Source organism: Ochrobactrum sp. 19YEA23, from assembly GCF_029909865.1.
Taxonomy (GTDB): Bacteria; Pseudomonadota; Alphaproteobacteria; order Rhizobiales; family Rhizobiaceae; genus Brucella; species Brucella gambitense.
On record NZ_JASAMQ010000003.1, the window covers coordinates 230,686 to 287,644 of the forward strand.

A 56,959-nucleotide genomic window follows, 5' to 3' on the forward strand; every position below is an offset into this window, starting at 1 on the left:
GGCATTGGCCGAAGCCATGGCCGGGGAAGGGCGTCCGGTATCAGGTGCCGATCTGATCGAGGCCTTCGTGCTTGGTGCGGAAGTGACGTGCCGGTTGGGCAATGCGCTTCATCCGGTTCATTATGCACGCGGGTGGCACATTACCTCGACCTGCGGGACATTTGGTGCCGCACTGGCGGCAGGTCGGCTGTTGCGGCTTTCCCCGTCGCAACTGGTCGATGGGCTGGGCCATGCTTTGGCACAGGCATCCGGCTCGGTTGAAACCTTGGGCACCATGTCCAAAAGCCTTTCCGTGGGGCAGGCGGCGCGATCCGGCCTTATGTCCGCTCTGCTGGCAGCCGATGGATATACCGGCCCGGCAGAACCGCTGGAGGGAGTGCGCGGCTTTCTGGCTTTGCATTCCGATACGCCTGATTATGACGCGTTGACCGGCGGCCTTGGCAACGATTGGGAAATCCTGAAGAACACATTCAAGCCCTATCCATGCGGTGTAGTGCTCAATCCGGTGATTGAAGCTTGCCTTGAACTGCAAGGTGAAGGCGGTCTGCGGGCCGATGCCATTACCGCTGTAACACTGACCGGCCACCCGTTGCTCCGCCAGCGCACGGACAGGCCGGGCGTTGCAACCGGGAGGCTGGCGCAGGTCAGCGCCCAACATGCAGTCGCGGTCAGCTTGTTATGGGGCAAGGCCGATCTGGCGGCTTTCTCCGATGCCGCTGTGGCCGATCCTGAACTGAAGGCGCTGGGTGAAAAACTGTCCTTTGCCGACGATCCGTCATTCTCTTTCGAGGCAGTTGAGGTTTGCGTTCTGCTTGAGGATGGGCGCAAACTGGTGCGCAGGATTGATGGCGCCAAGGGCGGGCTGGCTCATCCAATGAGCAACGCCGAACTGGCGCAGAAATTCAAGGCGCAGATCGACTGGCGCGGAATTGCAATCGACGGCGAGGCGCTGATCGCTGCCCTTGAAGGGATAGAGAATGCCGCCGACGCCACGTCATTTCTCGGCCTGGCGCGAGCCAGATAGCGCATCGACATAAAAGCATAAGCAAGGGAGAACGAAATGAATGCAGGAAAAATTGCCGACCCGATTTTTACGCTGACCACCGGTCCCGTCGATGCCTATCCGGCTGTGTTGCGTGCCTTGTCGCGACCGGTGCTCTATGATTACGACCCGGCGTTTCTTGCGTTCTACGAGGCTGTGAATGCCAAGGTGCAGCGCGTGTTTCATACCAAGACACCGCCGGTTATCCTGCATGGAGAGCCTGTTCTTGGGCTGGAAGCGGCTGCTGCTTCGCTGATCACCAGAAACGATGTGGTGCTCAATCTCGTTTCGGGCGTCTACGGAAAAGGGTTTGGCTACTGGGCTGCGCGCTATGCCAAGGAAGTGGTCGAGCTGGAAGTGCCCTATAATGAGGTGCTGACGGCTGAAGCCGTGGCTGACTTCCTCAAAAAGCGTCCCGATGTTGCGATTGTGTCGATCTGCCACCACGATACGCCATCCGGCACGGTCAATCCGGTCGCGGAGATCGGAGCGGTCGTTCAGGCTGCGGGCAAATTGTTCATCGTCGATTCCGTATCGGCCTTCGGCGGCATGGATGTGCTGCCTGAAACGGCGCATGCCGATATGTTCGTGACCGGTCCGAACAAGTGTCTCGGTTGCCCTCCCGGGCTGACGCTTCTGCATGTCAGCGATGCCGCTTGGGAGAAAATCGCTGCCAATCCCAATGCGCCGACAGCTTCCATCCTGTCGATCATCGATTGGAAGCGTGCCCATGAAGCCCATAAGCCATTTCCTTTCACGCCATCTGTTTCCGAAATCAATGCGCTGGATGCGGCGCTCGACCTCTATCTGGAAGAGGGTGAACAGGCCGTCTGGGCGCGCCATGCCTGGACGGCCAAAGCCTGCCGCGCAGGCATTCAGGCCGCGGGTCTGGAACTCTGGGCAGCGCGGGAAGAAATCGCATCGCCGACCTGTACGGCTGTGGCGATCCCGGAAGGGGTGGATGAGGCGAAATTGCGGGCGGCGATCCGTGACCGCTATGGTGTCGTCTTTTCGTCAGGGCGCGGGGAAACGCTCGGCAAACTGACCCGCATCGGACATATGGGGCCGACAGCACGTCCGACCTATTCGCTCGTCTCGGTTGCTGCCATTGCAGGCGGTATCAAGGCGGCAGGCGTGCCGAATATCGACGTTGGCGCAGGCGTTGCGGCGGCTATGGCGGTGATTGAAGAGGCGCCAGCTTAACGTTCTGCACCTAAAACGGGCAGAGAGAACAATGGGATGCTTTCAAAAAGTGCAGTTATCGTATAGTAATACGGTAATATGCCCGCTTTTCGCTTATGGGGCGCAAACTTATGGCGATATTGATGAACGGAAAAAACCCACCTATTGATTTCAAAGTGATAAAGGCTGCAGCACCGGTCCGTCATAGCGTTACGGAAAGTATCCGTAACTCTATCGCGATCGGGTATTTCACCGCCGGACAACGTATCACGGAACGTGATTTGTGCGAAATGACTGGCGTGAGCCGCACGGCTGTGCGCGAAGCGCTACGTCAGCTGGAGAGTGAAGGTCTCGTGGAAGTGGTGCCGCATCGCGGCCCCATCGTCGCGCGGTTGAAACCCGAACAGGCCGAGGGCATCTATCAGGTTCGTATCGAACTGGAAGGTCTTGCCTGCGAGTTGTTCGCTCAGAATGCAACCGATGACGACATTGCAGCCCTCAAGGCCGCATTCGAAGTGCTGAAGAACAGCGACAAGATAACTGATCCTCTGGAACGGCTGACGGCCAAGAACGCCTTCTATGATTGCCTGATTTACGGTGCGCATAATGAGGCGCTGGGGCATACGCTGTCGTCACTGAACGCCCGCGTCATGGTTCTCCGCGCAACGTCGCTCGGCGCACCGGGCAGAACGCGCGAAAGCCTCACCGAGTTGGAAGAGGTTGTCGGTCATCTGGCAGCCAGACGCGGCAAGGAAGCCCGCAAGGCGGCGGCTTATCACGTCATGAATGCAGGCAAGGTCGCAATCGCTATTCTGCGCGAGCGGCTGGCCGAAGAGGCCAGCGCTTCTTAAGCCGAAAGTTCGGTGCCGGGATCATATTCCCGGCGTCGCACCACCGTCGACATTGATGACGGTGCCATGCACATAGGCAGCCGCAGGGCTGCAAAGAAAGCGCACAACGTCGGCAACTTCATCGGCTTCTCCATAACGCTGGATGCCCTGCGCGTCACGTAGCGCGTCGCGTGCTGCATCCAGAGAGATATTCCGTTCCTTCGCCAGCACTTCGATACGACGCAGCAGCCGGTCGGTCACGATATGGCCGGGGCAGAGCGTATTGATCCGCATGCCGGTGCCTTGGGCGCGCTTTGAAATCGCCTTTGTAAAGTTGATCAGGGCTGAGTTGACCGAGCCGCCAATCGTGAAGTCGGGCTCGGGCGTATGTGCGCCGACACCCGATATATTCACGATACTGCCTTTGCTCTCGACAAGGGCAGGCCATGCGGCCCGACAAAACCGCACGGTGGCATGAAACTTGAGCGCAAAGCCCTCTAGAAAGTCGTCATCGCTGAGCGACAGAAAGTCGCCGCGCTTGGTCGCACCCGCATTGTTGATCAAAGCATCGATCCGTCCGGTGACGGCGAGCGTATCGGCTACAACTTTTTCTGCTGCACCCGGTTGTGAAAGATCGGCGGCAGTGATGACAACTTTTGGCGCACCAGCGGCGCGTGCAGTCTCCGCAGTCTCTTCCAGAGCTGCCGCATCACGGGCGCAAAGTCCAAGTGCGAACCTGTCTTTTGCCAGTCCGATAGCGAAGGCTTTCCCCAGTCCGCGGCTCGCTCCGGTAACAATTGCTGTGCGCATTTTCTCTCTCTTATGAATGCTGATCTGCGGCCGATTTTAAAATTTTCCTTTATATCCAAATGGATGCAAGGATTTTCTGCAAATTCACCGCTAGTCGATTTTCAATATTGTATTACGGTATGATCATGCTATCGTATTCTCGCACTGTCAATCGGGGTGAGGTTCATGCGCAGCAGAGATCTTTCGGTGATCTGCGTTTCGGACCCGCTTCGTTCCAAATGGAGGGGTCAGATGCGAGGCTGTAACAGATTGGCAATTCGCCCAATCCAGGGCTTGGTCGAGCGCCGCTATGGGGCGGCGCATCGGGTTGCCTTGACGCCTGCCTCGCAGCGCAGATGCACCGGTTCCGGCGTCACGCCTGCGCGGCGCTCCATCGGAATTTCGGCGCGTGTTGCCCAGTCATCGCCCTTGTGCCCGCACCAGATGCGCTGCACGGCCATCTTGTCGCCGACCGAGTTCAACTGGAAGACATTGCCTGTCTTCACATCGACACCAAAGCTGAATGAACGGCTCGCGCCGGGTGCAACTTCGCCAAGATCGGCGGAGAACCAGTGCGCGAAAGCAGCCGAACATGCCAGTGAAGTCTTTCCACTGTTTTCGACGGTGATGTCGAGCGACTGGCCGCTGATGGCGGCCTGCGCGGTGTTTAATCCAAGAAGTGCTGTAGCAAGAAAGGTAAGGTGAATTCGCATTTTCAAACTTTTCTCCCGTTTGTACTTAAGATTCAACCGGAGAGTAAGAAATAGTCAACAAAATTCTACAATAGGGAACGACAAAATGAAGAAAATGGGAATCAGTACAGTAAGTAAAGCTGTGCTTGCTCTTGCAGTAAGCGGCTGGATGGCCAGTACTGCATTGGCGGAAGATATCAAATCAATCGCAATTCTGGCCCCGGAAATGGGAACCGACATGGGCTGGAACCAGCAGGGCGTGGCAGCCGCCAAGGCCGCTGGCGAGGCCGCCGGTGTGAAGGTCGTGGTCGCAGAAAATCTCGGCTATGGCGACGTGCGCCCAACGCTGCGCGAACTTGCCGAAGATGGCGCTGGTCTACTGATCGCGCACGCTTCCGGCTACAACACCGCCGCGCCGGAAATCGGTGAGGAAATGAAGGTTCCCGTCGCGATTGTCGACAGCCCGGACAAGCTTTCCGCGGGCAAGGTGGCCGACTACACCGCCGCCGGTAGCGATGGTGCTTATCTCGCCGGTCGTCTCGCTGCCAAGGTCAGCCGCACCAAGGTCGTCGGTATTGTCGTTTCGGGTGAGCCGCCATCGTGGAACAACATGTCGGTTGCTTTTGCGCAGGGCGTGAAGGCTGAAAACCCGGCGGTTGAAGTTCGCTATGCCGTCATTGGACCAGCTGCCTATGCGGATGCTGCAGGCGGCAAGCGCGTGACGGAAACGGTTATCGCTTCTGGCGCTGACGTTATCTTCGGACAGGGCAACGGTTCCAGCTTCGGCATGTTGCAGGCCGTTGAGACCACACCTGCCACGGATGGCGGCAAGGCCTATTTCATCGACGTTATCGGCGACAAGAGCCCGATCGACAAGGGCTTCCTACTGTCCTCCGTCATCTGGGATCTGAAACCCGTTTATGCGGCGATGATTCAGGACCTAAAGGACGGCAAGTACGGCAGCCACAACTATAATATCAAGCTGGATGACGGCAGCCTGCGTCTTCTGAAGACCAAGAATATCCCGGACAATGTGTGGAAGGAGATCGAAGATCTTCAGGCCAAGGTTGTCTCCGGCGAGATCAAGGTTGAGCCGAAGTTCGATGCCGACAGCGTGCATGCGTTGGTGAAAACGGTCGCTTCCAAGTAACCAGCTTGCTCAAGCATCGGCTCAGAAATCGGGTTCGATTTCTGAAATGCAGGATGCATGGATAAAGCAGTGAGAGCGAATTTTGTGCGTCCGAAAGGACGCACTGCGCTCGAATATCCGTCTCGTTGTTTCCGGGCATCGTCGTGATCCATCCGGTCGCGACGAGACGGACTTCCATGAAGGACAGTTTGATGCAGGCGACAACAGAAAAAGTAGTCCCTCTTTCATCACACGCAATAAATTCTCCGGTCAGTTCTTCGGGCATGCCCTTTGTCGCTCTGCGCGGCATAACCAAGCGCTTTCCGGGTGTCGTCGCCAATAATAATGTCAGTACAGATATCTGGCCGGGGGAGGTTCATGTTCTCCTTGGCGAAAACGGCGCGGGTAAATCCACTCTTGTCGGCATGTTATCCGGTCTGCAGCAGCCCGACGATGGCTGGATCGAGGTGGATGGCGCACAGGTCAACATCACATCGCCCCGCCATGCCTTGTCGTTGGGGATCGGCACGGTGTTCCAGCATTCCATGCTGGTGCCGAGTTTGACGGTCGTCGACAATTTTACGCTTGGTGGCGCTTGGTGGCGGAAACCGGATCGCAGCGGCGTTGCGAAGCGGATCAACGAAACGGCAAGCCGCGTGGGATTGCGGGTCGATCCTTTTGCACTGGTCTCCAGCCTGTCACTTGGCGAACGCCAACAGGTGGAAATTCTGCGTGCCTTGATGCGCGGCAGCCGCTGCCTGATCCTTGACGAGGCGACAGCCATGCTGACGCCAAACGAGGCCGTGTCGCTGGGGCAGTTGATGCGGCGGCTCGTGGCGGAAGGGCTCGCGGTCATATTCATTACCCACAAGCTTAACGAGGCGCTTGCCTATGGCGACCGGATTTCCGTGCTGCGCCTCGGCAAGAACGCTGGCGCTATCGCGCCGGAAGAGCTGAAATCCCATACCGATGCAGAAAACACAGCCAATATCATCCAGCTCATGTTCGGCAATGCCGCCACGGGCGACAGTGAAACCGCGCCACGTGTCAGTCGCGATCTGGGTGCCACAGTGCTGACGGTCGAAAAGCTGAATTCCAGCGCGGGGCGTATTCCGGTTCGCGATGTTTCGCTGACAATCCGTGCACGGGAAGTTCTGGGAATTGCCGGTATCGACGGCAATGGCCAGAAGGAGTTGGCAGAAGCGCTTGCGGGTCAGGCTCCATCCGTTGGAAGCGTTCGCTTGCACGGGACTGAAATCGGCGCGCTTTCGGTGGGCGAGCGCCGTACGGCAGGCTTGCGCTACGTGACGGATGATCGTCTGGGCGAGGGAACGGTGGGCGCTTTCGCGGTCGCCACCAACTTTCTGCTGAAAGACATTGGCGCTGCGCCATTCTGGCGCAAAGGGCTGGAAAAGCCGCAACAGATCCGCGCTCAGGCTGCCGAACATGTTCGCAATTTCGATATCCGCACGCCGGATGTCCAGACGCCGGTTGGCACCTTGTCGGGCGGCAATATCCAGAAGGTTCTGCTGGCACGCGAACTGACGGGCGCAGCCGAAGCGGTGATTTTTGCAAAGCCGACCTATGGGCTCGACGTGAAAAACATTCGGGCCACCCGTCAGCGTATTCGCGATGCCGCAGATGCTGGCAAGGCGGTGTTGCTGATTTCCACCGATCTGGACGAGCTTCTGGAGCTTGCCGACAGAATAGCCGTGATCGACCAGGGCAGAGTGCTCGGCACGGTCCAAAATGGAGCAGGCGCGCGCGATGCCATCGGCCGTCTGATGAGTACCGGAGAAGAAGAATGAGCGATCAGCAAGCCGGCACGGCTGGGATGGCTGGACAGATGACACGTCCGCCTTTTTCCGCGTGGGGCAGAATCCTTGCCGTCAGCGTTGGACCGCTGGTCGCGGCCCTTGTTCTGGGTGGGCTGATCCTGCTCGCCATGGGCGTCAATCCTTTAAGTTACTATGCCTATGTGGTCGAACGGGGGATTTTGTCGCCGTCCGGCCTTTCGGCAACGCTGACCCGTATGGGGCCATTTCTGCTGATCGCGGCAAGTCTGATCGTGGCTTTCCGCGCTGGCATCTGGAATCTCGGCGGCGACGGGCAGTTTCTGCTGGCAGCGGTCATTGTCGCGGCCACGACGCCGCTTATGCACACGGCTGGATTGCCAATCTGGCTCAACCTTGCTGTCGGTCTGGTGATCGGTCTGGCGGTCGGTGCAGTCTGGGGCCTGCTGCCCGCCATGCTGAAGGCGTGGCATGGGATCAATGAAATCATCACCACCTTGATGATGAGCTTCCTTGGCGTTTCGCTGGCCAATGTGCTGGTGAAGCTTGCCTTTCTTGATCCGGCGACGACGACCCCGCAAACGCGCACGCTTCCGGTGGATGCGCGCTTGCCGAAACTGTTCGATACGACCATTTCGTCGGGCCTGATCATCGGTCTCGTTGTTATCATCGCTATGCATCTGATGATGACGAAAACCTCGTTTGGCATGAAATTGCGGCTGGTCGGCGCCAATCCACGCGCCGCCGTTCATGCCGGTCTGTCGGTTCCGAAGCTGACTATTGCCGTCTTTGCCATTTCGGCAGGCCTCGCCGGATTGTCAGGCGCTGTGGATATTCTGGGTACGCAAGGAAATGTTCGCGCGGACTGGAACCCGGCCTATAGCCTCACGGTGGTGCCGCTGGTTTTCCTCGCGCGGCTCAACGGCTTTGGCTCCATCGCCTATGTCTTCCTGTTTTCCGCTCTGACAATCGGTGGGGAAAGCGCGGCGCGTCGGCTCGGTGTGCCAAGCTTCTTCTCGCTCGTCATCGTGGCGCTGTTGCTGATCACGCTGGCGCTGGCGGAATATTTCGACAAAAACCGCCGTTACCGGGCGAAGGTCTGAGGAGGAGAAAACATGGCGCTTTTTACGGAAAGTTTCATCATCACCCTGTTTCTCGGTGCAATCGCCGCGGGTACGCCACTTTTGCTGGCCGGGCTTGGCGAGCAATTGTCGGAAAAGGCGGGTGTGCTGAATATCGGGCTCGAAGGCATGATGCTTGCCGGTGCCTATGCCGGTTTTCTGGTCGCCTGGACCACGGGCAGCATGGGCCTTGGCTTTGTCGGTGGCATTGCGGCGGGCGCGTTCATCGCGTCCTTCATGGTGCTTTTCTGCGTGCGGCTCGGCCTCAATCAGATCGTCATCGGCATTGCCCTGACATTGGCGGTCCAAGGCCTGACAGCGCTCCTGCATTTTGTGCAGTTTTCGCAAACATATCCACGTCTGGACGGGGCTCCGAAATGGCCAATCTGGCCTTTGTCCGAAATTCCCGTGCTGGGGCCAATCCTGTTCAACCATAATCCGGTCGTCTATGTGGCGGTCATTCTGGTCGCGGTTTTCGCCTGGATTTATCGTATGACGCATCTTGGCACTGCCTTGCAGGCGGCGGGCGATAAACCGGCGGCACTTGATGCAACCGGTGTGGATGTTGTCCGCACGCGAAGCATTGCCGTGTTGATAACGGGTGCATTGGCCGGTCTTGGCGGTGCCTTCATGTCTGTTGCCGTTGCTGGTGTGTTCATTCCGTTCATGAGCCACGGCAATGGCTTCATTGCCATTGTGCTTGCCATGCTGGCGCGCGGCAGGCCGCTATGGGTATTGGGCGGCGCATTGCTGTTTGGTGTCAGCCTGTCGCTGGCAACGGCGTTGCAGGTCGCTGGTGTCAATGTTCCAACAGACGTGATCCAGATGTTGCCATTTGCGATGGTGATGCTGGTCTTGCTGATCGCTGGCCGCAAGGCAAGCCTGCCGCAGGCGCTGGGCGAAAGCTTCGTGCGCGGCGCACGCTGAGCCAAACTTTCTGCACACAACGCAAAGCACAATCGAGAGGCCGGAACATCGCTTTGATGGTCCGGCCTTTTGTCATTGGACAAGCCGTTCTGTCCGTGCCGGGCTGCGTTGCAAAACTTGGAAAAAATATCTGCCTGATTGCTCTAATGAACTTCCTTGCGTCAGAGCGACACGGCGGAAGTAAAGAATTTTCCCCAGACGGTATGAGGTTAGACGTTCGTTCCTGTGGCTGCGCTCAATTGCCTTTAACATAAGAACAAGAGGCAACCGGTGTGTTCAGGAGCAGTATTGATGCGCATTTCAAGACGTAAGTTTGCAGGTCTTCTCGCCGGTGCAGCCGCATTACCATTGGTGGGCAGTGTGCCTGCTTTTGCGCAGGAAAAAGTCCTGCGCATCGGCTACCAGAAATATGGCACACTCGTTCTGCTGAAGGCGCGCGGTATTCTCGAAGAGAAGCTGAAGAAGATCGGTTTTGACGTGCGCTGGACCGAATTTCCGGCAGGGCCGCAGCTTCTTGAAGCGCTGAATGTTGGAGCCGTCGATTTTGGCACCACCGGTGAAACGCCGCCGATCTTCGCGCAGGCAGCGGGTGCGCCGCTTGTCTATATCGCGCATGAACCTCCGGCGCCGACCGGCGAGGCAATTCTGGTGCCGAAAGACAGCCCCATCAAGACGGTCGCGGAGTTGAAGGGCAAGAATGTTGCGCTGAATAAAGGCTCGAATGTTCACTATCTTCTGGTCAAGGCGCTGGAAGATGCCGGGCTTGCCTATACCGATATCAAAACCACCTTCCTGCCGCCCGCAGATGCACGCGCCGCCTTCGAGCGCGGAGCGGTCGATGCCTGGGTCATTTGGGATCCGTTTCAGGCGGCTGCGGAAATTGCCATTGAAGCGCGTGAATTGCGCAATGGTGAAGGGCTCGTTCCCAATCACCAATTTTATCTTGGCGCGCGGCCTTTCGTGGATGCAAACCCGGAAGCCATCGATATCGTCATCGACGCGATTGCTGAGATCGATACGTGGATCAAGGACAATACGGCGACGGTCGCAGCCGAGCTTGCGCCTTCGGTCGGCATTCCAGAGAATGTGCTTGTCCGCGCCGTCGAGCGTCAGTCCTATGGCGTCAAACCGCTCGATGCATCGGTTATCGCCCAGCAGCAGGCAATTGCAGACACTTTCTTCAAGCTCGGCCTCATTCCGAAGGAAATTTCCATTGCCGAGGTGACGCGCAAGGGAGCGGCCTGATGGCGGATTCAACAATTTCCGGTTTTGCCGGAAAGAGCAGGACAGCTGATGTCCCGCGTCTTAAATCGCTCGGCAAGGCGCTCGCACCTTGGGCATTTCCGATTGTTCTTTTGATCCTCTGGGAGGTTGCCGCGCGCACGGGCTTGATCACGGCGCGACTGATGCCTGCTCCAAGCACGGTGGCGGCGGCGTTCTGGAAATCGCTGCTGGATGGCACGCTGATCTATCATACCTATATTTCAACGCAACGCGCCCTGATCGGTCTCGTTATCGGCGGCGGGCTGGGCTTTGTCGCCGGTATCGTCAATGGTCTGTGGAAGCCCGCCGAAACCTTGCTCGACAGCACCTTGCAGATGTTGCGCAATATCCCGCATCTGGCGCTCGTTCCGCTTGTCATCCTGTGGTTCGGCATTGATGAAACCGCCAAGATATTTCTGGTTTCCATCGGCGTTTTCTTCCCGATCTATATCAACACTTTCTACGGCGTGCGAACCATCGACCCGCAATTGATCGAGATGGCGCATGTCTACGGATTGGATCGTAAGGCTCTGATCCAGCGTATTATTTTGCCCGGTGCGCTTCCGTCGATCCTCGTCGGTCTGCGCTATGCTTTGGGCTTCATGTGGCTGACGCTGATCGTTGCCGAAACCATTTCCGCCACCAGCGGCATCGGCTACATGACCATGAATGCGCGCGAGTTTCTGATGACCGATGTGGTGCTGCTCGGTATCATTATCTATGCACTGCTTGGCAAGGTGGCCGACACGGCAACCCGTCTCATCGAAAAGCGTGTGCTCGTCTGGCATCCGGCCTATCAGCCGGAGAAAGGCAAAAGCTGATGGCTGCGGTTCAGGACACATATGAGGTGGAAGCAGTTGCTCATAGTGCGGACGCGAAGGGCGGATTGCCTGTTTCGCTTTCTCATGTCGACCGCACATTCGGCAGCCTCAAAGTATTGCGGCACTTCAATCTGGAGGTACCATCCGGGCAGTTTCTGGCCGTTGTCGGACGCTCTGGCGGTGGTAAGTCCACGCTTCTGCGCCTGATTTCGGGTCTCGACCTGCCCGATGGCGGGCGCGTAGCCGTTGGCGGGGAAGCGCTGACCGGGATCAGCCCGTCAGTGCGTCTGCTTTTTCAGGAAGCGCGGCTGGTGCCGTGGCAGCGTGTGACCGACAATGTCGGCATCGCGCGCGGCGAGAACTGGCGTGAGGCGGCACTGTCGGTTCTATCCGATGTCGGGCTGGAAGGGCGCGGCAATGACTGGCCTTCCGTTCTGTCCGGTGGCCAGCGCCAGCGCGTGGCGCTTGCTAGGGCGCTGGTCAGCGATCCGAAAATTCTGCTGCTGGACGAACCCTTTGGCGCACTAGATGCGCTGACACGCATTGAGATGCACCGTCTTTTGGAGCGCATCTGGACGAAGCGCGGCTTTACTACTGTGCTGATCACCCATGATGTGTCGGAAGCCGTTGCTCTCGCAGACCGTGTGATCGTGTTGCGCGAAGGATCCATTGCGCTCGATATCGACATTGATCTGGAGCGCCCGCGACGTGAACTTGCCGATGCCCGCGCAATTGATCTGCAGAAGCAGATTCTGGACGCAGTCTAAGCGGTTATCCCCGAAACAATGATATATAAACGCTGCGATCTGAATTGATCGCGGCGCGAAGCCTTGCTGGCCCTTGACAGCAACTGCGATATCGATAAATTCCAACTGGACTAGTGGAAATACCAGTGGGTCAGTGGGAACTGCGGTGATCGTCGCACATAATCTTCTGCTCGATAAAAATACGGGTCTTGGGCGAAATCTGGAGCGGCGCACGATCAAGGATGTGATCGCCGACAAGATTGCAGCTCTTATTGCGTCCGGTTTGCTGGCGGTTGGAGATGAGCTGCCAGGCGAACGGGAGCTGTCCGCTGCCCTTTCGGTCAGCCGTCAGACGGTACGCAGCGCTATTCAGACGCTTGCTGCGCGTGGCGTGCTGGAAGTCTCGCACGGATCGCGCACAAGGGTCGCCAAAGCTGATCTTTCCGGCATGGCGGTTGGCATAACATCGCGGCTCAATGTCGATCTTTACGATGTCCATGCCGTGCATGCGGCGAGACTTCTGGTTGAGCAGCAGATTGTCGGCGATGCCGCAGAGCGTATTTCGGACGAAGCACTGGACATACTGCGTCGTTCGCTCAAGGCGCAGATCGATTGTCTGAACGATCCCGTACGCTTTCTCATCTGCGACCGCGAGTTTCACGTCACCATTTATCGCGAATGCGGAAATCCGTTGCTCGCTGATATAGTCACCGATCTTTACACCTACATGCTGGAGCATCGCCGGCGTGCTGTCGCTCAGCCGGGCGCGATTGATGGCAGTTTTTCCGACCATCAGGCGATCTTGCAGGCGCTGGAAAAGCGCGACCGGAACGCAGCCATGGCGGCCTTCGCCGCGCATGAAGAGCGGATTTACGTTTCAACAAAGAACTTGCTTGCCAAGGTGCGCGACAAACGCGGCTGAGGGCGCTGGATGCTGTCAGCATCCGTGAATGGGAAAGGCAGAATTGCATGCATGTTTTGATTATCGGCGCGGCAGGAATGGTTGGCCGCAAGCTTTCCGAAGCAATCGCCCGCGACGGCGGCATTGACGGAAATCCCGTCGAGCAACTGACGCTGGTGGACGTGATTGCACCGACCCCACCGGAAGGCTTTACAGGCACAGTCCATGCGAGCGCAGGCGATATTTCCGATCCCGCTGTCACGCGCGCACTGATTGCAAAGCGACCGGACCTCATCTTTCATCTCGCCGCCATCGTTTCCGGCGAGGCGGAACTCGATTTCGACAAGGGCTATGCGATCAATCTCGACGGCACGCGCTATCTGCTCGAGGCGATCCGCAAGGAAGGCGAAAAAGCGCCATACAAGCCGCGCGTTGTCTTCACATCGTCCATTGCCGTGTTCGGTTCACCGTTCCCGGAAAAGATCGATGACGAGTTTTTCCTGACGCCCCGCACCAGCTATGGCGCGCAGAAAGCCATCGGCGAATTGCTGCTGGCAGATTATGCCCGCAAGGGTTTTCTGGATGGCATTGGCATTCGCCTGCCAACGGTCTGCATTCGCCCCGGCAAGCCAAACAAGGCGGCGTCGGGCTTCTTCTCCAATATCCTCCGCGAACCTCTGGTCGGGCAGGAAGCTATCCTGCCGGTCGATGAATCGGTGCGCCATTGGCATGTAAGCCCACGCCGGGCCGTTGGCTTCCTGCAGCATGCTGCGACCATCGATCTGGCTAAAGTCGGTCATCGCTGCATTCTCAATATGCCGGGTTTGTCGGCAACGGTCGGTGAGCAGATCGAAGCTCTTCGCCGTGTCGCAGGCGACAAGGCGGTGGCGCTCATCCGTCGCGAGTCCGATCCGTTGATCGAAAGCATCGTGTCCGGTTGGGCGCAGGATTTCGATGCAAGCCGCGCCACCGCGCTCGGTTTTGTCGGCGACAAGTCCTTCGATGAAATCATCCGCATCCATATCGAGGATGAGCTCTCCTAGAGCCTGAACGGCCTCGATATCAATGAGCGGTAACGCAGAAAATAACGGGAGGTTTCGCATGACGCCGGGCAATACGGCAACCGTGATCGGTCTTGGCTCGATGGGGTGGGGCGCTGCCCTATCCCTGTTGCGGGCCGGGTTTCACGTCAAGGGCGTGGATATCCGCGACGAAGTGCTGAAGCGGTTTACGGCGGAAGGCGGCGAAGCTTTTACCGCGCCTGTTGATGCGGGCAAAAGCGATGTCGTCTTTGTCTTCGTGGTCAATTCCGATCAGGCCAAGGACGTGCTGTTTGGCCCGAAAGGCGCGGTGCAGACTGCCGCACCCGGCACGGTGTTCCTCCTATGCGTAACGATGGCGCCGAGTGTCACGGTCGAGATCGCCGCCAAGCTTGAAGCTGCGGGCATGGCGGTCATCGATGCGCCGGTTTCCGGCGGCTATCAAAAGGCGCTGACCGGCGAAATGACAGTTATGGGGTCGGGCGCGGACGCGGCTTTCGCCAAAGCCTCGACCGCTCTTGATGCTGTTGCGGCCAAGGTATTCCGGCTTGGCGAAGAGCCTGGCCTTGGCTCAAAAGTCAAGATGATCAATCAGTTGCTGGCAGGTGTTCACATTGCAGCTGCTGCGGAAGCGTTGACGCTTGCCGCCAAGGTTGGCCTTGATTTGCAAACTGTGTTCGATGTTATCCGCGTTTCCGCTGGCTCGTCATGGATGTTCGAAAATCGCGGGCCGCATATCGTCGATGGCGATTACACACCACGTTCTGCGGTCAATATTTTCGTCAAGGATATGGGCATTGTGACCGGCGAAGCGTCCGATGCAGGCGGCTCCACGCCGCTCAGTGAAGCTGCATTGGCCTTGTTTAGTCAAGCATCTGAGGCGGGTTTCGGCCTCGAAGACGATGCCGCTGTTGCCAAGATACTCGCCGCCCGTAGCGGCATTGTCCTGCCGGGCATGCCGGGCGCGGAGAAATAACTATGGCTATCGTATTGGGCGCCATTGCCGATGACTTCACCGGAGCCACGGACCTTGCCGGATTGCTGGCCCGCAGCGGCTATCCGATTTCCCTGCGCTTCGGATTGCCTGACGAAAATGAAGCCCCGGACGTGACAACGACCGCACCTTTCGAGATCATCGCGCTGAAATGCCGGACCATCCCGGTTGACGAGGCCGTCAATCAGGTGCGCGCGGCATATGCGTGGCTGAAAGCCGCCGGCGCACAGCGGTTCTATTGGAAATATTGCTCAACTTTCGACAGCACTGCCGAAGGTAATATCGGGCCTGTGGCGGAAGCTTTGATGGCAGATATCGGCGCGTCGCAGACGATCTATTGCCCGGCATTTCCCGAAAATGGCCGCAGCATTTTCATGGGGCATCTTTTCGTCGGCGAGCAGCCGCTGGATGAAAGCCCGATGAAGGATCATCCGCTCACGCCGATGCGGGATTCCAGCCTGGTGCGGTTGTTGCAGCCGCAGGTCAAAGGCAAGGTCGGGCTGGCCAATCGCCTCGTCGTGGCGCGTGGTGTCGATGCCTTGAAGGCGCGGCTTGCCGAACTCGCCGGGCAGGGCGTGGCGCATGTTGTTGTTGATGCGGTTGCCGATGAAGATCTCGGAACCATTGCCGAGGCGACGCTGGATCTGCCCTTGCTCACCGGTGGCAGCGCGCTTGCCATGCCGTTGCCCGGCCTTCTCGCTAAAGCAGGACAATTGCAGCAAAGCAGACAAGAGGCGCAAGCGCCTGTTGTTGGCGAAGGCCAGATCGTGCTTTCCGGCAGCTGTTCGGCGATGACGCTCAAACAGGTCGCGCATTACGCGGACAAGGCGGCGAGCTATCGTCTCGATCCGCTGCAACTGGCAGAGCATGGCGCAGGCGAGGCCGTCGCCTGGCTCCGGCAGCGTCCGGTGGATGAGCCGAAGCTCATCTATGCCAGCGCGGAACCGGCATCGGTCCGTGCCGCGCAGGAAAAGCTCGGTGTGGAGCGAGCAGGCCGGATTGTCGAAGAGGCTCTTGCCGCACTGGCGCGCGAGGCTTTTAGCCTCGGTATTCGCCGTTTCGTTGTGGCGGGCGGTGAAACATCCGGTGCAGTCGCACAGTCGCTCGGGGTTTCCCGCGTGATGGTGGGGCAGGAGATCGCGCCCGGCGTTCCATGGACTTTCGCCTCGGTGGAAGGCGATGCGGTCGCGCTTGCGCTTAAATCCGGTAATTTCGGTTCCGAGTCCTTCTTTGAAACGGCGCTGCGCAAGCTGGAGGCTGCATGAGCGAAGAAGCGAAACTCCGTGAAACCATATGCCTGATGGCGAAGTCCATGTTCGACCGAGGGCTGACAGGCGGTTCGTCAGGCAATATTTCGGCGCGCCTGTCGGACGGAAGGCTGCTTGTGACCCCGACCGGGAGTTCTTTCGGCAATCTCGATCCGGCAAAGCTGTCGCTTTTCGATCAGCAGGGCAACTTCATCGGTGGCGACAAACCAACCAAGGAAATGCCGTTGCACGCCGCTTTCTACGAGACGCGGGCAGCCAAAACCGGGGCTGTGGTGCATCTGCATTCCTGCCATTCCGTTGCACTGTCCATGCTGCCGGATGTGGACCCGGACAATATGCTGCCGCCGCTGACAGCCTATTCGATCATGAAACTCGGCAAGGTGAAGCTGCTGCCATATTTCATTCCCGGCGATCCTGCCATGGGCGATGCGATCCGTGGTCTGGCGGGCAAGCGCAGCGCCGTAATGCTGGCCAATCACGGCCCGGTCGTTGCCGCCAAGGATCTGGAAGCGGCTGTCTATGCGGTTGAAGAACTTGAGGAAACGGCGAAGCTCGCCATGCTCACGCGCGGCTTGAAACCAAACATGCTGACGGAGGCGCAAATTCGCCAGATCGTCGATAAATTTGATGTGGAGTGGGATTGATATGGCCAGTTTTTCAGCCAATCTCGGCTTTCTCTGGCAGGACTTGCCGCTGCCTGACGCCATCCGGGCGGCAAAAGTCGCCGGGTTCGATGCCGTGGAATGCCATTGGCCCTATAAATTTGAGCCTGGCGATGTCGCTGCCGCCTTGCGTGAAACCGGGCTTAAGATGCTCGGCCTCAATACAAGTCGCGGCAATGTCGAGGCCGGTGATAATGGTCTGGCGGCGATTCCGGGACGAGAAGAAGAGGCGCAGGCGGCGATTCGTCAGGCAGTTGATTATGCCGTCGCCATTGGAGCGCTTAATATCCATGTCATGGCGGGAAAGGCGGAAGGTGAGGTGGCGCATCGCACATTCCTCACCAATCTCACCTATGCCTGCGAGCGTGCCGCCGCACATGGCATAACGATCCTGATCGAGCCGCTGAACCACCGCGATGCGCCGGGATATTTTCTGAAGACATCGGAACAAGCCATTGCAATCATTAGCCAAGTGGCGGCAAGCAACCTGAAGCTGATGTTCGATTGCTACCATCTTCAGATCATGGAAGGCGATATCAGCAAGCGGCTGGAAGCGTTGCAGCCGCATATCGGACATGTCCAGATTGCTGCCGTACCCGACCGTGCAGAACCCGACCATGGCGAGCTGGATTACCGGCATATCGTGCGTTTGCTCGATACTCTGGGCTATGAAAAGCCGCTCGGTGCTGAATATCGCCCGAAAACCACGACTGATGCCGGGCTGTCCTGGCTGCCCGGGTTGAAGGCTTTGTGATGAGAGCAGCGGGTCGCATGGTCTCTTCCGTTATTGTTTCGGGATTGCGGCAAAACGAGATTGACTCGCGGCGTTTGAGCGGCCATCAATGGACAAGTGGTCCGTTCACCTTACCAGTTAAGGGTGGAACGGTACCGGCAGGGAATTGACGGCATACGCAGTAAGCGCGCCGAGTATCGGCTGCGCAGCATCGACCTAATATTGAAATTCGATAATGCATGCAGGCCAAAGCATATCCGCCCTCCGGGTTACGAGGATCGACAGGATCTTGCTTCAATAGAAAATTCAGATTGAGCGCGCTCTGAGGCCGGAGCCGAAACACGGAGGAATGCTGCGATGAGTGAGGCAACAGGTGCGAAGAGTGGGGCCATTGCGCTTGTCACCGGCGGCGGTACAGGTGTGGGGCGCGCTATCGCCAAGGCCCTCGGAGCACAAGGTTATCATGTCGTCATTTCCGGTCGTCGCATCGACGTGCTGGAAAAGGCCGCGTCCGATCTTGCATCGCAAACCGGCGGAAGCTTTCACCCAATTGCAGCCGATGTGGGCGATCCGGTCGCCGTGCGCAAATTGTTTGATGCGATTGTTGAAAAGTTCGGGCGGCTTGATCTTCTGGTCAATAATGCGGGCGTTCTCGTTCCCGGTGTATCGCTTGAAGACGTCACATTCGAAGATTGGAGCGCGATTGTCGGCGCCAATCTGACAGGCGCATTTTTGTGCACCCAGCAGGCTTTCCGGGTGATGAAAGCGCAAAATCCGCGCGGGGGCCGCATCATCAATAATGGGTCCATCTCTGCGACCACACCGCGCCCCAATTCCGCGCCTTATACGGCGACGAAACACGCAATTGCAGGGCTGACCAAATCGACCGCGCTCGACGGTCGCAACTTCGATATCGCCTGCGGCCAGATCGATATCGGCAATGCCGCCAGCGATATGACGCAGAAGATTTCGACCGGTGTCATTCAGGCCAATGGGACAATGGCGGCGGAGCCGACCATTGATCCGGCGCATGTCGCCAATGCGGTCGTCTATATGGCAAGCCTGCCGCTTGACGCCAATGTGCTGACCATGACCGTCATGGCAACCAAGATGCCATTCGTGGGCCGGGGTTAAAAACCTGCGAGACAACAACAGGTGCCGAAAGAGGAATTCGGCGCGGATAGCATAAAAAGCAAGGAGAATATTCGCGATAGATTTGGGCGTCGGAAGTGAGGAGCCGACATTCACATCTTCTGAAAACACAGAATGCAGTCTGGGAGGAGATGCATGGCCACTGTTCAGTTCGCCGAAGTGAAAAAGTCTTTCGGCAATTTCCCCGTCATCAAAGGCGTCAATATCGATATTGAAGACGGCGAGTTCGTCATTCTCGTCGGCCCGTCGGGCTGCGGAAAATCGACCTTGTTGCGCATGCTGGCCGGGCTGGAGAATATCTCCGGCGGCGAAATCCGCATCGGCGGACGGCCGGTCAACAACCTGCCGCCCAAGGAACGCGATATCGCCATGGTGTTCCAGAACTATGCGCTCTACCCGCATATGACGGTCGCCAAGAACATGGCGTTCTCGCTGATGCTGAATTCGGCACCGCAGGCGGAAATCGACAAGCGCGTGAATTATGCCGCGAGCATTCTGGGCCTGACCAATCTGCTCGACCGTTATCCGCGCCAGCTTTCCGGTGGTCAGCGCCAGCGCGTGGCCATGGGCCGCGCCATCGTTCGCGATCCGCAGGTCTTCCTGTTTGATGAGCCTTTGTCGAACCTCGACGCCAAGCTGCGCGTTGCGATGCGTGCCGAAATCAAGGAACTGCATCACCGCTTGAAAACGACGACTGTCTACGTGACGCATGATCAGATTGAGGCCATGACCATGGCCGACAAGATCGTCGTCATGCATGACGGCATTGTGGAGCAGGTCGGTTCGCCGCTGGAACTCTACGATAATCCCAACAATCTGTTTGTGGCTGGCTTTATCGGTTCCCCGGCCATGAACATGATCAAGGGCAAGCTCGATCCACAAAATCCGCAGGTGTTCGTGGCTACCGATGGCACAAGGCTGCCATTGTCACGCAGCTATCCGCAGGCGGTGGGACGAGACCTCGTTTACGGTCTGCGTCCGGAATATATCCGGCTTGATGGTGCCGGGCTGGCTGCGCCCGTGGTGGTGATAGAACCAACCGGCTACGAAACGCAGATGGTGGTGAGTTTCGGCGGTACGGAAGTCACCTGTGTTTTCCGCGAGCGCATCGATGTGCGTCCCGGAGAGGCGATCAATATTTCGATCGATCCAGGCAATGTTCACCTCTTCGACGAAGAGAGTGGCATGCGTCTTATTGCATGAATTTATACAAGACACGCTGAAGGAGGGGAGAGCCTGAGGCCGTGTCTTTCTGGGAAATCGCATTTCACCAGATACCCGTTTTCGCCTGTAGGGACAGCGAATGCGGCGTAACCAAGTCCCATTTTGGAGGAGGAGCATAATGACTATCAGAAGAAGAACATTCCTAACGGGAACGGCAAGTCTTGTTGGTGCAGTCGGTCTTTCGGGTATGGGCATTCGTCCATCTTTCGCAGCCGAACCGGAATATAAGCCGGAAGCGGGCGCCAGCCTGCGCGTGCTGCGCTGGACGCCTTTCGTGAAGGGCGACGAGGACAGCTGGCTCGCCAACACCAAGAAGTTCACCGAAGCCACTGGCGTCGAAGTCCGTATCGACAAGGAAAGCTGGGAAGATATTCGTCCAAAGGCCGCGGTTGCCGCCAATGTGGGCTCCGGCCCCGATATCGTGATGTGCTGGTTCGACGATGCTCACCAATACCCCGACAAGCTGGTCGATCTGACCGAGCTTGGGACTTATCTCGACGGGAAATATGGCGGTTTTTATGACGGCCTCAAGGGTTATGCGACCCGTGACGGCAAGTTCATCGCCATGCCGCTGACGGCTATTGGCAATGCGATTGTCTATCGTGACAGCCACATGAAAGCGGCTGGCTTCAACGAGTTCCCGCAGGACACGAAAGGCTTCCTTGAGCTGTGCAAGGCCATGAAGGCCAAGGGAACGCCCGCCGGTTTCCCGCATGGTAAGGCTGTTGGCGATGGCAACAACTATGCGCATTGGCTGCTCTGGAGCCATGGTGCACAGATGGTGGATGAAAGCGGCAAGGTGACGATCAATTCGCCGGAAACGATTGCCGCTATCAACTATGCCAAGGAGCTTTACAAGACCTTCATTCCGGGCACGGAAAGCTGGCTCGATATTAACAACAACCGAGCGTTCCTCGCGGGTCAGGTGTCGCTGACGGCTAACGGTGTTTCCATCTATTACGCCGCGAAGAACGATCCGAAGCTCGCGGAATTCGCGGCTGATATGCGCAGCACGAACTTCCCCGTCGGTCCGGTCGGCAAGAGCGTCGAGCTGCATCAGACCAGTTCGCTTCTGCTGTTCAAGCACACGAAATATCCGGAAGCAGCCAAGGCTTACATCAAGTTTATGATGGAAGCCGACCAGATGAATGCCTGGCTCGAAGGCTCCAGCGCCTATTGCTGCCAGCCGCTCAAGGCGTTTGCCGATAATCCGGTCTGGAAGGCAAATCCGATCCACGCGCCTTATGCCCGTGCTTCGGAAACCCTGCGCCCGAATGGCTATGCCGGTCCGCTCGGCTATGCTTCGGCAGCCGTCATGGCCGACTATGTTCTGGTCGACATGTTTGCCGCTGCCGTTACAGGTGCGTCCACGCCGGAAGAGGCTGTCGCGAGCGCTGAGAAACGCGCCAACCGCTATTATCGCGTCTAGTCGCAGAGCTGAGGCGCGAGGGTGTACCCCGCGCCTCGTTTCTTTTGTGGTTCTGGAGATGTGTATCCATGACGATGACCAATTCTACCGGTGGCGGACTATCCGGAGACCCCGGTGCGATAAAACGGCCTTTCATGTCTCGCCTGGCAAACAATCACAACATGCTGGGCTTTCTGTTCATGTTGCCCGCAGCGGTGTTTCTGGTCTGCTTTCTGACCTATCCGCTCGGTCTTGGCGTCTGGCTGGGCTTCACCGACACGAAGATTGGCCGCGATGGCATTTTCATCGGCTTGGAAAATTACGAATTCCTGTGGGATGACAGCGTTTTCTGGCTGTCGGTGTTCAATACGGTGCTCTACACGACCGTCGCGTCGGTTCTGAAATTCGGTCTCGGCCTTTGGCTTGCGCTGCTGCTGAACGAAAACCTGCCGTGCAAATCCTTCTTCCGCGCCATCGTGCTGCTGCCATGGGTGGTGCCGACGGTGCTTTCAGCGCTGGCATTCTGGTGGATCTACGATGCCCAGTTCTCGATCATTTCATGGTCGCTGATCAAAATGGGCCTCATCGAACAACCCATCAACTTCCTTGGCGATCCCACCAATGCACGGCTTTCCGTCATCGCGGCCAATGTGTGGCGCGGCATTCCATTTGTGGCAATCTCGCTACTCGCCGGTTTGCAGACCATTCCCGCCTCATTGCAGGAAGCGGCCTCGCTTGACGGTGCTTCGAGCTGGCAGCGTTTCCGGCATGTGACATTGCCGATGCTGACGCCGATCATCGCCGTTGTGATGACGTTTTCCGTGCTGTTCACCTTCACGGATTTCCAGCTGATCTACGTTCTGACCAAGGGCGGTCCGGTCAATGCAACCCATCTGATGGCGACCTTGTCATTCCAACGCGCCATTCCCGGCGGTCAATTGGGTGAGGGCGCCGCGATTGCGGTCGCGATGATCCCGTTCCTGCTTGCCGCCATCATGTTTTCTTTCTTCGGCTTGCAACGTCGCAAATGGCAGCAGGGCGGGAGCGACTGACAATGGAGATGACCATGAAATCCAAGGCACCTTTCAATGAAGCCGCTTTGAAGGACGATAGCCAAGGCATGTCCTATCTCAATCGCCTGCCGCGGCGGGTGGTGACGATCTACATACCCATAGCGCTGTTCGTCTTCGTGCTGCTGTTTCCGTTTTACTGGATGGCGATCACTGCCGTAAAACCGAACTCGCAGCTTACGGATTATGATAATTTCAGCCCCTTCTGGGTGGTGGGGCCAACGCTCGACCATATCAAATATCTGCTGTTCGAGACCTCTTATCCGGGTTGGCTGTGGAACACGATGCTGGTGGCAACGGCCTCCACATTCCTGTCGTTGGTCGCTTCAGTTCTGGGAGCCTATGCGATTGAACGCATCCGGTTTACCGGCTCACGCTCGGTTGGCCTGTTCATCTTTCTGGCCTATCTGGTGCCGCCGTCGATCCTGTTCATTCCGCTGGCATTCATCGTGTTCAAGCTCGGCATCTATGACTCGCGTCTGGCGCTGATCTTCACCTATCCCACCTTCCTCATTCCGTTCTGCACATGGCTGCTGATGGGATATTTCCGTTCCATTCCTTTCGAGCTGGAGGAAAGTGCGCTGGTGGATGGCGCCAATCGCTGGCAGATTCTGCTCAAGATCATTCTGCCGCTGGCTGTGCCGGGTTTGATCTCGGCAGGCATCTTTGCCTTCACGCTTTCCTGGAACGAATTCATCTATGCGCTGACATTCATTCAGTCTTCGGAAAACAAGACTGTTCCAGTGGGCGTGCTGACCGAGCTGGTGCGCGGCGATATTTTCGAATGGGGCGCGCTGATGGCAGGGGCTCTGTTCGGCTCCCTGCCGGTGGTGATCCTCTATTCGTTCTTCGTTGACTACTACGTATCGTCGATGACTGGCGCGGTGAAGGAATAGGCGGCATCGCGGCTTCCAGTGCGGCGCTCGCGCCATTTGTCTCTATGCGCATCCAGAAAACCGTTGAACACTTTTCTGGATGCGCTCTCAACAATCGTGCCGCAGCTGACTTAGAGCGGTTCCGGTTAAAACGGAATCGTGGAACCGCTCTATCTATTTGTTTTTACGCATTTCTCTGCGTAGGCGCTACGCACTTTTGCTGGAAATGCTCTAATGGTCGGCTGCGGCACAAAGTTTTAGGGGGCTGTTGAAGACGGTACCCACTTTGCGGGCAAAAACTCCATACTTTCGCAATTTCTTGTTGCAATTCATTTGCAATTGCAGAATATGAGCGGGGCGAGAGTTTCATTCCAGTTTGCAGACGATCCCATTCGCAAAGCGGAATACCGTATTTCAGTTGCAAATAACTCCTAATAGCAAAAGTGAGAAAGAGATGTTCAACAAGCTGAGACGATTGATCCTGACCGGCATGGCTGGTGCAGCGCTGGCGGCGATACTGTCGGTGGCTCCTTCCGCAGCGCAGGAAAAGTTCAAGGCTGTCACAACCTTCACAGTCATTGCCGATATTGCGCGAAATGTTGCAGGCGACGCTGCCGTCGTTGAATCGATCACCAAGCCTGGTGCGGAAATCCATAATTACCAGCCCACACCCGGCGACATAAAACGGGCACAGGGCGCGCAGCTTGTCCTGTGGAACGGGCTTAACCTCGAACTCTGGTTTGAAAAGTTCTTTCACAATCTGAAGGACGTGCCGAGTGTGGTGGTATCGGAAGGCGTCGAGCCGATGGGTATTACAGAAGGGCCATATAGCGGTAAGCCGAACCCTCACGCGTGGATGTCGCCGACTGCGGCGCTGATCTATGTCGATAATATCCGCGATGCTTTCGTCAAATACGATCCGGCGAATGCCGACACCTATAAGGCGAATGCCGAGGCTTACAAGCAGAAGATCCGGGCCGCGATAGAGCCGATCAAGGCGAAGCTTGCCACCGTTCCGGAAGACAAGCGCTGGCTCGTTTCGAGCGAAGGGGCCTTTTCCTATCTCGCGCGCGATTTCGGTCTGAAGGAACTTTATCTCTGGCCGATCAATGCCGACCAGCAGGGCACGCCGCAGCAGGTGCGCAAGGTGATCGATGCCGTGCGCAAGAATGGCATCACCGTTGTCTTCTCCGAAAGCACGATTTCGTCCGCTCCCGCTGAACAGGTGGCCCGCGAAACCGGCGCTCGCTATGGCGGCGTGCTCTATGTGGATTCTCTGACGGACGCGGATGGCCCGGTGCCAACCTATATCGATCTCTTGCGCGTCACCTCCGACACCATCGTCAAGGGACTGACCCATCAGTCCTGATCCGATCATTGCCCATGCCGGCGCCCGTCATTGTGGCGGGCGCTTACTCGATCCGTATGAAAGATTTATCCGATGAATGCTCAACCCGACTGGCAGAGCCATTTCGGTTCCGGTTTTGAAGATGGCGGCATTGCCGTCGATGGCGCTACCGTGACCTATCGCAACGGCCTGACCGCCTTGCGCGATGCGAGTTTTCGCATCCCGACCGGCACGATTGCCGCTCTTGTCGGCGTCAACGGGTCGGGCAAATCAACCTTGTTCAAGGCGATCATGGGCTTTGTGCGTGTTGCGCGCGGTTCGATCCAAGTGCTGGGCATGACGGTTGAGGAAGCCTTGCGCAAGAACCTCGTCGCCTATGTGCCGCAATCGGAAGAGGTGGACTGGAATTTTCCGGTTCTGGTCGAGGATGTGGTGATGATGGGCCGCTATGGGCATATGGGCATGATGCGGATACCGAAGGCTGCCGATCATGAAGCGGTGGCCAATGCGCTAGCCCGCGTGAATATGAGCGAGTTTCGCAAGCGCCAGATCGGGGAGCTGTCCGGTGGACAGAAGAAGCGCGTTTTCCTTGCCCGTGCGCTGGCGCAGGACGGTCGCGTCATCCTTCTTGATGAGCCGTTTACGGGCGTCGATGTGAAGACCGAAGAGCAGATCATCACGCTGTTGCGCGAACTGCGCGACGAAGGTCGCGTGATGTTGGTTTCAACGCACAATTTGGGTTCCGTGCCGGAGTTCTGTGACCGCACGATCCTGATCAAAGGCACGGTGCTGGCCTATGGGCTGACGTCGGACACATTCACGCAGACTAATCTGGAAAAGACCTTTGGTGGCGTTCTGCGTCATTTCGTTTTGAACGAAGCGCAAGGCGGAGCTTCTGCCTCCATTGGCGTGATTACCGACGATGAACGCCCGCTGATCCTTCAGGGTGGCAAGGCAGCCATTCGCAATACGGGCGATGGAGAAGGAGGGCGGGAATGATGGAAACGCTTCTCCAGCCATTTACTTATGGCTACATGCTTGATGCCATGTGGGTGTCGGCGCTGGTCGGTGGCGTCTGCGCTTTCCTGTCCTGCTATCTGATGCTCAAGGGCTGGTCGCTGATCGGCGACGCCTTGTCCCATTCCATCGTTCCCGGTGTTGCCGGAGCCTATATGCTGGGACTGCCGTTTTCCATCGGCGCGTTCTTTTCGGGTGGGATGGCGGCGGCGGCCATGCTGTTCCTGAACCAGCGGACGAAGCTGAAGGAAGACGCTATTATCGGCCTGATCTTCTCAGGCTTCTTCGGATTGGGCCTGTTCATGGTGTCGATCTCGCCCACCTCGGTGAATATCCAGACTATCGTGCTCGGTAACATCTTGGCGATTACCCCGGGCGATAAGCTGCAGCTCGGCATCATCGGTTTCGTGTCGCTCGCCATTCTGCTCGTTAAATGGAAAGACCTCATGGTCACATTCTTCGATGAAAGCCATGCGCGTTCGATTGGCCTCAATCCGACAGCGTTGAAGATTATGTTCTTCACGCTTCTTTCTGCATCAACGGTTGCGGCGCTCCAGACGGTTGGCGCTTTCCTCGTCATCTGTATGGTGGTGACACCGGGTGCGACGGCCTATCTGCTGACAGATCGCTTTCCGCGACTGCTGGTCATCGCCGTAATAATCGGTGCTGCCACAAGTTTTGTCGGGGCCTATGCAAGCTACTTTCTCGACGGCGCAACGGGCGGCATCATTGTCGTGTTGCAGACGGCGATTTTCCTGAGCGCATTCTTCTTCGCGCCGAAGCATGGCATGATTGCCAGCCGACGCCGCGCCGCTGAGACACAGGCGCTGGAGGCATCGCAATGAGCAGCATCGAAACGCTTCTTTCGCCATTCGAATTTCCGTTCATGGTCAATGCGCTGGTGATTTCGGTCACGGTGGCAATCCCCATGGCGCTACTGTCCTGCTTTCTGGTTCTCAAGGGCTGGTCGTTGATGGGCGATGCAATCAGTCACGCAGTGTTTCCCGGCGTGGTGATCGCCTATGTCGTGGGTTTTCCCTATGCCGTGGGAGCCTTCGTCGCGGGCATGTTCTGCGCCATCGCGACCGGCTTTCTGAAAGATAACAGCCGCATCAAGCAGGATACGGTCATGGGCGTGGTGTTTTCCGGCATGTTCGGGCTGGGGCTGGTGCTCTATGTCAAAGTAAGGCCGGACGTCCATCTCGACCACATTCTGTTTGGCGATATGCTCGGTGTTTCGTGGTTCGATATCGGACAGGCAGCGCTTATCGCGGTCCTCACCGTGGCAATCATCGGCGTCAAATGGAAAGACTTCCTTTTGCATGCCTTCGATCCCGCGCAAGCGAGGGCCGTTGGTCTTCGGGTCAACTTCCTGCATTACGGGCTGCTCAGCCTCATCTCGCTGACAATTGTGGGCGCGTTGCAGGCCGTTGGTATCATCCTCGCCATTGCCATGCTGATCGCGCCGGGTGCCATTGCGTTTCTCCTGACGCGCAAGTTCAGCACCATGCTGTTGCTGTCTGCTGTTATCGCGGCGTTTGGTTCGTTCGCAGGCGTTTATCTGTCGTTCTTCATTGACAGCGCGCCAGCTCCGACGATTGTTCTTTTGCTTTCAATAACCTTCGCTGCGGCCTTCATTTATGCCACGCGCAAGGCGGCCCGGATCGAGGCTTCGGAGATGGCATGAGCGTAAGGGCTTCTTCGAATCTCCCAATTTCTGCATAGTGGCGAGATGAAGAAAGAAGCAACGGCATTGACGATCTATCTGAAGCGCGGATTATCCACTGTTGCCATGATGCTCGTGGCGGTGATGTGCAGTCCAGTTCAGGCTCAGGAAACGGACAAACCCGGCATCTGCGAGGCGGATAGTTTCGAGAATACGAAATATATCATCTGCAAGCCTGATAACGGCGTCGCCGGGCTGAGGCTGTTCTGGAAAGGGGCTGATAGCGAGCCCTATCGGACATTCTCGAGCGTTGCCAAGGCCGTCAGCGATGAAGGCCACACACTGGTTTTCGCGATGAATGCCGGAATGTACGGACCTGATTTTTCGCCCATCGGCCTTTATGTCGAGAACGAGCAGGAGCTGCGTCCTGCCAACAGACAAAAAGGTGAAAGCGCAGGTGGTCCTGTGCCGAATTTCTACAAAATGCCGAACGGAGTTTTCTTCTGGGATGACAAGGCTGCGGGAGTTCTCCCCACCGATACGTTTTTAAAACGCAGGTCGAAGGTCAGCTTCGCGACCCAGTCCGGGCCCATGCTGGTTATCCGCAACAAATTGCACCCGGCCTTTATCGTCGGCTCGACGGATCGCACGCGCCGCAGCGGCGTCGGCGTTTGCGAGAATGGTGCTGTCCGTTTTGCGATCAGTGAAGACCCGGTGAATTTCCATGATTTCGCGCGCATGTTTCGCGATCATCTGAAGTGCCCGAATGCCCTGTTTCTCGATGGCGGAAACGGCACCGGCATTTACAGCCCGGAACTGGGCCGAAACGACATATCCTGGCACGGTGGTTTCGGCCCGATTGTCGGCTTCGTGGAATAGGGTTGGCCGCGCGCTAGCTGTCGCTAGGCGTCTCGATGAGTTCCATGGCAAGCGCCCGTGCCGTGTCGGAAATGTCTGGATTGAAGACCAGCCAATAGCCGTTGTCGCTGGTCAGAGATATGTCGCAGGCATGAACAAGCTGCCCGCGCCGCACTGCGCCGTCGATCAGCCCTGACCAGCCGAGCGCAACACCCTGATCGGCAATCGCAGCTTCGATCACCAGATTATAGGTGTTGAACACGAGGCCATAATTGCCGTCTACGATTTCCTCGCCGATGGCATGCAGCCATGATTGCCACGTGAACCAGCGGTCGCCCTGCAACGTGTCGAGATGCAAGAGTGACGCTGCGCCAAGCCCCTTGCCGTTGGGAAAGCCATCGCTTTTTTCGAGATAGGCGGGCGAGCAGACAGGCACGACCTTTTCGCCGATGAAGGGGACGGAGCCTTTGGGAAAATCATTCCGCCCGCCAAACAGGATTGCGATGTCTGCTTCACGATAGTCGAGGGGCTGGAGCATGGAGGATGCTGTGATGCGCACGTCGACCTCGGGGTGTTTCGGTCTGAACTGCGCCACGCGCGGCATCAACCAGAAAGTGGCAAAGCCATAATCCGTTGCAATCCGCAAACCGGGTGAGCGCTGCCTGCGACGGATCTGCTGCACCGCGTCCTCGATTCCGTCCAGACCAGCCCGCACAGCCGCATAGAGAATCCGCCCATCCGGCAGAATTTCGACGCCACGCGCCCGCCTGGCAAACAGGGTGACGCCCAAACGGTCTTCCATGCGTTTTATTTGATAGCTGACGGCAGGTTGCGTCATGCCGAGTTCACGCGCTGCGAGGGTCAGATTTTCCAACCGCCCGACCGCTTCGAAAACGCCAAGGCTGCCAAGATCCCAGGAAGGAGAAACCATAAATAGCCTTTATATCTTCGATAAAAAATGAATGGGTTTTTCCTTAGCGTAAATGGTGTTTTCCTGAAAGTCGAAATGCAAGCCATAACGGCTTTTGATTGTACGAGATGCGGAATGCATCCATCAACGAGGGGTCTCCGATGCGTTATTTGAAAATGACTGCACTGGCGTTTGCGGCGTTCACGGGGCTGGCGGGAACGGCTTATGCTGCCGATCCGGCTGCATGCGAAACAATCCGCCTGTCCGATCCGGGCTGGACCGATATTACCTCGACTAATTCCATCGCAAGCGTGTTGCTGACCGGTCTTGGCTATAAGCCCGACGTGAAGACAATGTCTGTGCCGATTGGCTATGAAGCCCTGAAGACTGGCAATCTTGATGTATTCCTTGGCAACTGGATGCCCGCACAGCAGAAATTCCGCGATGATCTCGACAAGGCCAAAGCCGCCGAAGTGATTGTCAAGAATCTGGAAGGCGCGAAATTCACGCTCGCAGTGCCGGATTATGTCGCGAGTGAAGGCATCAAGGATTTTGCCGATCTTGCCGCTCACGGCGATAAATTCGGCAAGGAGATTTACGGTATTGAGCCGGGTGCTCCGGCCAACCAGAATATCCAGAAGATCATCGAAGACCCGAAATTCAAGCTCAACGGCTGGAAGATCGTGGAATCCAGCGAGCAGGCCATGCTGGCGCAGGTGGACCGCAAGAACAAGGACAAGGGCTGGGTGGTGTTTCTCGCCTGGGCTCCGCATCCTATGAACACCAAGCTGAAGATTGAATATCTGTCTGGTGGGGATGATTATTTCGGCCCTGACTTTGGCGGTGCTGAAGTCTACACGCTCGCCCGCACCGGCTGGTCGGCGAACTGCCCGAATGCTGCAACCTTCTTCAAGAACCTCACCTTCACCGTGGATATTGAAAACGAGTTGATGGGTAAGATTCTGGACGAGGGCGCGGAAGGTCCGGCGGCTGCGAAGGAATGGCTGAAAGCCCATCCTGAACAGATCGACAAGTGGCTCACGGGTGTGACCACGCTGAAAGGCGAACCCGGCGCTGCCGCTGTCAAGGCAAGTCTCGGTCTCTGATCGCCAGACGTAAAGATTGCAAGGCGGGCATTTCGATGCCCGCCGTTTCGCGTTTCACTTATGCCAAATGGTTCCGCACAGATGAAAAAGCCGAATATCCTCATTCTCATGGTCGACCAGTTGAACGGGACGTTTTTCCCGAATGGTCCCGCAGATTTTTTGCATGTTCCGCATTTGCGCAAGCTTGCAGAGCGGTCCACCCGTTTTGCCAATTGCTATACGGCGAGCCCGCTTTGCGCCCCGGCGCGTGCTTCTCTGATGTCGGGTCAGCTGCCGTTTCGCACCGGCGTTTATGATAATGCAGCCGAATTTTCGTCCGAGATACCAACCTATGCGCACCACTTGCGCAATGCCGGTTATCAGACAGCGCTTTCCGGCAAGATGCATTTTGTCGGTCCCGATCAGCTGCACGGCTTCGAGCAGCGTCTGACGACGGATATCTATCCTGCCGATTTTGGTTGGACGCCGGATTATCGCAAGCCGGGGGAGCGCATCGACTGGTGGTATCACAATCTGGGTTCCATCACCGGGGCCGGTTCTGCGGAAATTACCAACCAACTCGAATATGATGACGAAGTCGCCTATCAGGCCGAAGCGAAGCTCTACGATCTGGCGCGAGGCCATGACGAGCGTCCGTGGTGCCTGACCGTCAGCTTTACCCATCCGCATGATCCTTACGTGGCGCGCAAGCGTTTCTTTGATCTTTATGCGGATATTCCGGAACTTGACCCGAAGATCGGACCGCTGCCGGAAAGCGAAATCGATCCGCATAGCGAGCGGTTGCTTCGCGCTTCCAAAGCTGAGGATTACGAACTGACCCGCGCGCAGATCAGAACGGCGCGGCAGGCCTATTTCGCCAATATTACCTATGTCGATGAGAAAATCGGCGGCCTCTTGGACGTGATCGAGCGTTGCAACATGGCAGACGATACGATTGTCATCTTCACCTCCGACCACGGCGACATGCTGGGTGAACGCGGCATGTGGTTCAAGATGAGTTTCTTCGAAGGTTCCGCACGCGTGCCGCTGATGATCGCTGCGCCACAAATGCCGGTGGGCCTGATCGATACGCCCGCCTCAACGCTGGACGTGTTGCCGACACTGGCCGATCTGGCAGGGATCGATCTCAACGGCATCATGCCGTGGACGGATGGCGTCTCATTGCTGGAGGTTGCGGCCGGCACGAAGGAACGCGGTGCGGTGCCATGCGAATATGCGGCTGAAGGCACGGTTGCGCCGATGGTTTCGTTGCGTGACGGACAATGGAAGATCAATCTTTGCCGTGTCGACCCACCGCAATTGTTCAATCTCGCGGATGATCCAGATGAGTTGAACAATCTGGCGGCAAGGTCCGAGCATCGCGTGATACTTGAACAACTGATGGTAAAGGCGCTGGGGCGCTGGAACCTCGATCTCTTCGATGCGCATGTTCGCGCCAGTCAGGCCCGCCGCCATGTGGTCTATCCGGCCTTGCGCAACGGGGCATATTATCCGTGGGATTATCAGCCGCTGCAAAAGGCGTCAGAACGCTATATGCGAAACCACATGGACCTGAATGTGCTGGAGGACAACCAGCGTTTTCCACGCACGTAAGATGCGCGCTATGAAAGCGCCAGCAACGTGTCAGCGGCGTCACCATCGATGATGAGGCCGTTGACGATGCCGCTTTTCAGAAGCGCCTTCGCTGCCGCCGCTTTCTCTTGCCCAGCGATGAGCAGCACGACCTGAACCTTCTTTAGCTCGGCAAAGCTGAGTGCGATGGTGCGCTGGTTCATCTCGTGCTCGACCTGCTGCCCGTCCTTGTCGAAGAAAATGCCGTTGGTGTCGCCGATTGCACCGGCGGCACGCAGGCTTTCCAGCTCGGATTTGCTGAGCATGTTCTGGCGGCGCAACAGGGAATCCTCCGTCAACTCGCCAGCGCTGATGAAGCAAACAGAAGCTGTGCGGGCAATCTCCAGCGCACGCGCCACAGAGCGCTGCGAAATGAGCACTTTTCGGTCTTCTGCGGAATCAGCGATGAACGGAACCGGCAGGAAAAAGCCTTGCCCGCCCGTCCGCCGCGCCAGCATGTGCACAACTTCAAATGGATTATAGGCGGAGTTTGCGGTCAGCGACCCCATGACGGAGATGAAGCGAGCCTGCGGTGCGCGTACACCCGCAAGTTGTAATGTCATCTGTTCGATGGTTCTGCCCCAGCCAGTGCCGATGGTGGCTTCCTCATTGTCGGCCAGAAAGCTTTTCAGATAGGTGGCGGCGGCAACACCCACGGCACGGAATGAAACCTGCTTGCGGATTTCAGACGCCGTATCTTCATCGGCATGAAAGCCAAATGGTGGTGTTGAAATACAAAAATCCAATCCATGGCGGCGCATCAGCTCGTTTTCAACGGGAAATGTGCCTGCGTTCTGGTGGTCGATGGAGATGCTGACAAGGCCGCTCTCGCGGGCTTCGCCCAGTATTTTGTTCACGCGCGCCCGGGTCAGGCCTAGTCGGGATGCGGTCGCCTCCTGGTTGAATCCGCCAACGTAATAGAGCCACGCCACGCGCACCATGAGGCTGTCTTCGGATTCACTCATCTGTCCCTCGCTCAATTTCTGCACGGCAAATTACAAATGTATTTCTATTTGACATTTGTAATTTGCCGACGCTTAATACCAATCGTTCCGGCGGACAAGAGCGCGAAAGAGCGGGCAGGTCAATCGGAATGGAACCTGAAGCACAGGCAGCCGAATGGCGTTTCTGGAGGAGCAGAGACCGACATTCGCCGGTGCCTCGGGTGTGGAGGAGTGCGGAAGGCGATAGCGCCATCCGTAACAGGCACTGATCAGCTCGAACTGAACTGCATGTGTGCCGGGAAACAGCAATTCAAAGCCAGTTGTGGAGCCAACCACATGGCTAGTGGGAGGAAAAAATGGGTTCGGGACTTTTCAGGAAAACCATGGCTGTCGCAGCTCTGGCCATGCTTATGGGCACGGCAAGCGCGTCGGCCACCAATGTGGCCTGGGTGCATTCCAATGCCGCGGCGCAGTCCGAGCAGCGTGCAAAAGCCGGCTTTGATGCCTGGCTCAAGGAAACCAACAAGGATTGGAGCATCAGCGTTCTGGATAGCGGCGGCTCGGGCGAACGCACGGCGTCGAACATTCAGGATGCCGCGTCGCGCGGTGTAGACGCGATCATCGTCAGCATGTCGGATCTGCGCGCCTCGCGTGCCGCCATTGATTCCGCTGTTGCGGCCAAAATCCCGGTTTTTGCTATCGATAGCGGTCAGGTTGACGGCGTTGTGGTCGATGTCACCACCAATAACTGGGCAATGTCGGCTGATGTGTCGCCATATTTGCTCAATGAAATGGGCGGCAAGGGCAATCTGATCTTCCTGCGCATGGCAGAGCACCACGGCACCCGCAAGCGCGGCGATGTGATGGAAACCGTGCTGAAGGAATATCCGGAAGTGAAGGTCATTGCCGAGCACAATATCGATTACACGGCTTTCTTCGAAGACACGACCAAGACCATGCAGGACTATGCATCGCGCTTTGGCGAAGACATCAATGCCGTCTGGGCGCCGTGGGATGAGCCTGCACAGGCAGCCATCAATGCGCTGAACGCTGCCGGATTGAAGAATGTCAAAGTCATTGGCATCGATGGCCATCCGCAGGCGATCGAAGAAGTCTGCAAGCCTGACAGCCTGATGATCGCAACGGTTTCGCAGCCATTCGAAAAGATGGGCGCACAGACTGGCGAATGGATCGAGAGCATCGTGATCAAGAAGGAAGATGCCGCAAAGGTCATTCCGTCGAAGACCGTTTATCTCGATGCGCCGCTTGTCACCAAGCAGAACTGCAAGGACTTTCTCCCGAAGAAGTAGGCAAGCCCCCAAAGTTGCCTGCATCTGGCCGGAGCGTGAACGTTCCGCGTTCCGGCCCCTTTAGAGTAGATTGAATTCATGGGAGTTCTCCGATGGCGGTAAGCCTGTCGCAGATCGTTATGTCCTATCCCGGAACGCTGGCGTTGGATCAGGTGAGCGCTGAGTTTCGGTTTGATGAGGTGCATGGACTGATCGGAGAAAACGGCGCTGGAAAGACCACTCTGGTCAGTATTCTTGGCGGCAGCAAAAGCCCGACTTCGGGCACAATCACCATTGATGGCACCGAGGTGAAGCTTGCAAGTGCCGGTGATGCACTGCGCAAGGGTATCGCGCATGTGTCGCAGGAAGGCAGTCTCGTTCCCGGACTGACTGGCGCGCAGAATATTCTGCTGGGCGACGAGCCTCGCATGGGCCTTGGCGTTATTGACAAGCGCAAGCTGCTGTCGCGCGCCAATGACTTGCTCAAGCGCTGGTTCCCGCAAGTTTCCATCGACCTCGACGAGCAGGTCGATATGCTGCCTATGGCAGATCAGAAGATCATCGAAATTGTCCGCGCACTGCGTGGCAATGTTCGTTTGCTCATCCTCGATGAACCCACGGCAACGTTGCCTGCACGCGAAAAAGAGAGCCTTTGGGAGATCATTAAGACCTTGCCGCAGCAAGGCGTCGGGATCGTCTTGATCAGCCATTTCCTTTCTGAAATCAAGGCATTGAGCGATAGAATTACAGTTCTGCGCGATGGTCGTCACATTGCGACGCTTCAGGCTACGGAAGCGACCGAAGCCGGGTTGATCGATATGATGCTGCAACGCTCGGGCGGCAAGATGGCGATGGCGCAGGAGACCAGTCAAAACCGCAGTTTCGGTCCTGTGGTGCTGGAAGTCAGCGATTGGCATGCCGGTGGTCTGCACGTTGACAAATTTTCCATCCGTGCGGGTGAGATCGTCGGGCTGATTGGCTTGACTGGCGCTGGCCATTTTGGGTTTGCACGTTCGCTTTATGCGACGAGCGGCGTCACCAGCGGCACCTGCCATTTTCAGGGTGAAACGATTACCCGGATCGATGCGCGCACCATGCAGAAAAAGGGTGTTGCGCTGGTTCCCGATCACCGCATGGAATATTCGCTGATCGGCGATTGGGATGTGCGTGAAAACCTTGCCATGGTGCATCCGTCCTTTGCGGCCTTGGGCGGCACAGGCGTGCTGTCGATGCGCCGTGAAGCGCAGGAAGCCGACCGCACCATGCAGCTTTTGAATGTGAAAGCGCATTCGCGCAATCAGTTCGTGAAGGATCTGAGCGGCGGCAACAAGCAGAAGGTGTCGATCGGCAAGTGGCTTTACGGTGCAGACGACCACTACCGGCTGATGATTTTCATCGAGCCGACGGAGGGTGTCGATATCGGCGCGAAGCGTGAAATTCACACACAGATGCGCAGGCTCGCCGACAAGGGCGTGGCCATTCTGGTCACTTCGTCCGACCTTCTGGAAATTGCTGACGTGGCAGACCGCGTCATCCCCTTTGTGAATGGCTCTCCGGGCGCGGAAATTCCGCGTGAGGCCTTTTCCGAAGCGAAGTTTATTGCCGCAATGGCAGGAGTCATCCAATGAATACACAGAACCCCGCCGTTGCCCCGCAATCGTCGCGTCATGCACAGAGCTTCGGCAAGAAGCTCAAGGGCGAATGGCTGCTGAAATATTCGACGCTCTTCGTGTTGCTCCTGCTGTTCGTGGGCTTTTCGCTGACGGTGGACCGCTTTCTGACAGCCAATAATCTGCTCAACATCCTCCAGCAGATTGCGATGCTCACCATCGTTGGCGCTGGCCTGACCTTTGGCTTTGCCGCGCGCGAAATGGACCTTTCGGTCGGCTATATGGTCGGCATGGCGGGTATTTTGGTGCCGCTGCTGCTGGTTGCGGGCACGCCACTGCCATTGGCCTTGCTGGCTGGATTGGGGGCAGGGTTTGTCGTGGGGGCCGTCAATTCGGCGCTTGTCACACTTGTCGGCGTACCTTCGTTGATTGCGACGCTTGCTATCGGCTCCATTCTGTATGGCATCAACTTTCTGATGACCGGCGGACGGGCGATTTATGGTGGCCTTCCGGCCAGCTATCTCTGGCTGGGACAGGGACAGCTTTTCGGTATTCCCGTGCTTGCCTACGCAATGGTCATCGTCGTGTTTGTCGCCTGGTTCATCATGGAGCGCACCGTCTTCGGTCGCTACATCTACGCTGTCGGGGGCAATCTCAAGGCTGCGGAACTGTCGGGCGTCAATGGCCGCTTCTATCGTGCGGCTGCGCTGATCGTGTGTTCTATCTTTGCAGCGGTCGCGGGTGCGCTTCTGGCGGCGCGTCTCGGCTCCGGCCAGCCCAATGCCGGTGAGCGCTATCTCCTCGACGGTTTAGCCACGGTTTTCATCGGCATGACCATGTTCCGTCCCGGCACGGCAACGGTTGCCGGAACTTTCTTCGGGGCGCTGTTCATCGGCGTCATCAATAACGGCCTCAATCTGATTGGCATGGACACCTACATCCAGAGCATCGTGAAAGGCCTCATCATTCTCGTCGCGGTCGCGGTTGTTTCGCGCACCACCAAACTAAAGCTCCTGTGAGGGCACTGAACCGGACATCATGAAAAATTTGCAACAGACAGGTCTGTCGGAGGCGCACGTGCAAAATCCGAGTAATTCCAATCTTCTCGAACTCTATAGAACGATGCGTCGCATCCGCACTTTCGAAGAACGCGTCGGCGAACTCTTCGTGCGCGGCCAGACGGCAGGTTCGATGCTTCACCTTTCCATCGGTGAAGAAGGCGCTGCCGCCGGCGTATGTGCTGCCATGCAGCCGCAGGACACCTTCACGACCCATCATCGCGGCCATGGCATCTTTCTGGCGCGCGGCGCTGATCCCAGGCAGATGATGGCCGAAATCGGCGGCAAGGAAACCGGCTATTGCCACGGCAAGGGCGGTTCCATGCACATTGCCGACATGGCGCTCGGTCATCTGGGTGCCAATGCCATCGTCGGTGGCGGTATTCCCGCCGTCGTTGGTGCGGGACTGTCGAGCAAATATCTGAAGAAGAATTCCGTTTCGCTCGCTTTCTTTGGCGACGGCGCGATGCAGCAGGGTATTCTCTATGAGAGCATGAACATGGCGGCCCTGTGGGGTTTGCCGGTGGTGTTCGTTTGCATCAACAATCAGTACGGCATGGGAACGCGGGTCGATCAGGCCACCGCCAACACGGCTTTCGATCAGCGCGCGCACGCGTTTGGCCTCAATGGGGCTGTTGTCGATGGCATCGATGTCGAGGAAGTCAAGAACGCTGCTCAAGGGTTGATCGACGATGCGCGGCTCGGCAAGCCGGGCTTCCTGTCGGTCACCTGTTACCGGTTCTTCGGTCATGCGCGCATGGACAAGAGCCCGTATCGCGCAGAGGCAGAGGAACTTGAAGGACGCAAGAAGGATCCGGTGAAGTTCACCCGCGATCGGCTTGTTTCGTCCGGTCTGGCGCAGGAAGCTGCACTCGACGCCATGGATGGCGACATTACGGCTGAGATGGACGCCACCATCGACTTCACCGTCGAGTCCAAGGCGCCGCCGCTCACATCCATGTTCAAGGATGTTTACGCGGTGGGCGAACCAGAGCCCGAACCCGTTCGCACCCGTATCGACCGCGTACTTTCCAAGGATGAAGCATAATGGTTGCCATGACTTACCGCGACGCGCTGCGCAAAGCGCTGGATGACGCCATGGCGGAAGACAACACCATCGTCGTGATCGGCGAAGAGGTGGGGCGCTATGGTGGCGCTTATGGTGTCACGAAGGATCTCATTGGCAAATATGGCCCCGAACGCCTGATCGACACGCCGATCTCCGAACCGGCCATTGTCGGTGCTGCTGTCGGGGCTGCCATGACCGGGCTGCGTCCGGTTGCCGAGCTGATGTATATCGACTTTCTCGGCATGACGATGGACCAGCTTGCCAATCAAGCAGCCAAGATCCGCTATATGTTCGGCGGCCAGATCGGCGTGCCGATGGTTCTGCGCACGCAGGGCGGCACCGGACGTTCCGCTGGTGCCCAGCACTCGCAGAGCCTTGAAGCTTGGATCATGCATACGCCGGGTCTGCGCCTCGCCATGCCTGCCACAGTGCAGGACGCTTACCATCTGCTGCGCCAGAGCCTGACGAAGCCCGACCCTGTGGTCTTCATCGAGCACAAGGCGCTCTACACCCGCAAGGAAGAGGTTGATCTCGACGCCGAGCCGCTCGCATGGGGCAAGGCCGCTGTACGCCGTACAGGCAAGGACCTCGTCATCGTCACCTATTCGCGCCAGCTGCATTACGCACTCGACGCCGCCGAGAAGCTGTCCGCCAAGGGCATCGAAGCGACGGTCATCGACCTGCGCACGCTCAATCCACTGGATTTCGACACCGTGCGCGAACATGTCGAACGCGTCGGCAAGGCGATGGTTGTCTCGGAAGGCGTGATGACTGCCGGTGTTGCGGCAGAGCTTGCCGCTCGCATTACAGAGGAATGCTTCGACTACCTCGAACAGCCGGTGGTGCGTGTTGCCGGTGAGGACATTCCGATTTCAGTTTCGCAGGAGCTTGAGACCGGCAGCGTTCCGACGACCGATTTCATCCGCTCCGTTGCCGAGAGAATGTTGTCATGAGTGAACGGATTTTGAAAATGCCGCGCCTTGGCGAGACGATGGAGGAGGGCAAGATTGTCGGCTTCCTCGTCAAGCCGGGTGACAGTTTCAAGCGCGGGGATTCGATCATTGAAATCGAAACCGACAAGACCGTAGCCGAGTTTCCGGCCTTGGGTGACGGCACACTCAATGAGTGGATCGGCGCTATCGGCGATCATGTGGTTGTTGGCGCGCCTCTGGCTCGCATCGACATTGGCACTGGACCCGATTGGACCAGCGACGGTGACGATGAAGCGCCGGACGCCCAAGCGGCGATCGCTCAAGACGTTGAAGCAGTTCAGGAGGCTGTGGAAGCTTCCGTTGCCAAACCTGCGGCTTCGCCAAACAGCGGCGAGCGTGTTCGCGCGACGCCGCTTGCTCGCAAGGTTGCTCGCCAGAATGGCATCGACATCAATTCGCTTTCGGGCAGCGGGCGTCGGGGACGGATCGAGAAGGAAGACGTGCTTGCGGCTTCCAGCGGTTCGAAATCCAATAGTGCTGTGCATTTCGCCGATCTTGCAAATGGCCGTGTCGCCTATCTGGATCAGGGGCCGAAGAACGGTCGTACAATCCTCTTGCTGCACGGTTTTTCTGGCGACCGGACGACCTGGAGCGGCATTGCAGCGGGTCTGCGGCGCGCGAATTGCCGCGTTATCGTGCCTGATCTGCCTGCCCACGGACTGACGACAATCGATGTTGCGGACGCGGCTGAACTCAGCACCTTCCTGCCCGCGTTCCTTGATGCTCTGGGAATTGCCGGGGTTGATGTCGTTGCGCATTCTCTTGGTGCCGTCGCGGCGACCAAATTTGCGGATGTTCATCCAGACCGTGTTTCAAGCCTGACACTTATTGCACCTGCTGGACTTGGCTCTGAAGTCGATGCCGGATTTATCTCCGGCATGGCCAATGCAACGACGGCAGGCGAAGTCAGCCATCTGTTGCGTCGTATTGCGGCCAAGCCCGTCGAGCTTTCGCCGGAACTGGCGGCGGAGTTTGCGAAAACCATGGCCAAGGGGCGTCTCAAGGCGCTTTCCGCAGCGATTGTCGGTCCTTCGGGGCAAACCTCCGACATCGTTCCGGCGCTGGAAAGGCTTTCTCGGGCAAAGCCGGTTCGCGTTCTCGTCGGTCTGCTGGATCGCATCATTCCTTGGCAACAGGCGACTGCATTACCATCGTCCATTGCTGTGCATTTCCTCGGCCAGTCCGGCCATATGCCGCAATGGGACCAGTCCAAAGAAGTGCTTGATCTGATTATAAATGCCACGGGAGGCTCCCATGACTGACGATGTCAGGCTTCGTCTGAAAGAAGCACAAGCACGGCTTGGTGCATTTGCAAAATCTGCACCCGAACTGATGACGGGCTTTGCCAAGGTCAGCAAGACCGCAACGGCGGCGGGTGCGTTTTCTTCGGCGCAGCGCGAACTGATTGCGGTCGGCATTGCCGTGGTGAAGGGGTGCGAAGACTGCATCCTTTACCACGTGGACGCAGCAATCCGGCACGGCGCAACCGAAAAGGAACTGATCGAGGCGCTTGAAGTCGCCGTTGAAATGGGTGGCGGCCCGGCAGTCATGTATGCGGGCAAGGCGCTGGAAGCATTTCGCGGCCTGAGTTGAACTATGCGCGATGAGGCATGCGAAGACTGGAGGAGTTTTCGCAGCCGCCTCGGGAGGAATTGAATGACTTATTTTCTCACCGCCGACGGAGGAACGGAAAGTATCCGGGCGCGGGTTTACGACTTGTCGGGCACTTGCCTTGCAAGCGCGGCAGTTCCCTATGAGACGAAGTTTTCCAGTGGCGCGCGTGCGGAGCAAAGTCCGGAAGACTGGTGGTCATGCTTCGTCCAGGCCGCACGTAAGGCGATAGCGGAATCGGCTGTCGACCCATCGGCAATAGAAGCGATCACGCTGGCGACGACCAGTTGCACTGTCGTGGCTCTGGATGCCGACGGCAAGCCGCTGCGTCCGTCGATCATCTGGATGGATGTTCGCGCAAGTGCCGAGGCGGATGCCGTACTTGCCACCGGCGATCAGGCCTTGCAGGCCAATGGCGGTGGGCGAGGGCCGGTCTCAGCGGAATGGATGATCCCGAAGGCGCTGTGGATCGCGCGCAATGAGCCGGAGATCTTCGAAAAGGCAGATATAATCTGCGAATATCAGGATTTCATGACCCTGCGCCTGACCGGTGAAAAGGCGGCGAGCCTCAACAATGTTTCGCTTCGCTGGCACTATTCTACGGATCGCGGCGGCTTTCCGGTTACGCTTCTGGAGAAACTTGGCCTCGGCGCTTTGCTGCAGAAATGGCCGTCTCGCGTGGTCGCGCCCGGGGAGGTTATCGGCGGACTTTGCGCATCGGCTGCTTCCGCACTTGGCCTTTCGCAGAGCGTAAAAGTTGTGCAGGGCGGAGCCGACGCACTCATCGGCATGATCGGTCTGGGTGTTGCCAAACCGGGTCAACTTGCGCTGATAACCGGTTCATCTCACTTGCAATTTGGTGTTGCGGACAAGCCTTTGCACGCACCGGGCATTTGGGGTAGCTATCCCAACATGGTCTATCCGGACCGCTATATTATCGAAGGCGGTCAGACTTCTACCGGTTCGATCATCGCATGGCTGGGGCGCATGATGAACGGCACCATGGATATGGATGCGCTGAATGCCAAGGCGGCGGCGCTGGAGCCGGGCGCCGAAGGGCTTCTGGTGCAGGATCATTTTCAGGGCAACCGCACACCCTATACCGATGCCTTGTCTCGCGGCGCAATTGTCGGACTGACGCTGGCGCATGAACCGCATCACATCTTCCGTGCCATCATGGAAGGCATCAGTTTCGGCACGCGTGCCATTCTCGATGCTATGGCCGAGGCCGGTTATCGCGGACAGGAAATCACCGTTGGGGGCGGGGCCAGTGCATCGCCGCTCTGGTTGCAAATCCACGCCGATACGGCTGGGCTGCCGGTCTGCGTGCCGCAATCGCGCGACGCGCCTTCTGTCGGTGCTGCGGTTCTTGCCGCGCACGGGGCTGGCCATTTCGCAAGCATCGATGACGGCATTGCCGCGATGGTGAGGCCGGGCAAGCGCATCGAACCACGCCCGCGCGAGACCGCACTCTACAATGAAATCTATCAGCAATACCGTGCGCTCTATCCGGCGCTGAAGGCGGTTCAGGCTGCCTGAGGCATTGTTGCGGGAGGACGAAATGCTCAAGGATTTTCAACTGACCGGTAAGCGAGCTGTCATAACCGGCGGCGCAAGGGGTATCGGGCGAGCCATTGCCGAGCTTTTCGTTGAAGCTGGCGCGACGGTCATCATCACGGATCGCGATGAAGCGGCCGGCAAGCAGACGGTTGCGGAGCTCAATGCGCGCCGACCTTCATCTGCAAGCCTCTACATTCTGGATGTCACGGATCGTGATGCAGCGGAACGAACAGCCGAAGCGATTGCTACCGAGGTCGGCGTTCCCGACGTTTTGGTCAACAATGCGGGCATTGTTCGCAACGGTCCGGCGAGCGAAACGTCTGAAGCAGACTGGCGCGCGGTGATCGACGTCAATCTCAACGGCGTCTTCTTTTGTGCTCAGGCCTTTGGCAAACGCATGGCTGCTGTGGGGCGCGGAGCAATTGTCAATATCTCTTCCATGTGCGGCGAGATTGTCGTCTATCCGCAGCCGCAGGTTGCCTATAACGCAGCTAAGGCCGGGGTAAACCTCATCACCAAGTCTTTGGCTGTTGAATGGGCAAAGCAAGACGTGCGGGTCAACGCGGTTGCGCCGGGTTACACCGCAACAGAACTCACGCTTGCTGGCCGCAACAACGAGGAATGGTTTTCAACCTGGATGCGCATGACGCCACAGGGGCGGTTGGGAGAACCGCGAGAGATCGCGAATGCCGTTCTTTTTCTGGCGTCCGACGCTGCAAGTTTCGTGACGGGAACAGTACTTGCCGTAGACGGCGGTTATACCGCGCTTTGATTTTGGGAGAATGAGATGACTGAACAGGCAAAAATTGCTCTGGTCACCGGCGCAAGTCGCGGTATTGGTCGAGCTATCGCAATTGGCATGGCCAAGCGTGGCTTCGATGTCGCGATCAACGATATCGAACGTCAGAAAGATGTATTGCAGGAAGTGGCCCAGGAAATTGAGGCTACCGGTCGCCGTGCGCTGACTGTTTATGCCGATGTGAGCAATAAGGCTGACGTCGAAGCGATGGTTAAGAAGACGGCTGATGCATTTGGCCGTATCGATGCGATCGTCAACAATGCCGGTATTCTGATCGCGAGCGATGTTGAGCACCTCAAGGAAGAGCATTGGGATAGCGTTCTTGATGTCAATGCGAAGGGAACGTTCCTCGTCGTGCAGGCTGTGCTGCCTTACATGAAGCAGCAGAAATACGGCCGCATCGTCAATATCGCTTCGATTGGTGGCAAGCACGGTGCACCGGAACAGGCGCATTATTCGGCATCGAAGGCTGCGGTCATGGGCTTCACCCGCGTTCTTGCGCAGGAGGTAGGCACCTACGGGATTACAGCCAATTGTGTTTGCCCGGGGATTATTCTGACCGATATGGGACGGGTCAATCTGGACGATGTTGCCGTGCGCCAGTCCTGGCAGGAAAAGACCGCCATGCGCCGCATCGGCGACCCGGAAGATGTTGTGGGACCGGTGGCATTTCTGGCTTCAGATGACGCTGGCTTTGTTACGGGCCAGAGTCTCAACGTCGATGGCGGAATTGTGCTGAGCTAACGCCGCGTTTTAAAGCCTGACCAACAAACGTTTTTGGCACGGCAGTTGCTGGCTGCCGCGCGCGTTTGCCCGACCGCGATAATGTACTTACAGATCGACCGGGCGACCTGAGGCTTCTTCCTCAAGCGTGATGGCGACATCAGCATTGGCTGAAAGCCGGACCTTGTCGCTTTCGATGTCGGCAACGAAGCCAAGTTCGATGTAGTGATGATGGTCGCTATGTTGGCCGGAATTGTCGGTCTTCTTGAGCTTAATCCGGTCGCCCTCCAGCCGGTCCACCGTGCCAACATGCACGCCGTCTGCACCGATTACTTCCATATTCTCGTGAATTCTATGCTGCATAGGGATTTCCTCCGCTTGAGCTTCAGATGAATTCAACATCTGCAAATGGGATTGCCGTCTCTAAACTAGTGCGCGTTTGCCTCTTGGCTATGGCAATGAGTGAGGGAAATCCCGTTGCGCAAAAAAATCAGCCCGACGCGGGCTGGGTAATCCGTGGGATGCTGGTTCAGTTATTCGAACACGCGCGCGAGTTCAGAGGCGCGCTGTGCCGTTAATTCCGGATCGAAGTTGCTGTCTTCGAAGGTGCGTATAACGACCCGAGCAAGCTGGTCTCGGTCATCATGAGTTGATGGAGACCGGCCCAAAAGCTCGCAACTGCGATTGTAAGCTTGTTGCAATAACGACAATTCTGTCTGGCTGAAGATGCCACGATAAGCTTCGCTTCGAAATGGCATTGGCTTTCTCCTCTGTTGATATCAGAGCGCCAAATAATGCGGACCAGCAAGGAACATTACCGTGAACTGGGCGGTGGTCATCTTAGCTACAGGGCAGAAACTGAAATCAGTTCAGGCTTTTCAGTGTGAGCAATTCCTGCGCAGTCATCTCATCCGTGATCAGCACTTGCGCTTTTGTGGTCATGATACTGGCGCGGATGATCTGCGCTTTGCGGACGCCGCCCGCCGAGATGATCACTTTTGGCACTTTGCGCAGTTCCGTTGGGTTGATGGCCATGGCGCGTTTGTTAATCGGATGATCGACAATTTCACCTGCCTCATCAACAAATTGGCACAACACATCGCCAACTGCGCCTGCAGCCTGCAGGCTTTCGGCATCTTGCGCCGTCAGCAAGCCACGACGGAAAATAGATGCCTGTTTGCTGACATCCGCTACACTCAAAACCGCGAGGTCAATGTCGGACACCTTGCTTTTTAGCGCCTTCAAATCCTGGATTTCCCACAATTCCTTGGCTAACGCGACGTGGGGCACAAAGACGGGCGCAGTGATCTGAAAGAGTTCGGTCTTGTAAAACTCAGCCAGCCGCCATGCGACGGCAGAGGGATTGTCGGCCATGGAATGTGTCAATCCGCCGAGCAGGGAGATCACCGACAGGTCATTGATTTCACGCCATTTCAGATGGCTCATACAGGCCTGCAACGTCGCACCCCAGCCAACGCCGATTGTCAGCCCGTCTTGCAGGCGATCTGAAAGATAACGTCCGGTGGCGTGGCCGATCACGGCGGAGATACTGGCTTCGGATTGATCGGAAGAGGGCACGACAATGGCTTCAAACAGCCCGAGGTGTTTTTCTAGCGCACGTTGCAAACGTATGAGCGGCTCGGCATGGGAATTCAGAGAAATCTGGACGATGCCCTCGTCACGCGTGGCAGCCAGCAGCCGGAAAGCCTTGATCCGGCTGATATCCAGATTCTGCGCTACCTGCTCCTGCGTCAGCCCTTCAATATAATAGAGCCACGCGGCACGTAGTTTCAGCTCATCCTGATCTGCCTGAAACTTGGTTTTCGGCTTTGTGCTGCGGGCCATTATTCTACCTTTTGCGTCTTTCGTCCAAGAAGGCTCACCATCTCATTTGAGCGCGATAATGATGCGATAATTACCTTTACGTCAAGAATTGTTTGAAAACATAAATGAACAAAAATATTTGGATTGCAAAGAATGTACAAATAAATCATATGTTGTCGCATAAATTGCGGAGACTCTCCTGTTGGGAGAGGGGTGTTCAAGAGGTGGGAAATGCGAATTCTGATTTCAAACGACGACGGTATTGATGCTCCCGGCATTGCGGTGCTTGAGAAAGCCGCGCGTCTTTTGAGTGATGATGTTTGGATCATCGCGCCGGACGGAAATCGCAGTGCAAACGGACATTGTGTGTCTCTTACGGCTGGGTTTTCGGTCAACAAGCTTGCAGATAAACGTTACGCCTGCACGGGTACGCCGGTGGACTGCGTGATCGCTGCAGTTCATTGGGTATTCCGTGATCAGCAAATGCCGGATCTCGTTTTGTCGGGCATCAATGCTGGGCGCAATGTGGCCGAGGATGTGTCTTATTCCGGGACTATGGCGGTTGCTCGTGAAGGTGCTCTGAACGGCATGGCCTCGGTTGCTTTTTCCGCGCCGCGCGACTGTGAGGCGTTCGATGCGGATGCTCTGGCGTGGCTTGCCAGCCATATTCGCAATTTCTGGGAAACCAGAAGTGATTGGGCGCATGACGGTCACTGGCTGAACGTCAATCTGCCGCGCAAGCTGCCTGCCGCATTAGAAATGGCTGAAATCGGCCGAGACAAGAACCTGAAATATGTAAATCTTTTCGAAGAAACAGAAAATTCAGTTCGTATCCAGCCATTGGCGGATCGTGATTACAAATCCAACGGCAACGATGAGAATGCGTTGATTGATGCAGGCAAGGCCAGCGTGACCAATCCGAACTGGTTTGGTCATTCGAAAGTGCCGGCATCGGTGACCGCACACAAGCCTGCTTGATATCCAAGGCATGTAAAAAATACACCCCCATTGGCACAGGCTAACGGGGGTGTATTTTTATAAAGGCCAGTTTTCTGGCCCTTGAAAAGCTTAACCGCCGATCAGTGGGTAAACCACCTTGATCATGTCCTCAAGGTGGTCATTGGCAAAACCTTCGTGCTTCAACACCTTGCTTTCAACGCGACCATCATCAGAAAAATGATGTTCCATATAGCCGACTTCGCGGGTGCCACCCATTTCCGGGACAAGCTCTTCAGTTGTCGTAAAGGCGATTGAAGAGCACCATTCCAGATGCACATTGCCACGCTTGGATGAGCGCTGCTGATGCAGGTGGCCGCTGGCGATTAAGCGCAGCTTTGGGTGGTTGATCAGACCCTCAAGGCGACCCCAACCCTTTGGATCGACAGTCCAATAGGTCAGCTCGGTACTATCCGTATTATCGATGTAAATCGGCTGGTGGGAGAATACGGCGAGGTAACGGTCACCGGACGACGCGATCTGTTGGTCTATCCAGTCAAATTGTTCGGTTTCCTGCGGCAGGCCGGAACCAATCAGCATTGAACTTATACCGATGATTCGCCAATTGCCCTGATCGATAACCCAGCGGTCTGCACCAAAATACTCCGCAAATCTGGCATAGCGCGCGGCATTGATGGCGCTGCCATTTTCACTTTCAGGCTTGGAAAGGTTGGGATTGTCGCCGACGTCATGATTGCCCGCAAGAAAGTGGATGGTCTTGCCGGATTCCTTAAAGAAATCCCGGCATAACGCATAGTCCTCGTCATAACGGATGCCGTCCAGGGTCACATCGCCCGTGTGGATGATGAAGTCGTGATCCGATCCCGCCAGTGGTTCGGCGAGCAGGCGATTGTTCTCGCGGAAATGCTCGGTACGCGGCGAAAGGTGAGTATCTGAAATTTGTAATATGCTGAATCTGGACATGTTCGCTCCCATAATGAATGAGCCCTAGTACAAAGAAACTCATTTTGTACAAAAGTATTGACTACGAATAAAAAGTTCAATAATTTTTTTTGCGGATGGAGACTGGTTCCTTGGGTTTGTCCCAAAGTGTTGCCAGTCAGGAGCTGTCTTTGTGCCGATGGGGTTGCGAAGGCAGATATAAGCATTGGGAGGGGACGCGAATGTCGGGAATTGAGATCGTCAATCTCAACAAGAAGTGGACGACATTCCACGCGGTCAATGATGTGAATTTTACCGTGGAGCCCGGCACGCTGACTGTGCTGCTTGGGCCTTCGGGTTGCGGTAAATCCACTTCTCTGCGTCTGATTGCCGGTCTGGATTCTGTGACCTCCGGCCAGATCATCATCGGCGGCAAAGATGTCACCAACGCGCCGCCTGCGAAGCGTGGTCTGGCGATGGTGTTCCAGTCCTATGCCCTGTTTCCTCATCTGACCGTTGCAGAGAACATTATTTTTGGCCTGCGTGTGCGCAAAGTGTCTGCCGGTGAGCGTGATCAGCGTTTAAAGCGCGCTGCCGATATTCTGGGTCTGTCGCATCTGCTGGATCGACGGCCATCGCAGCTCTCCGGAGGTCAGCAGCAGCGTGTTGCTCTGGGGCGCGCCATCGTCGCAGAAGCTTCCGTGTGCTTGATGGACGAACCGCTTTCAAATCTCGATGCGCAGCTGCGCCACGATATGCGCAAGGAAATCCGTAACTTGCAGCAGCAGCTCGGTATGACCATGGTTTATGTGACCCATGATCAGATCGAGGCCATGAGCCTTGCCGATCAGGTTATTCTGATGAAGGGCGGCAAGATTGAGCAGAAGGCAAAGCCTTCCGAACTCTATCTGGAGCCCGCCACCACGTTCGTTGCCCGTTTTATCGGGACACCACCGATGAACATCATCCGTATGGCCGATTATGACGGCAAGGCCGCTATCAGCGGCGCCCCAGATGGACCCGCGATTTTGAGCGATCCTGCCCGGGGACTTGTGCTGGGATTACGCCCCGAGGAAATCCGTGTGGCGGAGGAGGGGCGCGTGAAAGCCTCTATCGAAGCCATCGAGTATCACGGTGCGGACAGCATCCTTGAATGCCGCGTCGGCGACCAGTCTTTGCAGGTGCGTATTGAAGGCATCCGTCGCCTCAATCGTGGCGATACCGTCGGTCTGACATGGGCGCCGTCTGCGGTGCATGTGTTTGATGAAGCGGAAGGACATCGCGTCGAGCGCACGGCCTTAGCCGTTTAACCAGAAAATGATCGGGGAACGATCATCCCTTGGGAGGAGAGAACAATGAATTTGCAGGTAAAACGATCTGTAACGCTCTTGGCCACATCTGCTATGCTGGCCGTAGCGGGCGGTTGGGGAACAGCCCAGGCAGAACCCGTCGAAATCAGCTTCTACTATCCGGTCGCAATCGGCGGTCCGGTCACCAAAATCGTGGATGATCTGATCACCCGTTTTGAAGGGCAGCATCCGGATATCAAGGTAAAGCCGATCTACTCCGGCACCTATCCGGAAACGTTGAGCAAATCGTTGACGGCTTTCAAATCCGGCCAGGCGCCTGAAGTTGCGGTCATGCTCTCGACTGACATGTTCACACTGATCGATGAGGATGCCATCGTTCCTTACGAGGACATGGCCAAGACCGACGATGACAAGGCATGGCTTGCAGGCTTTACGCCAGTTTTCATGGTCAACAGCAAGAGCGAAGACAAAACATGGGGTGTGCCGTTCCAACGCGGCACCACCGTTTTCTTCTGGAACAAGGATGCCTTCAAGGAAGTCGGTCTTGATCCGGAAAAAGGTCCACAGGACTGGAAAGAAGTTGTCGATTTCGCAACGAAGCTGACCAAGCGCTCCGCTGATGGAAGCGTCGCGCGTTGGGGCATGCAGGTGCCGTCGTCGCTGACGTCCTACTGGCTGTTGCAGGGATATGTTGCGCAGAATGGCGGCAAGCTTGCCGAGCCGGATGGAAAAACCACCTATTTCAACGCGCCTGAAGTTGTCGAGGCAATGCAATATTGGGTTGATCTGGCCCATAAGCATAAGGTGATGAAGCCCGGTGTGATCGAATGGGCGACCAATCCGAAGGACTTCTTCGAAGGCCGCGCCGCTATGATCACCACCACCAGTGGCAATCTCACCAATGTGAAAACCAATGCGCCGTTCCCGTTCGGTGTGCAGATCTTGCCAAAGAACAAAGCCTATGGCGCGCCGACCAGCGGCGGCAACGCGTATATTTTCAACGTTGAAGACAAGGCAAAGCAGGAAGCCGCCTTTCAGTTCGTAAAATGGCTATCCTCTGCCGATCAGGCTGCCGAATGGAGCATCAAGACGGGTTATATCGCTGCCCGTGATGATGCTTGGCAAACGGAAGCCATGAAGAAATATGTTGAGGAATTCCCGGGCGCAAAGGTGCCGCACGACCAGATTCCTTACATGGTGCCCGAACTTTCAACCTATGAAAATCAGCGTGTCGCGCGCGTGATCGATGATGCGATCGAGGCTTCGCTGACGGGCAACAAGAGCGTTAAGCAAGCTCTCGACGATGCGCAGGCTGAGGCCGAGCGTATCCTCAAGCCCTACCAGTAATACCATTGGCATGAGAGCTTTGTGTGGTCTGTCCATATGAAGCTCTTCATCATTCAAGAATGACAATGCGGTGTGTGACCGGCAGAGCCGGTTCCCATCATCGTAAGAAGGCTGGAGAAATCGCGTGAACCAGGCGAAAAACCAGATAACACCATGGCTTTTGCTGTTGCCGGCTACCGTTTTGCTGGCAGTGTTTACGCATATTCCGGCCGTGATGACGTTCATCAACAGCTTCTACCAGACGCCGCGTGGCAAGCGTTCGCCTCGCTTTGTCGGCGTTGATCATTATACGACAATGATCAGCGACCCGGTTTTCTGGGCGGCCCTCAAGAACAATGCGATCTATGCGCTTGGCACTGTGCCTGCATCCATTGCACTGGCCATGCTGATGGCGATCATCGTGAATTCGTCCATTCGCGGTCGCTCGCTGATGCGCATGTCATTCTTCATGCCGACCGTACTGCCAATGATTGCAGTCGCCAATATCTGGCTGTTTTTCTACACGCCGGGGTATGGTTTGATCGATCAGTTTCTGGGCCTCTTCGGTTTCCATGAAACGAACTGGCTCGGCAATCCTGACACCGTGCTTGGCAGTCTGATGGTGCTGGCGATTTGGAAGGAAGCCGGTTTCTTCATGATCTTCTATCTGGCGGCATTACAGCAGATCAGCCCAAGCCTGTCCGAAGCGGCAGCGCTTGAAGGAACGGGACGCTGGTACTTCTTTCGCCGTGTGACGTTTCCACTGCTGATGCCTACCACTTTGTTTGTGTTGATCAACGCGGTGATCAATGCGTTCCGCCTGATTGACCATGTGATTGTCATGACCCGTGGCGGCCCGGACAATGCCAGCACTCTACTGCTCTACTATGTTTACAATGTTGCATTCCGTTTCTGGGATACGGCCTATGCATCGGCTTTGACAGTTGTGCTGCTGCTGGCGCTTGCTCTTATCGCCTTCGTCCAGTTCGGGGTTCTTGACCGCAAGGTGCATTACAAATGAGTGCAATGACATTACCGCATCAGCCACGCGAATTCTCGTTTTGGCGGGGCCTTGAAACCGTCGGCTGCTATCTATTGGGGCTGCTCTGGATTTTGCCTTTGCTCTATGCCGTGTGGATGGCATTTCATCCAGCGCAGTATGAGGCGCGGTTCGAGCTCTTCGCTCCGGTGACACTGGAGAACTTCAGCAATGCCTGGAACGCCGCTCCCTTCGGGCGCTACTTCCTGAACACGTTCCTGCTGATTACAACAATCCTGATCAGCCAGTTCATCATCTGCACGCTCGCAGCCTACGCTTTCGCTCGCTATGAATTCCGAGGAAAAACCGTGGTTTTCATGCTGGTACTGGTGCAGCTGATGATCATGCCGGAAGTACTGCTGGTCGAAAACTACCGCACCATTGCGAAGTTGGGTCTGGTGGACACGGTAGTGGCTATGGGGCTGCCTTATATGGCTTCCGCCTTCGGTATCTTCCTTTTGCGTCAGACCTTTCTGACGGTGCCGAAGGAACTGGATGACGCCGCGCGTGTCGAAGGGGCAGGGGCACTCACCACGCTTCTCAAGGTCTATGTGCCATTGGCTAAACCGATCTACGTGGCCTATGGTCTGGTGTCCGTCAGCTATCACTGGAACAATTTGCTTTGGCCGCTGGTCATTACCAATTCGGTTTCCACCCGTCCGCTGACAGTTGGGTTGCAGGTATTTTCCTCGCCGGATCAGGGTGTGCAGTGGAGCATTATCTCGGCTGCAGCCTTGATGACGTCAGCGCCTTTGTTGATCGGCTTTCTGCTGTTCCAACGTCAGTTCGTTCAGAGCTTCATGCGCGCCGGTATTAAATAAAAGCAGTGCGCTATGGATAATTCGCGGCGGTGATATCCTGTATCGCCGCCGTTTTCTATTGGTTGGAAAACTGAAGAACATGCGAGCAGTTTCAGCTATAGCAGCCGTCAAAACGATTATGTGAGTGGGGATCGAGACTTAATTTAACTGGTGCCGTTTGCGTGACTCGAATACGCGACCCCATCATTACGAATAGTATACGGCATGATCACTGTATTTCCCTAGTCATCACTGGTGATAACGAAAACAAACAGTTAGCGATAATCATCGTCCTCCTGAATCACCATAAATCCTTGCAATTCCCGTTGAATTGATTGCTATTTGATTGCTAGCAATCAGGGCCACGTAATGAAATTAACAAAGCGCAACGTGGACGGAATTGAACCAATCAACAAGGATGTTCTTCATTGGGATGATGAATCAAAGGATTTGGCGTCAAAGTTACACCAGCTGGCAAAAAGATATTTGTTCTCCAATCCCGGCTGAACGGAAGCTTAAAGCGATTTACGATCGGAGCGTTTGGCGCGCCATGGTCTGCAGACGCAGCTCGCGACGAAGCAAAGCGTCTCCTTGGTGAAATTGTTAAAGGGATCGATCCGTACGAAGCGAAACGCTCGCGTCGTAATGACATCACTATCGAGGAGCTCGGTCAGATCTATTGGGAAATCGCTTGCGCACATAAAAAGTCGCTGACTGTTGCAAATGAAAAGGGGCTGATGGCTCGGCATATCGCTCCTTTAATCGGGCGAACTAAAGTAAAAGATGTTCGCCGAGCGGATATTCAAAAGTTTATTAACGACGTCGCTACCGGCAAAACCGCGGCTAGGATCAAAACAAAAGTCCGAGGGCTAGCCCGAGTTACCGGAGGAAAAGGCGCTGCCAATCGGACGTTAGGCCTATTGTCGTCGATGTTATCGTTCGCCGTTGAGAATGGATATCGTACTGATAATCCAGCGTTGGGCACGAAGCAGTTTAAGCTAAAGACCCATGATAGGTATCTCACTCCAGAGGAATTGGATCGACTGGGAAAAGCTCTCGATTCGGCGGAAAGGAAGGGGGTAAGCATATTTGCAGTTGCCGCGATAAGGTTTCTCTCGATGACAGGATGTAGAAGGAGCGAGACGCTGACTCTGCAATGGTCGTGGATTGATTTCGAACACCGAATAGCGAAATTACCAGATAGCAAAACTGGCCAAAAAGTAGTGCACTTAGGTGACAGTGCACTATCATTGATAAAATCACTCCCAGAAGTCGCCGGCTCACCGTTGGTTTTTCCGTCATCCATAGGAGGGGTTCGACCGCTCAGTGTCCAAAAGATATGGCATGTTATTCGTTCGAGGCGGATCTACGTGATCTGCGTATCCATGATCTTCGTCATAATTTTGCAAGTATGGCTGTGTCGTCGGGACAAAGCTTATATCTGGTTGGGAAATTGTTAGGGCACAGTCAATCTCAAACAACTCAACGATACGCACATTTGGCGCCAGATCCTATACGCGATGCGGCAGATAGTGTTTCGAACATGATTGGCGAAAATTTAAGCCGAACTAGCTCAGAAGATGCTCCAAAACCTAATTAGCTCGCTTTTTTTGTTTTTTATCATATCTGCCACTTGAAACGATAGCATATGGACCGCAGACAGTCTGGTTCAGCCAAAAAAATGTAGTGAAGTGGATATCATTAACTGTCGGCACAACCGCCTGGTTGCCAGCCAGGATTCTTCGCGGCCACTGCTCACCAACTGCAAAATGGCATCTGACCTTAAAGGGGTATGACCTGGCCACCTGTCCCGGGCTCTTACGACCTGAATGGAACTATGAACGCGCGGTTTGATTCAATTGGACGCGTTCAAGGGCGGTCAGCGCCGTCAACCTGTTTTGGCTTCACATTTCAAGACCTGCCTTGCGACTCTCAAGCGTTGAGATCAGATTGAAACCGATGGATCGGAAAGGCTCTGGCGCAATCCAGCTGGCTGTACCCATAATAGCAGATATGTTTCTAAAATCGCCTCGCCCGAGCATGAGTTCTGCGAGATGCCGCCCAAGCATTGTACCTTTGGCGATGCCGCTGCCATTGCAGCCCCCCGAGGCATAGAGCCCGTCCTCAACACGGCCCCACCACGGCGCGCCATTCATTGTGAATGCAGTCGTACCAGCCCACAAATATTCGAACTGCACATCTTTGAGATTAGGCCATCGGCGTTCAAAACGATCTCTGAGCTTGCTTACAGCTTCGCGCTCACCGAGTTCGGCCTCATGCGCATAAAGACTGCGCACCATAATCCGGTTACGATCAATGCGACGCAACGTCGTGCCAAGCCGATGCGAGGGCAACAATCCCCATGCCTCGGACTCGCCTAGTTCATCAGCCCGGCTATCGGCAATTTCTTCAGTCACCGCAGCATAAGTATAAATGGTCGCCATGCGTGATTTCAGATAGCCGAACTTTCGTATGAATGCGTTGGTCGCCAGCGCCAGGTTCTTACATTTTACAACGCCACCTGGCGTCTCCAAAACCCAGCCGTCGCGCTTGGTCAACGTTGTAACCGGTGTGTTTTCATAGACCGCAATGTCGTTTGGTAGTGCATCGGCAAGACCACGGATCAGGGCCGCGGGTTGTAGCAACCAAGTATCCTGCATGTGGATGCCGAAGCGATAATACGCGCTCCCGATACGACGATGAATGTCCTCGCGCGACAGGAGAGTATGGGCAATATTATTGACGCGAGCGACTTCGGCGACTTTGCGTAAAGAGGCTTCGCCGAGTTCTGTTGCTGCACCGCGGATCGATCCCACCTGCCGCATGTCACAATCAATATTATTTTCACGGATGATCCTCATCAACCATTCAAAAGCTTCGGTGAAGAAGCCCGATTGAAGACGTGCCTTTTCAGCCATTTCTATCGAGGCATTGCGCGGCAACACGTCGGACCCTGTGAAACCTGAGTTTCGGGCGGAAGAACCTTCCCCCACCGTCGTCGCTTCAATCACTGCGATACTGGCGTCCGGGTCCAGTTCACGCAATCGACGTGCGATAGCGAAACCGGTAAACCCGGCTCCGACGATTGCGTAATCGACCGCAATGTCTTGATTAAGTGCAGCGCGCTGCTGGCGCGGCGGGAGCATGGCATTCCAACCGCACAGATTGGAATAACGAGGATAGGTTAGCTTTGTCATATTGGTGCCTGAAAGATTTCGGGATAGTGCATCGCACCATCCCGATTGCTCTTATCATTCCTTGAAGTGAGCTTGTTCAGTGAGTAGCGGGCCCAGCGACATCGAACCCTTGAGCTCGAAGCCCCAGTCAAGCTTCTCGTTTCTGATCCAGACCTGGGCCGTTTCTGTCACCGGCACAGCACAAACATCAGCGACAATCAGCTTTTGTGCTTCCTGCCAGAGTTCCATCTGCTTTTTGGGATCAATCTCGGTGCGAGCGGCCTCGATCTGCTTGTCGGCGACTGAGCAATGGCTGAAGTTCGTTACTTGCCCCGGAGCCCCAATCGCGCTGCTCGAATGATAGAACTGCGTCAAAAACGTATCCGCAACCGGGAAGCGTGCCGCGCCGTAATCAACAAGCGGGCTTAAGTCCTTGCGGATCATCTGATGCCAGGTCGCGTGCTCAACCGGTTCGAGCTCAAGCTTGATGCCAGCCTTGGCAAGCTGCGCCTGCAAAAGCTGGTCCGTCGTCGCATAACTAGGCATCTGGCTTGAAATCATCTTGACGGTGAGACCGTTGGGATACCCCGCTTCTGCTAGCAGTGCTTTGGCCTTCTCCACATCTGGCTGGATGAGGCCCGGATCGGGATTGAGCCCGAGATTGTTTGAAGGAATGACTGACTTTGCAACACGCGTGAATTCAGGCCCACGAAACTGTGCGATCTGTTCAGGATTGATCGCGTAAGCAACGGCCTGCCGTACCTTGATATCGTCAAAAGGTTTCTGATTGCGGTTGATATGCACCACTGTCAGTTCGGCAGGATCGAAGATGTCGACCTTGGCGCCGGGCGTTTCCTTCATCCGCTGCAACCAGCGTCGATCGGCATTGCCGGCGGATACATCGATTTCACCTGCGGTAAAGGCAAGATCACGGCCTGCCGCTGCATTAAGGAAACGATACGTGACCTTTTCGATCTTCGGCTTGCCGCGGAAGTATTTTTCATGAGCGGTAAAATGAACCGCAACGCCGGGTTCGATTGATTCAAACTGGAAAGGCCCAAAGCCGACAGGATTGCGGGTAAAACCCTCTCCACGCTCTTCGTACGCCTTCTTGCTGATGATAAAGCCACCCGAATAGTTGGTCACCAGACCGAGCAAGCTCGGGACTTGATTTGCAAGCGTTATGCGCACAGTGTGCGGGTCTACAGCCTCGACGCTCTTGACGGCCTTATAGTCCGTTGCGAATGCAGAGCGCTTCGGATCGGCCGCCTTTTGCAGACTGAAAACGACGTCGTCGGCCGTCACTTCACCATAGCCATGTTGCCATTGCACACCGGGCCGCAGCTTGAAGGTCCAGACCAGATTATTGTCTGTTGCTTCCCAACTCTCCGCAAGATCTCCTTCAATCGTTGCCGGATCAGTAGAGCCGGGCGCAAATCTGACCAGCCCTCCGAATATCCATGCGACAAGGGTACGGTCAGAGGTACTGGCGGCAAAATGTGGATCGAGATTGCCAATATCAGCAGCTGCCGCACCGAGCCGCAATTCGGTCTGTGTTGCGGAAGCTGAGAGCGTACCAAGTGCCGTAAAGGCCATAAGAGCGGCAAGTGCCGGTGGTCCCATGATGCTTTTCAGTTTCATGCCTGTTCCCTTCTTATTGCAGATTATTGTCTTGAGATTTGCTGAGCGCACTGAGCAGTGGGGTGAAGCCTGCTTCGTTCAGTTGGCTGATCGCGGAAATAATGCTGTCCTGACTTTGGGTACTCAGACTGA

Annotated in this window: 54 protein-coding genes and 1 pseudogene (2 of these 55 running past the window's edge); 44 read left to right on the forward strand and 11 right to left on the reverse strand. The window is 56.4% G+C overall.

Going from position 1 to position 56,959, the window contains the following annotated elements; all coding sequences use genetic code 11:
- The 3 genes from QBD01_RS10060 to QBD01_RS10070 form a co-directional block, all read left to right on the forward strand.
- Positions 1-1,024, forward strand: partial view of an MmgE/PrpD family protein gene (locus QBD01_RS10060; RefSeq protein ID WP_280992667.1) — the 3' portion only. 326 nt of this gene lie to the left of the window's left edge; 1,024 of the gene's 1,350 nt are visible here — the last part of the coding sequence; its start codon lies beyond the left edge, outside the window; the stop codon is at positions 1,022-1,024.
- A 36-nt stretch (positions 1,025-1,060) separates the two neighbouring features.
- Positions 1,061-2,245: a pyridoxamine--pyruvate transaminase gene (gene ppaT / locus QBD01_RS10065; protein WP_280992668.1), complete on the forward strand. Its 1,185-nt coding sequence runs from the start codon at positions 1,061-1,063 to the stop codon at positions 2,243-2,245.
- A 122-nt stretch (positions 2,246-2,367) separates the two neighbouring features.
- Positions 2,368-3,075, forward strand: coding sequence for a GntR family transcriptional regulator (locus QBD01_RS10070; RefSeq protein WP_210238404.1), 708 nt, complete (start codon positions 2,368-2,370; stop codon positions 3,073-3,075).
- A gap of 21 nt (positions 3,076-3,096) precedes the next feature.
- On the opposite strand, the gene QBD01_RS10075 is transcribed toward QBD01_RS10070, so the two are convergent.
- On the reverse strand, positions 3,097-3,864 hold the full coding sequence (locus tag QBD01_RS10075) for an SDR family oxidoreductase (protein WP_280992669.1): 768 nt from the start codon (positions 3,862-3,864) through the stop codon (positions 3,097-3,099).
- A gap of 287 nt (positions 3,865-4,151) precedes the next feature.
- Positions 4,152-4,556, reverse strand: a complete 405-nt coding sequence (locus QBD01_RS10080) for a hypothetical protein (RefSeq protein WP_078339143.1) — start codon at positions 4,554-4,556, stop codon at positions 4,152-4,154.
- Positions 4,557-4,641: 85 nt separating this feature from the next.
- Between QBD01_RS10080 and QBD01_RS10085 the strand changes: the two genes are divergently transcribed.
- The 23 genes from QBD01_RS10085 to QBD01_RS10195 all read left to right on the forward strand — a co-directional run bounded on the left by QBD01_RS10085 (position 4,642) and on the right by QBD01_RS10195 (position 28,572).
- On the forward strand, positions 4,642-5,685 hold the full coding sequence (locus tag QBD01_RS10085; protein WP_078339141.1) for a BMP family protein: 1,044 nt from the start codon (positions 4,642-4,644) through the stop codon (positions 5,683-5,685).
- Positions 5,686-5,876: 191 nt separating this feature from the next.
- Positions 5,877-7,472: an ABC transporter ATP-binding protein gene (locus tag QBD01_RS10090; RefSeq protein WP_280992670.1), complete on the forward strand. Its 1,596-nt coding sequence runs from the start codon at positions 5,877-5,879 to the stop codon at positions 7,470-7,472.
- Positions 7,469-8,560 carry an ABC transporter permease gene (locus tag QBD01_RS10095; protein WP_182519713.1) on the forward strand — a complete coding sequence of 364 codons (1,092 nt, stop codon included), beginning with the start codon at positions 7,469-7,471 and terminating at the stop codon, positions 8,558-8,560. Before QBD01_RS10090 ends, QBD01_RS10095 begins: the two co-directional genes overlap by 4 nt.
- A gap of 12 nt (positions 8,561-8,572) precedes the next feature.
- Positions 8,573-9,505 carry an ABC transporter permease gene (locus tag QBD01_RS10100; RefSeq protein ID WP_280992671.1) on the forward strand — a complete coding sequence of 311 codons (933 nt, stop codon included), beginning with the start codon at positions 8,573-8,575 and terminating at the stop codon, positions 9,503-9,505.
- Between the two features lie 291 nt (positions 9,506-9,796).
- Positions 9,797-10,750 (forward strand): sulfonate ABC transporter substrate-binding protein, encoded by a 954-nt coding sequence (locus tag QBD01_RS10105; protein WP_280992672.1) that lies wholly within the window; start codon positions 9,797-9,799, stop codon positions 10,748-10,750.
- Complete coding sequence (locus QBD01_RS10110; protein ID WP_280992673.1) at positions 10,750-11,589, forward strand: ABC transporter permease subunit; 840 nt, start codon at positions 10,750-10,752, stop codon at positions 11,587-11,589. Before QBD01_RS10105 ends, QBD01_RS10110 begins: the two co-directional genes overlap by 1 nt.
- Positions 11,589-12,356, forward strand: coding sequence for an ATP-binding cassette domain-containing protein (locus tag QBD01_RS10115; protein ID WP_280992674.1), 768 nt, complete (start codon positions 11,589-11,591; stop codon positions 12,354-12,356). The genes QBD01_RS10110 and QBD01_RS10115 overlap by 1 nt, the downstream gene beginning before the upstream one ends.
- Before the next feature lie 145 nt (positions 12,357-12,501).
- Positions 12,502-13,257: an FCD domain-containing protein gene (locus QBD01_RS10120; RefSeq protein ID WP_280992675.1), complete on the forward strand. Its 756-nt coding sequence runs from the start codon at positions 12,502-12,504 to the stop codon at positions 13,255-13,257.
- A 47-nt stretch (positions 13,258-13,304) separates the two neighbouring features.
- Positions 13,305-14,279: a D-erythronate dehydrogenase gene (gene denD, locus QBD01_RS10125; RefSeq protein ID WP_280992676.1), complete on the forward strand. Its 975-nt coding sequence runs from the start codon at positions 13,305-13,307 to the stop codon at positions 14,277-14,279.
- Positions 14,280-14,337: 58 nt separating this feature from the next.
- The gene (gene ltnD, locus QBD01_RS10130; protein WP_280992677.1) at positions 14,338-15,252 is read left to right on the forward strand and encodes an L-threonate dehydrogenase; all 915 of its coding nucleotides are present in this window, start codon (positions 14,338-14,340) and stop codon (positions 15,250-15,252) included.
- A gap of 2 nt (positions 15,253-15,254) precedes the next feature.
- The gene (gene otnK, locus QBD01_RS10135; protein ID WP_280992678.1) at positions 15,255-16,535 is read left to right on the forward strand and encodes a 3-oxo-tetronate kinase; all 1,281 of its coding nucleotides are present in this window, start codon (positions 15,255-15,257) and stop codon (positions 16,533-16,535) included.
- Positions 16,532-17,182 carry a 3-oxo-tetronate 4-phosphate decarboxylase gene (gene otnC / locus QBD01_RS10140; protein ID WP_280992679.1) on the forward strand — a complete coding sequence of 217 codons (651 nt, stop codon included), beginning with the start codon at positions 16,532-16,534 and terminating at the stop codon, positions 17,180-17,182. The genes otnK and otnC overlap by 4 nt, the downstream gene beginning before the upstream one ends.
- A gap of 1 nt (position 17,183) precedes the next feature.
- A complete protein-coding gene (locus QBD01_RS10145; protein ID WP_280992680.1) occupies positions 17,184-17,954 on the forward strand; it encodes a TIM barrel protein in 771 nt (256 codons plus the stop codon).
- 336 nt (positions 17,955-18,290) lie between these two features.
- Positions 18,291-19,067 carry an SDR family oxidoreductase gene (locus tag QBD01_RS10150; RefSeq protein WP_280992681.1) on the forward strand — a complete coding sequence of 259 codons (777 nt, stop codon included), beginning with the start codon at positions 18,291-18,293 and terminating at the stop codon, positions 19,065-19,067.
- Positions 19,068-19,220: 153 nt separating this feature from the next.
- Positions 19,221-20,288: a sn-glycerol-3-phosphate ABC transporter ATP-binding protein UgpC gene (locus QBD01_RS10155; protein ID WP_280992682.1), complete on the forward strand. Its 1,068-nt coding sequence runs from the start codon at positions 19,221-19,223 to the stop codon at positions 20,286-20,288.
- A 139-nt stretch (positions 20,289-20,427) separates the two neighbouring features.
- Complete coding sequence (locus QBD01_RS10160; protein WP_280992683.1) at positions 20,428-21,738, forward strand: ABC transporter substrate-binding protein; 1,311 nt, start codon at positions 20,428-20,430, stop codon at positions 21,736-21,738.
- A gap of 68 nt (positions 21,739-21,806) precedes the next feature.
- Positions 21,807-22,769 carry a carbohydrate ABC transporter permease gene (locus tag QBD01_RS10165; RefSeq protein ID WP_392391369.1) on the forward strand — a complete coding sequence of 321 codons (963 nt, stop codon included), beginning with the start codon at positions 21,807-21,809 and terminating at the stop codon, positions 22,767-22,769.
- A 14-nt stretch (positions 22,770-22,783) separates the two neighbouring features.
- On the forward strand, positions 22,784-23,683 hold the full coding sequence (locus QBD01_RS10170; RefSeq protein ID WP_280992684.1) for a carbohydrate ABC transporter permease: 900 nt from the start codon (positions 22,784-22,786) through the stop codon (positions 23,681-23,683).
- A 433-nt stretch (positions 23,684-24,116) separates the two neighbouring features.
- A complete protein-coding gene (locus QBD01_RS10175; protein ID WP_280992685.1) occupies positions 24,117-25,031 on the forward strand; it encodes a metal ABC transporter substrate-binding protein in 915 nt (304 codons plus the stop codon).
- 72 nt (positions 25,032-25,103) lie between these two features.
- Positions 25,104-26,009 (forward strand): manganese/iron ABC transporter ATP-binding protein, encoded by a 906-nt coding sequence (locus QBD01_RS10180; RefSeq protein ID WP_280992686.1) that lies wholly within the window; start codon positions 25,104-25,106, stop codon positions 26,007-26,009.
- Positions 26,006-26,872, forward strand: a complete 867-nt coding sequence (locus QBD01_RS10185) for a metal ABC transporter permease (protein WP_280992687.1) — start codon at positions 26,006-26,008, stop codon at positions 26,870-26,872. Before QBD01_RS10180 ends, QBD01_RS10185 begins: the two co-directional genes overlap by 4 nt.
- On the forward strand, positions 26,869-27,714 hold the full coding sequence (locus QBD01_RS10190; protein WP_280992688.1) for a metal ABC transporter permease: 846 nt from the start codon (positions 26,869-26,871) through the stop codon (positions 27,712-27,714). Before QBD01_RS10185 ends, QBD01_RS10190 begins: the two co-directional genes overlap by 4 nt.
- 45 nt (positions 27,715-27,759) lie before the next feature.
- The gene (locus QBD01_RS10195; RefSeq protein ID WP_392391370.1) at positions 27,760-28,572 is read left to right on the forward strand and encodes a phosphodiester glycosidase family protein; all 813 of its coding nucleotides are present in this window, start codon (positions 27,760-27,762) and stop codon (positions 28,570-28,572) included.
- Positions 28,573-28,585: 13 nt separating this feature from the next.
- Here the strand turns inward: QBD01_RS10195 and QBD01_RS10200 are convergent, their stop codons facing one another.
- A complete protein-coding gene (locus tag QBD01_RS10200; RefSeq protein WP_280992689.1) occupies positions 28,586-29,482 on the reverse strand; it encodes a LysR substrate-binding domain-containing protein in 897 nt (298 codons plus the stop codon).
- 155 nt (positions 29,483-29,637) lie between these two features.
- On the opposite strand from QBD01_RS10200, the gene choX reads away from it, so the two are divergent.
- Both choX and betC read left to right on the forward strand, forming a co-directional pair.
- Positions 29,638-30,567, forward strand: coding sequence for a choline ABC transporter substrate-binding protein (gene choX / locus QBD01_RS10205; RefSeq protein ID WP_280992871.1), 930 nt, complete (start codon positions 29,638-29,640; stop codon positions 30,565-30,567).
- A gap of 81 nt (positions 30,568-30,648) precedes the next feature.
- Complete coding sequence (gene betC, locus QBD01_RS10210; protein ID WP_280992690.1) at positions 30,649-32,160, forward strand: choline-sulfatase; 1,512 nt, start codon at positions 30,649-30,651, stop codon at positions 32,158-32,160.
- Between the two features lie 8 nt (positions 32,161-32,168).
- Here betC and QBD01_RS10215 read toward each other — a convergent pair whose 3' ends face one another.
- On the reverse strand, positions 32,169-33,143 hold the full coding sequence (locus QBD01_RS10215) for a sugar-binding domain-containing protein (RefSeq protein ID WP_280992691.1): 975 nt from the start codon (positions 33,141-33,143) through the stop codon (positions 32,169-32,171).
- 335 nt (positions 33,144-33,478) lie between these two features.
- Between QBD01_RS10215 and QBD01_RS10220 the strand changes: the two genes are divergently transcribed.
- From QBD01_RS10220 to QBD01_RS10265, 10 genes are all read left to right on the forward strand, one after another.
- On the forward strand, positions 33,479-34,432 hold the full coding sequence (locus QBD01_RS10220; RefSeq protein ID WP_280992692.1) for a substrate-binding domain-containing protein: 954 nt from the start codon (positions 33,479-33,481) through the stop codon (positions 34,430-34,432).
- Between the two features lie 92 nt (positions 34,433-34,524).
- A complete protein-coding gene (locus QBD01_RS10225; RefSeq protein WP_280992693.1) occupies positions 34,525-36,039 on the forward strand; it encodes a sugar ABC transporter ATP-binding protein in 1,515 nt (504 codons plus the stop codon).
- Positions 36,036-37,040, forward strand: coding sequence for an ABC transporter permease (locus QBD01_RS10230; protein ID WP_280992694.1), 1,005 nt, complete (start codon positions 36,036-36,038; stop codon positions 37,038-37,040). The genes QBD01_RS10225 and QBD01_RS10230 overlap by 4 nt, the downstream gene beginning before the upstream one ends.
- A gap of 58 nt (positions 37,041-37,098) precedes the next feature.
- Positions 37,099-38,127 carry a thiamine pyrophosphate-dependent dehydrogenase E1 component subunit alpha gene (locus QBD01_RS10235; RefSeq protein ID WP_113533912.1) on the forward strand — a complete coding sequence of 343 codons (1,029 nt, stop codon included), beginning with the start codon at positions 37,099-37,101 and terminating at the stop codon, positions 38,125-38,127.
- Complete coding sequence (locus tag QBD01_RS10240) at positions 38,127-39,101, forward strand: alpha-ketoacid dehydrogenase subunit beta (protein ID WP_171058671.1); 975 nt, start codon at positions 38,127-38,129, stop codon at positions 39,099-39,101. The genes QBD01_RS10235 and QBD01_RS10240 overlap by 1 nt, the downstream gene beginning before the upstream one ends.
- On the forward strand, positions 39,098-40,402 hold the full coding sequence (locus QBD01_RS10245) for an acetoin dehydrogenase dihydrolipoyllysine-residue acetyltransferase subunit (RefSeq protein WP_280992695.1): 1,305 nt from the start codon (positions 39,098-39,100) through the stop codon (positions 40,400-40,402). Before QBD01_RS10240 ends, QBD01_RS10245 begins: the two co-directional genes overlap by 4 nt.
- Positions 40,395-40,733 (forward strand): carboxymuconolactone decarboxylase family protein, encoded by a 339-nt coding sequence (locus tag QBD01_RS10250; RefSeq protein WP_280992696.1) that lies wholly within the window; start codon positions 40,395-40,397, stop codon positions 40,731-40,733. Before QBD01_RS10245 ends, QBD01_RS10250 begins: the two co-directional genes overlap by 8 nt.
- A gap of 63 nt (positions 40,734-40,796) precedes the next feature.
- Positions 40,797-42,290 carry an FGGY-family carbohydrate kinase gene (locus QBD01_RS10255; protein WP_280992697.1) on the forward strand — a complete coding sequence of 498 codons (1,494 nt, stop codon included), beginning with the start codon at positions 40,797-40,799 and terminating at the stop codon, positions 42,288-42,290.
- Between the two features lie 22 nt (positions 42,291-42,312).
- Entirely contained in the window at positions 42,313-43,083 is a 771-nt protein-coding gene (locus QBD01_RS10260; RefSeq protein WP_280992698.1) for an SDR family oxidoreductase, read from the forward strand.
- 15 nt (positions 43,084-43,098) lie between these two features.
- Positions 43,099-43,854: an SDR family NAD(P)-dependent oxidoreductase gene (locus QBD01_RS10265; RefSeq protein WP_280992699.1), complete on the forward strand. Its 756-nt coding sequence runs from the start codon at positions 43,099-43,101 to the stop codon at positions 43,852-43,854.
- Positions 43,855-43,941: 87 nt separating this feature from the next.
- Here the strand turns inward: QBD01_RS10265 and QBD01_RS10270 are convergent, their stop codons facing one another.
- From QBD01_RS10270 to QBD01_RS10280, 3 genes are all read right to left on the reverse strand, one after another.
- Positions 43,942-44,196 carry a DUF2171 domain-containing protein gene (locus tag QBD01_RS10270; protein ID WP_280992700.1) on the reverse strand — a complete coding sequence of 85 codons (255 nt, stop codon included), beginning with the start codon at positions 44,194-44,196 and terminating at the stop codon, positions 43,942-43,944.
- Positions 44,197-44,366: 170 nt separating this feature from the next.
- Positions 44,367-44,591 carry a hypothetical protein gene (locus tag QBD01_RS10275; RefSeq protein ID WP_182519748.1) on the reverse strand — a complete coding sequence of 75 codons (225 nt, stop codon included), beginning with the start codon at positions 44,589-44,591 and terminating at the stop codon, positions 44,367-44,369.
- Between the two features lie 106 nt (positions 44,592-44,697).
- A complete protein-coding gene (locus QBD01_RS10280; protein WP_280992701.1) occupies positions 44,698-45,678 on the reverse strand; it encodes a sugar-binding transcriptional regulator in 981 nt (326 codons plus the stop codon).
- A 210-nt stretch (positions 45,679-45,888) separates the two neighbouring features.
- On the opposite strand from QBD01_RS10280, the gene surE reads away from it, so the two are divergent.
- On the forward strand, positions 45,889-46,635 hold the full coding sequence (gene surE, locus QBD01_RS10285; RefSeq protein ID WP_280992702.1) for a 5'/3'-nucleotidase SurE: 747 nt from the start codon (positions 45,889-45,891) through the stop codon (positions 46,633-46,635).
- Between the two features lie 90 nt (positions 46,636-46,725).
- Here the strand turns inward: surE and QBD01_RS10290 are convergent, their stop codons facing one another.
- Positions 46,726-47,577 (reverse strand): metallophosphoesterase, encoded by an 852-nt coding sequence (locus QBD01_RS10290; RefSeq protein ID WP_280992703.1) that lies wholly within the window; start codon positions 47,575-47,577, stop codon positions 46,726-46,728.
- A gap of 200 nt (positions 47,578-47,777) precedes the next feature.
- On the opposite strand from QBD01_RS10290, the gene QBD01_RS10295 reads away from it, so the two are divergent.
- The 5 genes and pseudogenes from QBD01_RS10295 to QBD01_RS25445 all read left to right on the forward strand — a co-directional run bounded on the left by QBD01_RS10295 (position 47,778) and on the right by QBD01_RS25445 (position 53,610).
- Complete coding sequence (locus QBD01_RS10295; protein ID WP_280992704.1) at positions 47,778-48,845, forward strand: ABC transporter ATP-binding protein; 1,068 nt, start codon at positions 47,778-47,780, stop codon at positions 48,843-48,845.
- A gap of 45 nt (positions 48,846-48,890) precedes the next feature.
- Positions 48,891-50,192: an ABC transporter substrate-binding protein gene (locus tag QBD01_RS10300; protein WP_280992705.1), complete on the forward strand. Its 1,302-nt coding sequence runs from the start codon at positions 48,891-48,893 to the stop codon at positions 50,190-50,192.
- A 124-nt stretch (positions 50,193-50,316) separates the two neighbouring features.
- Positions 50,317-51,192: a sugar ABC transporter permease gene (locus QBD01_RS10305; RefSeq protein WP_280992706.1), complete on the forward strand. Its 876-nt coding sequence runs from the start codon at positions 50,317-50,319 to the stop codon at positions 51,190-51,192.
- Positions 51,189-52,031: a carbohydrate ABC transporter permease gene (locus tag QBD01_RS10310; protein ID WP_280992707.1), complete on the forward strand. Its 843-nt coding sequence runs from the start codon at positions 51,189-51,191 to the stop codon at positions 52,029-52,031. Before QBD01_RS10305 ends, QBD01_RS10310 begins: the two co-directional genes overlap by 4 nt.
- 419 nt (positions 52,032-52,450) lie before the next feature.
- Positions 52,451-53,610: pseudogene (locus tag QBD01_RS25445) on the forward strand (tyrosine-type recombinase/integrase).
- Positions 53,611-53,914: 304 nt separating this feature from the next.
- Here QBD01_RS25445 and QBD01_RS10315 read toward each other — a convergent pair.
- The 3 genes in view from QBD01_RS10315 to QBD01_RS10325 are tightly spaced (at most 54 nt apart) and all read right to left on the reverse strand, a layout consistent with a single transcriptional unit that may run on beyond the window.
- Complete coding sequence (locus QBD01_RS10315; protein WP_280992708.1) at positions 53,915-55,207, reverse strand: FAD-dependent oxidoreductase; 1,293 nt, start codon at positions 55,205-55,207, stop codon at positions 53,915-53,917.
- Between the two features lie 54 nt (positions 55,208-55,261).
- Positions 55,262-56,827 (reverse strand): ABC transporter substrate-binding protein, encoded by a 1,566-nt coding sequence (locus QBD01_RS10320; protein WP_012092305.1) that lies wholly within the window; start codon positions 56,825-56,827, stop codon positions 55,262-55,264.
- A gap of 13 nt (positions 56,828-56,840) precedes the next feature.
- A protein-coding gene (locus tag QBD01_RS10325) for an MmgE/PrpD family protein (protein ID WP_280992709.1) crosses the window boundary here: on the reverse strand, positions 56,841-56,959 show its final stretch. The gene runs 1,216 nt beyond the window's last position; 119 of the gene's 1,335 nt are visible here — the last part of the coding sequence; its start codon lies off the right edge, out of view; the stop codon is at positions 56,841-56,843.

Bases quoted from the DNA above. Each gene is read 5' to 3' on its own strand.
- otnC (WP_280992679.1), top strand. From the start codon at position 16,532: ATGAGCGAAGAAGCGAAACTCCGTGAAACCATATGCCTGATGGCGAAG.
- QBD01_RS10270 (WP_280992700.1), bottom strand. From the start codon at position 44,196: ATGCAGCATAGAATTCACGAGAATATGGAAGTAATCGGTGCAGACGGC.
- QBD01_RS10300 (WP_280992705.1), top strand. From the start codon at position 48,891: ATGAATTTGCAGGTAAAACGATCTGTAACGCTCTTGGCCACATCTGCT.
- QBD01_RS10200 (WP_280992689.1), bottom strand. From the start codon at position 29,482: ATGGTTTCTCCTTCCTGGGATCTTGGCAGCCTTGGCGTTTTCGAAGCG.
- QBD01_RS10195 (WP_392391370.1), top strand. From the start codon at position 27,760: ATGAAGAAAGAAGCAACGGCATTGACGATCTATCTGAAGCGCGGATTA.
- QBD01_RS10165 (WP_392391369.1), top strand. From the start codon at position 21,807: ATGACGATGACCAATTCTACCGGTGGCGGACTATCCGGAGACCCCGGT.
- QBD01_RS10275 (WP_182519748.1), bottom strand. From the start codon at position 44,591: ATGCCATTTCGAAGCGAAGCTTATCGTGGCATCTTCAGCCAGACAGAA.
- QBD01_RS10320 (WP_012092305.1), bottom strand. From the start codon at position 56,827: ATGAAACTGAAAAGCATCATGGGACCACCGGCACTTGCCGCTCTTATG.
- denD (WP_280992676.1), top strand. From the start codon at position 13,305: ATGCATGTTTTGATTATCGGCGCGGCAGGAATGGTTGGCCGCAAGCTT.
- QBD01_RS10160 (WP_280992683.1), top strand. From the start codon at position 20,428: ATGACTATCAGAAGAAGAACATTCCTAACGGGAACGGCAAGTCTTGTT.
- QBD01_RS10170 (WP_280992684.1), top strand. From the start codon at position 22,784: ATGAAATCCAAGGCACCTTTCAATGAAGCCGCTTTGAAGGACGATAGC.
- QBD01_RS10230 (WP_280992694.1), top strand. From the start codon at position 36,036: ATGAATACACAGAACCCCGCCGTTGCCCCGCAATCGTCGCGTCATGCA.
- QBD01_RS10280 (WP_280992701.1), bottom strand. From the start codon at position 45,678: ATGGCCCGCAGCACAAAGCCGAAAACCAAGTTTCAGGCAGATCAGGAT.
- QBD01_RS10180 (WP_280992686.1), top strand. From the start codon at position 25,104: ATGAATGCTCAACCCGACTGGCAGAGCCATTTCGGTTCCGGTTTTGAA.
- QBD01_RS10225 (WP_280992693.1), top strand. From the start codon at position 34,525: ATGGCGGTAAGCCTGTCGCAGATCGTTATGTCCTATCCCGGAACGCTG.
- QBD01_RS10260 (WP_280992698.1), top strand. From the start codon at position 42,313: ATGCTCAAGGATTTTCAACTGACCGGTAAGCGAGCTGTCATAACCGGC.
- ppaT (WP_280992668.1), top strand. From the start codon at position 1,061: ATGAATGCAGGAAAAATTGCCGACCCGATTTTTACGCTGACCACCGGT.
- choX (WP_280992871.1), top strand. From the start codon at position 29,638: ATGACTGCACTGGCGTTTGCGGCGTTCACGGGGCTGGCGGGAACGGCT.
- QBD01_RS10085 (WP_078339141.1), top strand. From the start codon at position 4,642: ATGAAGAAAATGGGAATCAGTACAGTAAGTAAAGCTGTGCTTGCTCTT.
- QBD01_RS10315 (WP_280992708.1), bottom strand. From the start codon at position 55,207: ATGACAAAGCTAACCTATCCTCGTTATTCCAATCTGTGCGGTTGGAAT.
- QBD01_RS10310 (WP_280992707.1), top strand. From the start codon at position 51,189: ATGAGTGCAATGACATTACCGCATCAGCCACGCGAATTCTCGTTTTGG.
- QBD01_RS10255 (WP_280992697.1), top strand. From the start codon at position 40,797: ATGACTTATTTTCTCACCGCCGACGGAGGAACGGAAAGTATCCGGGCG.
- surE (WP_280992702.1), top strand. From the start codon at position 45,889: ATGCGAATTCTGATTTCAAACGACGACGGTATTGATGCTCCCGGCATT.
- QBD01_RS10145 (WP_280992680.1), top strand. From the start codon at position 17,184: ATGGCCAGTTTTTCAGCCAATCTCGGCTTTCTCTGGCAGGACTTGCCG.
- QBD01_RS10070 (WP_210238404.1), top strand. From the start codon at position 2,368: ATGAACGGAAAAAACCCACCTATTGATTTCAAAGTGATAAAGGCTGCA.
- QBD01_RS10115 (WP_280992674.1), top strand. From the start codon at position 11,589: ATGGCTGCGGTTCAGGACACATATGAGGTGGAAGCAGTTGCTCATAGT.
- QBD01_RS10105 (WP_280992672.1), top strand. From the start codon at position 9,797: ATGCGCATTTCAAGACGTAAGTTTGCAGGTCTTCTCGCCGGTGCAGCC.
- QBD01_RS10080 (WP_078339143.1), bottom strand. From the start codon at position 4,556: ATGCGAATTCACCTTACCTTTCTTGCTACAGCACTTCTTGGATTAAAC.
- QBD01_RS10240 (WP_171058671.1), top strand. From the start codon at position 38,127: ATGGTTGCCATGACTTACCGCGACGCGCTGCGCAAAGCGCTGGATGAC.
- betC (WP_280992690.1), top strand. From the start codon at position 30,649: ATGAAAAAGCCGAATATCCTCATTCTCATGGTCGACCAGTTGAACGGG.
- QBD01_RS10155 (WP_280992682.1), top strand. From the start codon at position 19,221: ATGGCCACTGTTCAGTTCGCCGAAGTGAAAAAGTCTTTCGGCAATTTC.
- QBD01_RS10220 (WP_280992692.1), top strand. From the start codon at position 33,479: ATGGGTTCGGGACTTTTCAGGAAAACCATGGCTGTCGCAGCTCTGGCC.
- QBD01_RS10175 (WP_280992685.1), top strand. From the start codon at position 24,117: ATGTTCAACAAGCTGAGACGATTGATCCTGACCGGCATGGCTGGTGCA.
- QBD01_RS10215 (WP_280992691.1), bottom strand. From the start codon at position 33,143: ATGAGTGAATCCGAAGACAGCCTCATGGTGCGCGTGGCGTGGCTCTAT.
- QBD01_RS10185 (WP_280992687.1), top strand. From the start codon at position 26,006: ATGATGGAAACGCTTCTCCAGCCATTTACTTATGGCTACATGCTTGAT.
- QBD01_RS10245 (WP_280992695.1), top strand. From the start codon at position 39,098: ATGAGTGAACGGATTTTGAAAATGCCGCGCCTTGGCGAGACGATGGAG.
- QBD01_RS10100 (WP_280992671.1), top strand. From the start codon at position 8,573: ATGGCGCTTTTTACGGAAAGTTTCATCATCACCCTGTTTCTCGGTGCA.
- QBD01_RS10295 (WP_280992704.1), top strand. From the start codon at position 47,778: ATGTCGGGAATTGAGATCGTCAATCTCAACAAGAAGTGGACGACATTC.
- QBD01_RS10110 (WP_280992673.1), top strand. From the start codon at position 10,750: ATGGCGGATTCAACAATTTCCGGTTTTGCCGGAAAGAGCAGGACAGCT.
- QBD01_RS10150 (WP_280992681.1), top strand. From the start codon at position 18,291: ATGAGTGAGGCAACAGGTGCGAAGAGTGGGGCCATTGCGCTTGTCACC.
- ltnD (WP_280992677.1), top strand. From the start codon at position 14,338: ATGACGCCGGGCAATACGGCAACCGTGATCGGTCTTGGCTCGATGGGG.
- QBD01_RS10090 (WP_280992670.1), top strand. From the start codon at position 5,877: ATGCAGGCGACAACAGAAAAAGTAGTCCCTCTTTCATCACACGCAATA.
- QBD01_RS10190 (WP_280992688.1), top strand. From the start codon at position 26,869: ATGAGCAGCATCGAAACGCTTCTTTCGCCATTCGAATTTCCGTTCATG.
- QBD01_RS10095 (WP_182519713.1), top strand. From the start codon at position 7,469: ATGAGCGATCAGCAAGCCGGCACGGCTGGGATGGCTGGACAGATGACA.
- QBD01_RS10075 (WP_280992669.1), bottom strand. From the start codon at position 3,864: ATGCGCACAGCAATTGTTACCGGAGCGAGCCGCGGACTGGGGAAAGCC.
- otnK (WP_280992678.1), top strand. From the start codon at position 15,255: ATGGCTATCGTATTGGGCGCCATTGCCGATGACTTCACCGGAGCCACG.
- QBD01_RS10265 (WP_280992699.1), top strand. From the start codon at position 43,099: ATGACTGAACAGGCAAAAATTGCTCTGGTCACCGGCGCAAGTCGCGGT.
- QBD01_RS10290 (WP_280992703.1), bottom strand. From the start codon at position 47,577: ATGTCCAGATTCAGCATATTACAAATTTCAGATACTCACCTTTCGCCG.
- QBD01_RS10250 (WP_280992696.1), top strand. From the start codon at position 40,395: ATGACTGACGATGTCAGGCTTCGTCTGAAAGAAGCACAAGCACGGCTT.